Here is a 57057-nt window from a genome sequence, read left to right on the forward strand (position 1 = left end):
CACGAAAGTCGCAAATACGCCCGAAATCATCAGCAAAACCAGACGAATAACACCGCCCGCATTTGACACCACAGTCGCCAATGCGACCAAAGGACAATTTAAAGGACCGCGCTTTGCCACATGATCACCCTGAAATTCCGGATACCGGAAAGGCATGAAGGGAATTATAAGGATATGACCAGCAGGATTAGCAAGACCATTCCGCTTGCCATCTCTCTCGCACTTCTGGCGCCGATGGCATTCGCCCATGGCGATACTGCCCCGCAGGCGGTCGATACGACCGGCCTGCCCGATCTGCCCGAGGAAATGGCATCGGAAAACCCGTGGCGCGAGGCCGAGGGCGAGTTGCTGTTCACCGCCGTCGACGTGGGGGCCAAGGGCTTCAGCAGCAACTGCGCGCGCTGCCACGGGCTGGAGGCGATTTCGGGCGGCCTGGCCCCCGACGTCCGCTTTCTTGAGGCCGATGATTTCGGCGATGAGTGGTTTCTGGACCGCGTCATGAACGGTTACGAACAGAATGGCGCGGTCAAGATGCCACCGTTCAACGACATCCTCAGCCAGGAAGCGATCTGGGCGATCCGCACCTATATCGAAACCCGTGCCGACGCCGATGAGCTTTTGGCAAAAGGTTCGGATATCAAGGTGATGCACGAAAAGGTCGCGGCGCTTGGCAAGGATGCCTCGCCCGAGGACGCCGAGGCGATCGCGACCGAACTGGAAGGTCTGGGCAGCGATCTGGAGCCGCTTTCCGGCGCGCCGCGCGTCGTATCCGTGCTGGATCAGGCCGCCCATATCCTGCGCACCCAACCCAGCCACGCCCCGGCCGCAGCAGAGCTGCTGCAGGGCGTTCTGCGGAACTGACACATGGGCGCGCTGCTGACCCACAGGCTGCCCGGCCCCTCTGCCCCGCTGATTTCCGGCGCGACGGGTGCTGCCGCGGTCGGCGGCGACCCCTTCGACAGCGGCATGTGGCCCTCGCATCGCCGGGAGTTTCTGGGCGATCCGACGGCGTGGCGCAATGATCCCGCCGTCACCGTGCTGGCCCCTGCCGCCGCCGAGGATTCGGGTCATGTGCCCTTTGTCGTCGACGCGACCGATGTGGCCGCCCCGATCAGCCGCATCGTCGTGACCATCGACTACAGCCCCTTTCCCCATGCGATCACCTTTCGCCCCGGCCGCGCCCGGCCCTTTCTGGGCTTTGGCGTGAAATACGAGGTCGGCGGCGCGCTGCGGGCGTCAGCGGAAACCGGCGGCGGCTGGCTGGTCGGCGCGGCCTATGTCAACGCGCTTGGCGGTGGTTGCAGCGCGCCCGCCGCCGCCCATGCCCGCCCCGACTGGCAGGACGGTTTCGGCGAATTGCGGGCGCGGCTATGGGCAGATACGGGCCGGTTGCGCCTGAATCTGCGCCACCCGCAGGACACCGGGCTGGCCGATGGCATCCCGGCCCATCACCTGACCGAACTGGCGTTGCTGGACGGTACGGGCGCGGAAATCGCCAGCCTCGACCTGCATGAACCGCTGGAGGAAAACCCCAGCCTGACCTTTCTGCTGCCGCCCGAACTGGCCGCCGGTCCCATCGAAATCCGGGCGCGCGACAATCAGGGCAACCGTTTCGGCGGCATCGTCCGGGGGGATGGCTAATGCTGCTGTCGCGTCGCCATCTGATCGCCGGGGCCGCCGCCAGCCTGGCGTTACCCCACGGCATCGCCGCGCAGGCCCGCAACTATGACCTGACCCCGTCAGAGGTCGCGGAAGGTATCTGGATGATCGAAGGGCGGCGCGAGGTCTTTACCCGCGAAAACGGCGGCGACATCGTGAATATCGCGCTGGTTGCGACCGGGGCGGGGGCGGTCGTGGTCGATACCGGCTCGACCGCCGCGATGGGGGCCGCGATCCGCGCCTTTGCCGACCAGAAGCTGGGCGGCGTCAACGCGGTGATCAACACCCATCACCACCCGGATCACTGGTTCGGCAATGCCGGTTTTGCCGATGCACCGCTGCTGGCGCTGCCCGAAACCGCGCAGCTTTGCGGCCAGTATGAACAGGATTTCGCCAGATCGCTTTATGCGATTCTGGGGTCGTGGATGTCGGGCACCCAAGGCATCCCGGCAACCGGGATCGTGCAAGCGGGCAGCCGCGACTTTGGCGGCCGCAGCCTGCGGCTGATCCCGCTGGCGGGCCATACCTCGGCCGATCTGGCGCTGCTGGACGAACGGACGGGCACGCTGATCGCGGGCGATCTGGTCTTTCTGGACCGTGCGCCCAGCCTGCCCGATGCGGATTTCGCGACATGGCTGGCGGCGCTGGACAGGCTGTCCGCACTGGCGCCCTCGGCCACGCTGCCCGGTCACGGTCCCTTTGACCGCGATGGCGCGGGCTTTGCGCAGACGCGCGCCTATCTGGCCGCAACGCGCGACCGGCTGGCCATGGCTGCCGATCTTGGACTGACGCCGGTCGAGGCGATGGCGGCGGGGCCGGTTCCCGAATTCGCCACGCTTGGCGCCAATCCCGAAGAATTCCTGCGCTCGGTCGTCCGGCGCTGGAGCGATCAGGAAAAACTGGCCCTGCCGGTCATCGGCGGCGCCTGAACAGGCCCATCAAGGCATGGACGCGGGAGGCATACCCGCCATCCAATTCAAGGAGGAGACTGCATGAACCGTGTTCTGAAACTCGCTTCGGCCAGTGCGATCGCGATCGCCTGCATGGGGGCGCTGGCTTCCGCCGAAACCAAACCCGTGACCTGGGAGGATATCCTCGCCGATCACGAAACCACCAGCGACGTGCTGATGTATGGCATGGGCAACAATGCGCAACGCTATTCGACGCTGACGCAGGTCAATGCCGAAAACGTGCGTCACCTGCGCCCGGCATGGTCGTTTTCGTTCGGTGACGAAAAGCAGCGCGGTCAGGAATCGCAGGCGCTGGTCCGCGACGGCGTGATCTATATCACCGGGTCCTGCAGCCGCATGTGGGCGCTGGATGCGAAAACCGGCAAACGCCTGTGGAAATTCGAGGCCCGCCTGCCCGAAGACATCCGCCCCTGCTGCGACGTGGTCAACCGTGGCGCCGCGATCTATGGCGACAAGGTTTACCTTGGCACGCTGGATGCCGCGATCTATGCGCTGAACAAGGACAGCGGCAAGGTCGAATGGCGCGAGAAATTCGCCGATCACAAGGTCGGCTATACGCTGACCGGCGCGCCGACCATCATCAAGGACGGCGAAACCGGCCGCGTCATGCTGATCCACGGATCGTCCGGCGATGAATTCGGCGTCGTCGGCAAGCTCTATGCCCGCGACCCCGACACCGGCGAAGAAATCTGGATGCGCCCCTTTGTCGAAGGCCACACCGGCACGCTGAACGGCGAAGAAGGCACCGTGACCGGCGACGCCGCGGCGCCCAGCTGGCCGGTCAACGAAGACGGCAGCAAGGTCGAAGCACGGAGCCATGGCGGCGGCGCCCACTGGCAATCGGCGGCCTTTGACCCCGAAACCAACACCATCGTCGTCGGCACCGGCAACCCCGCGCCGTGGAACACCTGGGAACGCTCGCAGGGCGAGAAGTACTGGGATTATGACAGCCTCTATACCTCGGGTCAGGCCTATGTGAACCCGAGTGATGGCGAGGTCGTGGGCTTTTACCAGCACACGCCGAACGATGCCTAGGACTTTTCGGGCAATAACGAAATCATCCTGTTCGACTATACCGACAAGGATGGCAACAAGCATCGCGCCGGCGCCCATGCCGACCGCAACGGCTTTTTCTATGTGACCGATGTCAGCAAACTGGCCGAACGCGGCACGGGCATCAACAAGCCGACCGCCCTGCTGAACGCCTTCCCCTTTGTCGACGGCATCACCTGGGCCAAGGGGATCGACCTGGAAACCGGCCGCCCCATCGAAAACGAAGGCCAGCGCCCGCCGCTGCCCGCCGAGGGTGAAACCCGTGGCGCCAGCATCGAGGTCTCGCCCCCGTTCCTGGGCGGCAAGAACTGGAACCCGATGGCCTACAGCCAGAAAACCGGCCTGTTCTACGTTCCGGCGAACCACTGGAAAGAAGATTACTGGACCGAAAACGTGACCTATCAGGCGGGCGCCGCCTATCTGGGTCAGGGCTTCCGCATCAAGAAACTGTTCGACGACCATATCGGCATCCTGCGCGCCTATGACCCGGCCACGGGTGAAATGAAGTGGGAACACAAGGAAGAATTCCCGCTGTGGGCCGGCACGCTGGCGACCGCCGGCGATCTGGTCTTTACCGGCACCTCGGACGGTTTCGTCAAGGCGTTCCACGCCGAAACGGGCGAGGAACTGTGGTCGTTCAACACCGGCTCGGGCATCGTGTCGCAGCCGATCACCTGGGATCTGGACGGCAAGCAATATATCGGCATCGCCTCGGGTTACGGCGGTGCGGTTCCGCTGTGGGGTGGCGACATGGCCACGCTGACCACGCAGGTCAGCCAGGGCGGTTCCTTCTGGGTGTTTGAAATCCCGGACGAGCTGCTGACCGCCTCGGCGCAATAATCGCACCATCGGGGGCGGGCCCGTGCCTGCCCCCCCTTTGCCATTTCCGCCCCCCCACAAAAGGAAAGCGATGATGCCGCCCCTGCCGCAAACCCTGCTGCCGCTGACCGCCGCGCTGGCGATTGCCGCGTTTACGATTGCAACCGGCACCCATGCCGCGAATTCCGAACAGATCGCCGCCACCACCGGCAGTTGGCCCGTCATCGTCGATGAAGACGACGCGCCCGACGGCCCGCTGGTCATCAACGGCTGCGAACTCAAGCCCGGCGCCTCCTGCCCCGGCGTCGATCTGAGCCATGCCGATCTGCGCGGCGCCAAGCTGAACGGGGCCGATCTGACCGGCGCGAAACTGCTGCGGGCCAATCTGTTCGGTGCCGAGCTGAAGGGCGCGGACCTGTCCGGCGCCGATCTGCGCGGCGCCAATCTGGAAGTCGCGCAACTGCAAGGGCTGGTCGCCCGCGATGCCGATTCCACCGGCGCCAATCTGGATTACACCCGCCTTGCCGGGGCGGATCTGTCGGGCGCGAACCTGACCGTCGCCACGATGGAGGCCGCATGGGCGCCCAAGGCGAAATTCGTCGGCGCGACATTCGTCGGCACGCATATGATGGAAACCAAGTTCTACAACGCCGATTTCGCCGATGCGGTGATGGAGGACAGCAATATCCCCTATGCGATCTGGGAAGGCGTCCATATGGAAAACTGCACCGGATGCCCCGTCGACTGGTAACGGCCGCCCTGCTGCTGGCGGCCCCCCCGCTGGCCGCGCAGGATCTGGCCAGCGATGTTCTGGCCTGCCGCAAGCTGGATCAGGACCCGGCGCGGCTGGCCTGTTACGACGGGTTGCGGGTCCATGTCGCATTCAGTGAATTCAGGGGCGCGGGCAATCGCGTCATCGCGCCCTTTGACCTGCCCGGCCCGGCGCGGCTGGTCTTTGAAAGCATGGATGCGATCATGGTCGTCTATCTGCTGGACGAACGCGGGCAAGTCATCCAGAACCTGCATCAGGCGGGCGCGGGCAGCGGCGCCCATATGATCGACCGGCCGGGCCGCTACGGCATTCAGGTCAATGCCTCGGGCGGGTGGCGGCTGCGGCTGGAAACGCCGTGATGTCCGGGGCGCGCGGACCGGCCCGGCGCGGCCTGATCCAAAAACACTGACAAAATTCTTAGACCAAAGTAGAATTCAGTTTTCAGGCCACAGGCTGGATGCTTCCTGAAACGGCGCGGCAATGCGGCAGGTTCCTGCCCGCCCGACGCCCGGCACAACAGGCAAGAGGATGGCCCGGCATGATCGCAGTTCAACACGCAACCCGGACGGAGGGATACATGCAGCCAAGCCATTTCGACCGGGCGCCGAAATCCGGCGACGAACGCGCCAGCCCGAAACGCGGCCCGACGCCCCGCCCGCTGAATTCCGCGCTGATCGTCGATGACCACCCGCTGTTTTGCGATGCGCTGTCGATGACCCTGACCGGCCCGGTCGGTATCAGCCGCGTCGAATCCGTGGGCAGTCTGGACGAGGCGCTGACCCGCCTGTCCAACGGCCCGACGCCCGATGTCGTCGTGCTGGACCTGAACCTGCCCGATGTGAACGGGCTGGAAGGCGTGGTCAGGATGCGTCAGGCCCTGCCCGACACGCCGATCATCGTCGTGTCATCCATGGACGAGCGCCGCATCGTGCGCGGCGCCCTGCTGGCCGGGGTCAGCGCCTATGTCCCCAAACACGCCCCCCGCGACGAATTCCGCGAGGCTTTCGCCACCATTGCGCGCGGCGAAACCCATGCCAGCCGTCTGGCGCTGGACAGTTCGCCCCCGACCTCGTCCGAGGAGGCGCTGGCCCGCCCGGCGCTGCTGACCCGGCAACAGGCGCGCATCCTGCAACTGGTCTCGGCCGGGCTGATGAACAAACAGATCGCGCACGAGCTGTCGATCGCCGAAACCACGGTCAAGGCCCATGTCACCGCAATCATGCGCAAGCTCAAGGTCCAGACCCGGACGCAGGCGGTGCTGTTCGCGCAGGATATCAGCTTTGCGGCCATGAGTTCGGACCGCTAGACTGCCCCGCATCGCCACTGACAGGAGGGGCAGTTGCGCGCGGACACCCAGACAGAAGCCAGCATCATCCACGCCAGCGCATCCGCGCATGAGCCGGACGTGCTGGACCAGATCGCAGACCAGCTTGGGCCGGGGCCTTTCGCGCTGGTCATGCTGTTCATCTCGCCCGAGGCGGACCTGCGTCATGTCGCGGCGCAGGCCATGCGCCTGCCCGCCCGCCATGTCGTCGGTTGCACCACGGCGGGCGAAATCTCGGCCCGCGGCTATGAGGAAGGGGTCATCGTCGCCACCGGCTTTCCCGAACGCCACTTTGCCGCCGAAACCCTGCTGATCCCGAATCTTGACCGTTTTTCGCGGACCGAAGCGGCTTCGGTCTTTTTGCAGGCACGTCAGGCGCTGGCGCAGGATCATCCGCATTTCCCGCATGAATTTTCGATCCTGCTGGTCGATGGCCTGTCCGTGATGGAGGATCGGCTGGCCTCGGCCCTTGCCGCAGGCGCGGGCGCGGTGCCGCTGATCGGCGGATCGGCAGGGGACGGGACGCGGTTTCGCGAAACCTTCGTGCTGCATCAGGGCCGGCTTTTGCAAAATGCCGCCGTCCTGTCGGTGCTGCGCGGCACCTGCCCGGTGCGCGCCGTCAACATGGACCATCTGGAACCGACCGACCGCAAGATGGTCGTGACCGATGCCGACCCCGCCGCCCGCATCGTCCGGCGCATCAATGGCGAACCGGCGGCGCAGGAATATGCGCGCATTCTGGGCAAGGATCCGGCGATGCTGGATCACCTGACCTTTGCCGCCCATCCGCTGGCGGTGCGGGTCGGCGCGCGTCACCATGTCCGGGCGATCCAGCAGATGCTGCCCTCGGGCGATCTGCTGTTTTTCGCGGCCATCGACACCGGCGTCGTGCTGACCCTGACCCGGCCCCATGACCTTGCCGCCCATCTGGAAACCGAACTGTCCCGGCTGGCCGAACCCGCACGCCCGCTGGCGGTTCTGGCCTTCGACTGCATCCTGCGTCGGATCGAGGCGCGGGAAAACCAGTTGACCGGCGTGATTTCCGAAATCCTCAGCCACCACCGCGTCCGGGGCTTTTCGACCTATGGCGAACAATTCGGCCCGATGCATGTCAACCACACCCTGACCGGCTGCGTGTTCTACCCGCCCGGCACGATCCTGCCAGAGAAGGGCTGAGATGTCCCAAAGCATGACCGATTGGCTGATCGACCCGGCCGACAGCGCCGACAGGAATGTCGAAAAGCTGCTGGTCATCGTCGCGGCGCTGATGCGCAATTCCGAAGAACGCGCCGACGAACACAGCGCCGCATTCGAGGATTTCCGCCGCGCCGCCCTGCTGGAAGAACGCGTCCGCCAGCGCACCCGCGATCTGGAAGCGACGCTGGAACGCCTGAACGAAGCCAACAGCACCGCCGAACGCGCCCGCCGCGACCTGTCCCAGGCCATCGAGGCGATCGAGGAAGGCTTTGCGCTGTTCGATGCCGACGACCGGCTGGTCCTGTGCAACAGCCGCTTTTGCCGCGATTTCACCGATGTCCGCCCGCTGCTGATGCCGGGCCTGAGTTTCGACGCCTATGTCCGCGCGGTCAGCCGCTCGCACCGGATCGCCCTGCCCGAAGGCATGACCCCGGAAACATGGGCGCAGGAACGCTTTCGCCGCCATCTGGTCCGTCAGGTTTTCAACGTCGGGCTGGCCGATGACGGCTGGCTGCAGATCAGCGAACAGCGCACCTGCGAAGGCGGCACGGTGATCCTGCAAACCGATGTGACGCAGATCATCCGCGCCGAACGCCATGAACGCGGCAAGCTGCTGGACGATCAGGCCCGGATGATCCACGCCACGCTGGAACATATCAATCAGGGCGTCGGCATCTTTGACGCCCATGGCAATCTGATCGGCTGGAACCGCAAACTGGCGCAGTTGCTGGAAATTCCCGCCGCCCTTTTGCGCCCCGGCACCAGTTTCGAAGGGCTGGCCGGGCGGCTGATCTATCAGGCCGGGTTCAATGACGACTTCAACGCCGCCAAGCTGCGCGAATGGGTGCGCAGCCCGACCCACCGCCTGCCGCTGACCTTTGAGCTGCATTATGCCTCGGGGATCATTCTGGACGTGCATGGGCAGGAAATGCCGGGGCGCGGCTTTGTCATGTCATTCACCGACGCGACCCGCGAACGCATGGCGATCCATTCCATGCTGCGCGCGAAATCCACGCTGGAGGCTCGCGTCGCCGCCCGCACCGAGGAACTGGCCGAGGCGCTGGACAATGCCGAACGCGCCAATTCCGCCCGCGTCCGTTTCGTCGCGGCGGCCAGCCATGACCTGCTGCAACCGCTGTCGGCAGCAAAGCTGTTCGTTGCTTCGGCCCGCGACGACGCCGAAACCGCGACGCAGCGCAGCACATTGGAAAAGGCCCATAACGCGCTCTTGAGCGTCGAGGGCATTCTGGGCGCCTTGCTGGATCTGTCGCGGCTGGAATCGGGCGGGACGGAATTCGAAATCGTGCCGGTGCCGATGTCGATGATGCTGGCGCGGCTGACCGATGAATTCGCGCCGCTGGCCGCGAACAAGGGGCTGCGGCTGACCGTCATGCCCTGTTCGCTGGCAGTGCGCAGCGATCCGATCTACCTGCGCCGCATCCTGCAAAACCTGATCGGCAATGCCATCCGCTACACCATGTCGGGGGGCGTCACGGTCGGCGCGCGCAGGCGCGGCGACAGCCTGCGGATCGAGGTTCACGACACCGGTCCCGGCATCGCCCCCGAACATCAGGCGGCGATCTTTCGCGAATTCCACCGCGTCCACGGTTCGGCCTCGGCGGCGCAAGGGATGGGGCTGGGGCTGGCGATCGTCGAACGCGCCTGCGCCCTGCTGGGCCACCGGCTGGAACTGAAATCGACGCCGGACCGGGGCACCAGCCTTGCCGTGGAACTGCCGCTGGCGCGCGAATTGCCGCGCCCGGACAGTGCCGCCCCCCGTCCCAGCACCGACACCCCCGAGGTGATACAGGACCGCATCGCCCTGCTGGTCGAAAACGATGACGACCTGCGCCGCGCCATCGCGCAACTGCTGGAACGGCGCGGCGTCGATGTGCTGGAAGCCGCCAGCGGCACGGATGCGCTGGCCCTGGTCGAGGAAATCGGGATCGTGCCGGATTTCTACCTTGTCGATCAGCAGCTTGGCGATGGGATGACCGGGGTCGAAACGGCGCAGGCGCTGCATGCGCAATTCGGCGGACGCCCGACCCGGATCATCACCGCCGACCGTTCCCCCCAGACCCGCAAGGCCGCGCAGGATGCGGCGCTGGAGATCATCTTCAAACCCATCGACCCCGAGGCGCTGGAGGCTTTCGTCCGGCGGGTCCGCCCCGGAACCTAGTCGATCCGCCCGCCCGTCGCCTCGTCGAACACCACGGCGCGGGCCATATCCAGAGCGACGGACAGCCGGTCGCCGACCGTCGGGCTTTCGGTCGCGGCCAGACGCGCCGAAATCAGCGCCGTGCCGAACCGCAGCCACAGGAAAATATCCGACCCTGTCGGCTCGACCACCTCGACCGGCAGATCCAGCCGCAGCGAACCGCCCTCGACCCCGATGTTTTCCGGGCGGATGCCTAACACCACCCGCTGCCCCGGCGCCAGCACATGCGGCAGGGGCAGCAGGCTGCCGGGTTCGGCATCGGGCACCAGCGCCCGGCCATCGGCGGAAACCTTGCCCGCCAGCATGTTCATCGGCGGCGAGCCCATGAAATCCGCGACGAACATATTCGCGGGCCGGTTATAGATTTCCGCAGGCGTGCCGGTTTGCTGGATCGCGCCTTCCTTCATCACGACGATCTTGGTGGCCAGCGTCATCGCCTCGATCTGGTCATGGGTGACATAGATGATCGTGGCGCCGGTCTGCTGATGCAGCCGCTTGATTTCGGCCCGCACCTCGACCCGCAGCTTGGCGTCAAGGTTCGACAGCGGTTCATCGAACAGGAACAGGCGCGGCTTGCGCACAAGCGCGCGGGCCATGGCGACGCGCTGACGCTGGCCGCCCGACAGTTGCGCAGGCTTGCGGTCCAGCAGGTGTTCGATCTGCAAGGTCTTGGCAACGCTTAGAATATCGGCGTCGCGCTGCGCCTTGGCGATCCCCGCCATTTCCAGCGGAAAGCCGACGTTCTGCGCCACCGTCATGTTCGGATAAAGCGCATAGGACTGAAACACCATCGCGATATCGCGCTTGGACGGATGCAGGCCGGTGATGCTTTCCCCGTCCAGCAAGATATCGCCCGAGGTCGGCGGCTGCAGCCCCGCAATCGCATTCAGCAGCGTCGATTTCCCGCAACCCGATGGCCCCAGCAGCACCAGAAACCCGCCCTTTTCCAGCGAAACATCAATGCCCTTCAGGATCTGAAGCACGCCGATCCGGCGCTGGACCTGCTGAATTTCGACAAAAGCCATGGGTTATCCTTTGACGGCGCCCGCCATCAGCCCGCGCATGAAATAGCGCCCGGCGACGACATAGACGATCAGGGTGGGAAGCGCCGCGATCACTGCCGCAGCCATATCGACATTGTATTCCTTGACCCCCGTGGACGAGGCGACAAGGTTGTTCAGCGCCACCGTCATCGGCGCGTTGGCCCCGCTGGAAAAGCTGACGCCGAACAGGAAATCGTTCCAGATATTGGTGAACTGATAGATCACCGTGACGACGATGATCGGCGCGGATGACGGCAGCAGGATGCGCCAGAAGATCGTCAGGAACCCGGCCCCGTCCATCTGCGCGGAATGGATCAGCTCATCCGGGAAGGCATCGTAATAGTTGCGGAAAAACAGCGTGGTAAAGCCAAGCCCGTAGATGACATGGACCATCACCAGACCCGCCGTGCTGTTCGAGATGCCAAGCTGGCCCAGCACCCGCGCCATCGGGATCAGCACCGACTGGAACGGGATGAAACAGGCAAACAGCATCAACCCGAACACGATCCTGTGCCCCGGAAAACGCCATTTCGTCAGCACATAGCCGTTCAGCGCGCCAAGCGCGGTCGAAATCAGGACGGCAGGCACCACCATCTTGATCGAGTTCCAGAAATAGCCCTTGATCCCTTCGCAGGTGACGCCGATGCAGGCGGAACCCCATGCCCTGGCCCATGGCTCGATCGTCGGCTGCGCGGGCAGCGCCAGAATATTGCCGCCGCGGATTTCGTCCAGGGTCTTGAAGGATGTCGCCAGCATCACGAACAGCGGCACCAGATAGACGGCGGCAAAGATCAGCAGCAGGCCATAGATCACGATGCGGTTCATGCGCGTGGGCGCGGTGGCGGACAGGCTCATTTCCGGCCCTCGCGCAGTTCGGAATACAGATAGGGCACCATGATCGCCGCGATCCCCATCAGCATGATCATCGCCGAGGCCGAGCCGACCGCCATCTGGCTGCGCGTGAATGTATAGGAATACATGAAGGTTGACGGCAGTTCGGTCGCATTCCCCGGCCCGCCGCCGGTCAGGGCGATGACCAGATCATAGCTTTTGATCGCCATATGGGCCAGCACGATCACCGCCGACAGGAATGCCGGGCGCAGCAGCGGAATGACGATGCGGCGATAGATCGTCCAACTGGACGCGCCATCCACGGTCGCGGCGTTCAGCATTTCGCTGTCGATGCCGCGCAGACCGGCCAGAAACATCGCCATGACGAAACCCGACGCCTGCCAGATCCCGGCGATGGCCACCGTGTAGATCGCCATATCGGGGCGCACCAGCCAGTCGAATGTGAAACCTTCCCAGCCCCATTGCCGCATGGTGTTCTGAAACCCCATGCCGGGGTTCAGGAACCATTTCCACGCCGTCCCGGTCACGACAAAGGACAGCGCCATGGGGTAAAGATAGATCGGGCGCAAGAACCCCTCGATCCGGATTTTCTGGTCCAGCAGGATCGCCAGAAACAGGCCCAGGGCAATGCAGATGGTGATGTAAAGCGAGCCGAAAATCGCCAGATTCTTCAGCGCCATCCACCAGTTCGGCTGCGCGAACAGCCGGGCATAGGCATCAAGGCCGACCCAGTTATAGACCGGCAGGATGCGCGAATTCGTCATCGAAATCACGCCGGTCCAGACGATGAACCCATAGACGAAGACCAGCACCAGCGCGAATGACGGCGCCAGCACAAGGCGCGGCAGCCAGTCTTGCAGCCGTGATCTGGCCGAGGGGGAAGGGCTGGGCATCCAGGCTCCTGCGACGGGGTTGGGTCGGGCGCGCCCCGGTTGGTCAGGGCGCGCCGGTTGTCGCGCTTGCTGCGCCGTTACTGGGCCGTTACTGCGCGGCGGCAACCGCCTGCGGCAGGCGGGTCAGCGCCTCATCCGTGGTGATCTGGCCGTTCAGATGCTGGGTGACGACGTCGAACACCGCCTCTTTCACCGCCGAGGGCTGGCCGTGACCATGGGCCAGCGAACCGGCAAGGCCGCCGTTCCCGGCGGCTTCGGCCAGATCGGCCATGCCCTTCTTGCCGCAATCGTCGAATTCGGTGTCCGGCACATCAGTGCGCGCGGGGACCGAGCCCTTGACCTTGTTGAACGCGATCTGGAAGGCCGGATCCTCGACCGCCGAGGCCATTTTCAACTGCGCTGCCCGCGCATCGCCATCGCCCAGATCGAACATCACGAACTGGTCCGAGTTGAACAGGACCGAGCCTTGCGTGCCGGGGAAACGGATGCAGACGAAATCCTCGCCCGGTTTCAGATCGGCGCGCAGGAATTCACCCTTGGCCCAGTCACCCATTTCCTGAGCGCCCGCCTTGCCCTCGATCACCATCGCGGATGCAAGGTTCCAGTCGCGGCCGGGGAAACTGTCGTCGAAATAGGTGCGCAGTTTCGACATATCGTCGAAAACCTGCCGCATCATGTCACCGCCAAGCGCCTCGGGGTCGGCGTCCAGCACGGCTCTGACGGTAAAAATCCATGCCGCCGCGCGACAGGACCACGGCTTCCCACAGGGTGCCGTCCTGCCAGGGCTGGCCGCCATGGGCCAGAGGCACGATGCCCTGCTCCTTGAAATTGTCCAACATGGCGTAAAGTTCATCCATGTTTTCAGGGGCCTTGCCGCCGGCCTTGTCCAGCGCGGCCTTGTTGATCCACATCCAGTTGGTCGAATGGACATTCACCGGCGCGGCGATCCAGTGATCGTCGTATTTCGAAAATTCCTGCAGGGCGGCGGGGATCACATCGCCCCAATTCTGTTCCGTGGCCAGATCGTCCAGATTGCCCAGAACGCCCATTTCGGCCCAGTCACGGATATCGAAACCCAGCATCTGCACGGCGGTCGGCGGATCGCCCGCCGTGACGCGCGCCCGCAAGGCGGTCATCGCCTGCACGCCCGAGCCACCGGCGACGGGCATGTCCTGCCACGCCACGCCTTTCGCGGCCAGGTCCTCTTTCAGCACGTTCAGCGCCGCCGCCTCGCCCCCGGCGGTCCACCAGTGCAGGACCTCGACGCTTTCCTCGGCAAAAGCCGGCGCTGCGGCCATGGCGGAAACGGCCGCTCCGGCCAGCAAGAATCTACGCATATCGTTAGCCTCCCTTTGCCGGTTTCCCATCCGGCTGCATATTTATAACGATGCAAATCGCAAAGCTGTCAAGAAACTTCTGATCGCGCGCTTTCTGATTTTACCGTTGAAATTCACTGTTCTGAATGTATCAACTGGTCGAACGAGGTTGAGGAACCGGCGCCGACGTTGCGTTAAATCGTTGCATAAGCGCCGGAATGCGACGGATTGAGGAGGGCCCATGGCAAGGCAGGACAGGCCGACGCTGCGCAGCGTCGCGGCGCAGGCAGGGCTGGCTGTCACGACCGTGTCGCGCGCATTGGCGGACGATCCGCGCATTGCGGCCGAAACGCGCCGCCGCGTGCAGGACATCGCGCAACAGGTCGGCTATTCGCCGAACCGCGCGGCGCAGCGCCTGCGGACGGGGCGCACCAATGTCATCGCCTTTGTCCTGAACCCGCACGAGGAAATTCTGGGCTATGGATCATCCATGATCCGCGGCCTGACCGAGGCGCTGCGCGACACCCCCTATCATCTGGTCGTCATGCCCAACTACGCCGACCGCCCCGCGATCGAGCCGGTGGTGAATGTCCTGCGCAACCGTCTGGCGGACGGGCTGATCATCTCGCGGACGACGCCGGACGACCTGCGCATCCGCATGATGCTGGAACAGCGCATGCCCTTTATCTCGCATGGGCGGACGGAACTGGCGACGCCGCATCCCTTTGTGGATTATGACAATTTCGGCTTTGCCCACGCGGCGGCGACGCGGCTGATCGCCGGTGGCGCGCGGCAGCCCTGCCTGATCCCCGCACCCGAAGGCATGACCTTTGCCCAGCATCTGCGCATGGGCTTCCTGCGCGCCTGCGGCGAGGCCGGGGTGCAGGGCCGCGTGCTGCAGGGGATCTCGCTGGACGATGCCCCCGAACGCATCCACGCCCATATCGGCGCGCTGATTCGCGCCGGGGATCTGCCCGATGGTTTCGTCTGCCCGGGCGAGGTCAGCGCCATGGCCATCCACGCCGCCCACAGCGATGCCGGGCGCGCGGCGGATTGCCGGCTGGTGATGAAACACACCTCCTCTGTCGCCGGGCTGATCCGTCCCGGCTTTGACAGCATCTACGAGGATCTGGCCGAAGCGGGGCGGATCATGGGCCAGTTGCTGCTGCGCGCCATCGCGGGCGAGCCATCCGAATCCCTGACCTGGCTGCAAGCCGCCCCGCCGATCCGGCCGGGCAATCTGACGACGGAGAAAACCGCATGACCGCCAGCCCTTCCGCGCCGCCACTTCCGTCCGTGCCGACCGCTGGCGTATGGTGGGGCACCGATGCGCATCGCGCCTATCTGCTGGCCGATGCCACGCGGCAATTCGCGTTTTTCCGGCGCAGCCTTGACCCGGCGGGCGGCTTTCACGCGCAGGATTTCGACGGCAACCCGATCCCCGGCGCGCCGCGCGAATTGCATGCGACGACGCGCATGGTCCATTCCTTTGCGCTTGGCCATCTGGCGGGGCTGCCCGGCGCGGATGCGATGGTCGATCACGGCATGGCGGCGCTGTGGAATCTGCATCGCGACACCCGGCACGGCGGCTACCTCTGGTCCTTTGCCCCCGGCGGCGGTTTGGCGGATGGCGTGAAACTGGCCTATGGTCACGCATTTGTGTTGCTGGCGGGCGCCAGCGCCAGACAGGCGGGCCACCCCGACGCCGACCGCCTGATCGCCGATGTCTGCGAGGTGATCGAGCGCCGTTTCTGGGACCACGACCACGGCCGCATGTCCGAAGAATACGCCCGCGACTGGTCCGTGATTTCGGATTACCGGGGCATGAACGCCAATATGCACATGTCCGAGGCCCTGCTGGCCGCCGCCGAGGCCACCGGCGATGATAGTTTCGCGACCCGCGCGCGCGGCATCTTCGATTTCTTCATCGGCCAGATCGGTGCCGCGAACGATTGGCGCCTGCCCGAACATTACACCCGCGACTGGCAGGTCGATCCCGATTACGAAGGCAATCCGATGTTCCGCCCGCGCGGCGCGACTCCGGGCCATTCCTTTGAACTGTCACGGCTTTTGCTGCAGGCTTGGGATATGGGCGGCAGGCGGGATGCGACCCTGCCCGATTGGGCCGGGCGGCTCTATGACCGCGCGCTGGCCGATGGCTGGGACCGGGCGCGGGGCGGGATCATCTATACCACCGACCGCAACGGCCGCGTCCTGCGCGCCAGCCGTTATTGGTGGCCCGTGACCGAGGCGATCGGCGCCGCTGCGGCCATGATCAAGGCCGGGCAGGACCGCGCGGATGACTATCTGATGTTCTGGCAAGCCGCCGAACACCTGTTCATCGACCGCGAAAAAGGCGGCTGGATTCCCGAAATCGACGCCGAAAACCGCCCCGACAACCGGCAATTTTCCGGCAAGCCCGACATTTACCATTCAATTCAGGCGAGTATTTACCCCCTGCTGCCCGGCCTGTCGGATCACGCCGGGCAGCTTCGCGCCAGGGCGGCGGATCTGCGCTGACCCTGCGATACTTGACATGCGAAGCCTTTACGGGGTCATGTTCGCACCCCATCTTTTGCCGTCGGCAAAGATGTGCCTGCAACCCTTAAGCGAGGAACGCCAATGAAGCTCAGCGCGCGCAACGTCCTGGAAGGGACGATTACCGAGATCGTGACCGGGGCCGTCACCAGCCATGTCCGCCTTGATATCGCGGGAACCACCGTCACCGCCTCGATCACCAACGAAGCCGTGGCCGAACTGGGCCTGAAGGTCGGCGGCAAGGCCGCAGCGGTCATCAAAGCGTCGGATGTGATGATCGGCGTCGAAGACTGATCGGCCGCCACACCAGCGAACCGGGGGGTTGCCGTCAGGTGATCTGCCCGATTTTGCTGCCCCACCCTGCTGCACGACCAGCGAAACGGGGCCTTCGTGATCATGCCCTCGGACGGAAGTCCGTCCGCCATCGGCCCACCCCGGAAAAGCGACCGATCAGCGCGACACGAAAGCCCCGGCCACAACCGTAACACTCATTATCAACGGAAAAACAGCTAATGCACATCAACACCCTTCGCAAGCAGAAGGTCGAAAATGCCACGTCGCGACAGATCTGATCGCGAGGAAGAAATCGAGACGGCGGCCTATCAGCTTCTGGAACAGCGCGGCTTCGCCGGGACCGGGATGCAGGCCATTGCATTGGCCGCCCGCGCCTCGAACGAAACGCTGTATCGCTGGTATGGTGACAAGATCGGACTGTTTCGCGCTTTGATCTCGCGCAATGCAGAGATCGTTGCGGCAGAAATTCGCGTGGCCCGGCAAAAGGGCGATCACGGGCTCGACGCTCTGGATCGCGCCGGGTCGGTGCTTCTGGCCATGTTGCTGGGCAACCGCGCCATCGCGCTGAACCGCGCCGCCGCCGCCGATCCGACCGGCAAGTTGGGGCGGACCCTGTGCGAAAGCGACCGCAATGTCGTCACCCCCCTGATCGGCCAGTTGATGGCCGAAGCGATGCAGCTTGGCCAGATCGCAGGCCGCCCCTGCGACAGCGCCGTCACCCCTCAGGATCTGGCCGAACTCTGGCTGACCCTGCTGATCGGCGACCTGCGGATCCGCTGCGTCACGGGCGACATTCCGGCCCTGCCCGACGACGAGGTCCGCACGCGCAGCCGGCTGGCCCGCGAAAGGCTGCTGCGCGTCTATCCCAGCCACTGAACGCCCCTGACACTGAACGCCCAGGGCGCTGAAGGCCCCCGGCGCTGAACGCCGTGTCCGATCGACGACCGGGCACGGCACTACCCCGTGGGTTCCCCCCAAGGCGGCAAGACGCATGAAAACGGCCAAGGTTCAGTTTTGCCCCGCTTTCAAACAGGGCGGGCCGATTTTCACATCACGCCGTTCAATTCACCCAAGAATAATTCCATTATTTAATCCATGGGTTGATTTCACTTTAATTGCCGAAACTTCAGGTAGAAAATCTGATCCGATATTACGAATTATTTGACGGGACCTTCCCTTTTCCGGCAGAGTAAATATGCAATACAGGCGGCATCCCGGTTTGCGGGACAGTCTTTGGATCGAGGCGACTCACCCAAAGCCGTGACTATTTGTTTTCTCATTTCTTCGCCATTTGCAAAACCCATTTCCGGATCAATTCGATGCCTCAGGAAAACTCCGACGGCCTGGAGACCGTCGATACCGTCGCAAAAATGATTATCGTCGCCCATCAGGACGACGACACCCTTTTCATGCACCGCGACCTGCGCAACCAGTTGGACAGCGGCGGGGCGATGACCACGGTTTTCGTCACGGCGGGCGATGCCGGGCTGGATGAAACCTATTGGCTCGGGCGCGAGGCGGGCGCGCGCGCCGCCTATTCGGAAATGACCGGCGCAGAGACCTGGGTCAATGAAACCGTGTCGCTGGAGATCGTCGGGCAAAGCTATCAGATCGCCTCCTCCTGGCTGGTCGACCGACCCGAGGTGCGGCTGTATTTCCTGCGCCTGCCCGATGGTCCGGGCGGTCGCGGCACGGCCGCGCAGGGTTTCCAGAGCCTTGAAAAGCTGTGGATGGACGATATCGCGACGGTTTCCAGCGTCGATGGCGCGGCGATGATGACGCGCGTCGACGTTCTGAACGTCCTGCTGGCGCTGATGCTGGAACATCAGCCGGGCACCCTGATGATCCCCGACGTGTTCAGCCGCTATGCCGCGGGCGAACATTCCGACCACCGCCACACCGCCCGCTTTGCCATGCTGGCCCATCAGCTTTACGATACCGATCATGAAATCGAGGCTTTCGTCGGTTATTCGACCCGCATGTTGCCCGCCAATGTCAGCGGCGCGGAATTGGAACGGGCGGTCGATGTCTTCAGCCGATATGCGCTGCACGACAACCTCACGGTGACCGGATACAACCAGGACGGAACGCCGGCCATCCTTGGGAATTACCTGCAATACCTGCAGCGCCAGTATTCCGTCGATGATTTGACCAGCTACTGGCTGAACGGCATGGCCGAAAATGCCGGAAACTGGCGCGTCGGCACGCATGTCAGGTTGTTTGCCGATGTGGATGGCGATGGCCGCGCCGATGCCGTGGGCTTTGGCACCGCCAATGTGCAGGTCGCCGGAAACAACAGCATCGGTTTTAACGAGGCGCGTAACTGGTCGGCCGAATTCACCCAACGCGCGGGCTGGAACGTCAACCGCCACGAAAGGCTGCTGGCCGATGTGAATGGCGATGGCCGCGCCGATATCGTCGGCTTTGGCGATCAGGGCGTCATGGTCGCCCTGTCGAACGGCGGGGGGTTTGACGCGGCGACCCTTTGGGTGGCCGATTACGGGCGGCTGGCCGGAAACTGGCGCGTCCATACGCATGAGCGCCTGATGGGCGATGTGAACGGCGACGGTCTGGCCGATGTCGTGGGCTTTGGCGCGGCGGGTGTCCGGGTGTCGCTGTCCACCGGCACCGAAATGACGCGCAGCACGCTTTGGACGACCGAAACGCTTTTCGCCGCGCGCAACATTGATCCCACGCGGCACGAACGGGCGGTGGCGGATGTGAATGGCGACGGTCTGGCCGATGCCGTGCTGTTCGCCGATCATGGGGTGATGGTCGCCCTGTCGAATGGCTCGGGTTTTGACGCCGCCCGGTTGTGGATCGCGAATTTTGCCCAGGAGGCGGGAAACTGGCGGGTCGGCACGCATGAACGCTTTCTGGCCGATGTGAATGGCGATGGTCGCGCCGATGTCGTGGGCTTTGGCCATGCGGGCGTGCTGGTCGCCCTGTCGACTGGCGATGGCTTTGGTCAGGTGCGGCGCTGGACGACCGAAGACGATTTTCGCGTGGCGAACTGGGACAGCACCCGCCATGTCCGCGAGGTCGCCGATATGAATGGCGACGGCATGGCCGATCTGGTCTGGATCGACGACCATGGCATCCGGGTTTCGCTGTCCACCGGCAGCAGCTTTGTCACGCCCGCTTACAACGAACTGATCAGCGACGCCTTTCTGTTCTGAAGCCCGGATCCCGTCGCGCATCGAGGCTTGTTGTGATGGCCGCCCCGGCCGTGCTATCCGTCGCCGGATCAATGGAGGCGGGTGTGATCCTGTGCGAATTCGGGCCGGATGATCGGCCCGTCCTGTTCCGAAAGCCGGTGGAAATCGTGCTTGCCCATCACGCGCAAGAGGTGCTGCCCGCCCTGCAGCGCCTGGAAAACGCGCGTCGATCCGGTCGCTGGATCGCCGGCTGGCTGTCCTATGAGGCGGGCTATGCGCTGGAACAGCGGCTGCTGGACCAGATGCCGCCCGACCGCGACGGGCCGCTGCTGGCGATGGGCATCTATGACGCGCCCGACGCGGCCGACGAACTGGCCCTGCCCGATGAACAGGTCACGCTGGCGCCGCTGCACCCGCTTGTGTCCGAAACGGGCTATCGCGCCGCCTTCGACCGGGTGCGCGACTATATTGCGGCGGGCGATTGCTATCAGATCAACCTGACCATCCCGCTGGCCACCCGGCTGGAACAGGGCAGCGCGCTTGGCCTGTATGCCGCGCTGCGCCGGCACCAGCCGGTCGGTTTCGGCGCTTATGCCGATCTGGGCGGGCCGGTCGTCGTGTCGCGTTCGCCCGAACTGTTCGTGCGGCTGGATGCGCAGGGCCGGATCGAGGCGCGCCCGATGAAGGGCACCGCCCCGCGCGACCCCGACCCCGCCCGCGACCGCGCGCTGGCCGAGGCACTGGCCGCATCCGAAAAGAACCGCGCCGAAAACCTGATGATCGTCGATCTGCTGCGCAATGATATCGGGCGGATTTCGCGGATCGGCTCGGTCCGGGTGCCGGAACTGTTCGCCATCGACAGCTTTGCCACCGTCCATCAGATGAGTTCGCGCGTGACCGGCCAGCTTGCCGCCCCCGCCGATCTGCCGGGGCTGATGCAGGCGCTGTTTCCCTGCGGCTCGATCACCGGGGCGCCCAAGATCCGCGCCATGCAGATCATCCGCGAGGTCGAGCCCCATCCCCGCGGCGTCTATTGCGGCACGCTTGGCTGGATGGCCCCCGATGGCGCGGCGGCTTTTTCGGTGACGATCCGCACCCTGTCGGTCTGGCCCGACGGGCGGATCACGATGAATGTGGGGGGCGGCGTCGTGCAGGATCTCGACCCCGGCGGCGAATGGGAGGAAGCCCTATGGAAAGCGCGCTTCGTGCAGGATCTGACGCGCCCTGCCTGATGCTGATCGAAACCGCGCTGTGGGACGGGACCGCCTGCCCGCGCCTTGACGGTCATTTGTCGCGGCTGTCGGCCAGCGCCGCCGCGCTTGGCTGGCCGCTGGACATGGCCGCCGCCCGCGCCGCCCTGACCGGCACCCCCGGCACCCCCGCCCGGCTGCGCCTGACGCTGGCGCGCAGCGGCCGGATCGAGGTGACCCATGCCGCGCTGCCGCCCGCCGCGACCGAATGGCGGCTTGGGCTGGCCCCTGCGCGGCTGCGTTCGGACGACCCTCGGCTGCGGCTGAAGACCACGCGCCGCGAAATCTACGATGCCGCCCGCGCCGCCATGCCCCCCGACCGGGACGAGATGATCTTGCTGAACGAGCGCAACGAAGTCTGCGACGGCACCATCTCGACCATCTTCTTTGATCGGGGTCAGGGGCTATGCACGCCGCCGCTGTCCTCGGGGCTGCTGGCGGGGGTGCTGCGCGCCGCCGTGCTGGCGGACGGGACCTGCCGCGAACAGGTGCTGCTGGCCCGGGACCTGCCCCATGTGCGGCTTTGGGCGGGCAATGCACTGCGCGGCATGATCCCGGCGAAATGGCTGGGCTGAGGCTTTTTTCCGGATGCCGTCAGCAATCCGTTAACATTCGCGTGTCATCGTCCAAAAGTCGGATGACTGACCCAACGGACTGATTGATTTTCGGGCAGTTCGGGGATGTATTCGGTCAAAATGCCACGGCAGCCGGGGACAAGGGGCGACTGACGGTCATGATTTACCACAATACGCGCTTTTCGGCCCTGGTCGGCGCGCTGGCGGGGCTGGTTTTCTTCGCGATCATCTGGGCAATGGGCTGGCGCTGGTCGGCGGTCGGGGTCGTGATCTTTGGCTTTCTGTCGGCGGTCGGCATCCACGATATCCTGCAGCCGAAACGCGCGATCCTGCGCAACTATCCGATCCTTGGGCATCTGCGTTTCATGCTGGAAAAGATCCGCCCCGAAATCCGGCAATATTTTCTGGAAAGCGACAGCGAAGAACTGCCCTTTTCCCGCGAAGCCCGCAGCCTTGTCTATCAGCGCGCCAAGGGGGTCGAGGACAAGAAACCCTTCGGCACCTCGGAAAGGGTTTATGAATCGGGCTATGCTTGGGTCACGCATTCGGTGTCGCCCAAGGTCATTTCCGATACCGATTTCCGCGTGATGATCGGCGGGCCGGATTGCCGGCAACCCTATAATGCCTCGATCTACAATATCTCGGCGATGAGCTTCGGGGCGCTGTCCAGCAATGCGATTCTGGCGCTGAACCACGGCGCGAAACTGGGCGGATTCGCCCATGACACGGGCGAAGGCGGGATCAGCCGTTACCACCGCGAACATGGCGGCGATCTGATCTATCAGGTCGCCTCGGGCTATTTCGGCTGCCGCGCCGCCGATGGCAGTTTCGATCCGGAAAAATTCCGCGCGCAGGCCGCCAATCCCCAGGTCAAGATGATCGAAATCAAGCTGAGCCAGGGCGCCAAGCCCGGCCATGGCGGCATGCTGCCCGCCGCCAAGATCAGCCCCGAAATCGCCGAAGCGCGCGGCATTCCCATGGGGCAGGACTGCGTTTCACCGCCTGCGCACAGTTCCTTTTCCACGCCGATCGAACTGATGGATTTCATCGCCCGGCTGCGCGATCTGTCCGATGGCAAGCCCATCGGCTTCAAGCTGTGCATCGGGCACCGCCGCGAATTCATGTGCATGGTCAAGGCGATGCTGGCGACCGGGATCACACCGGATTTCATCGTCGTCGATGGCAAGGAAGGCGGCACCGGCTCGGCCCCGATGGAGTTCACGAACCGCGTCGGCATGCCCATGCTGGAAGGGCTGGCATTCGTCCACAACACCCTGCGCGGCGCCGGTCTGCGCGACCGCATCCGCATCGGCGCGGCGGGCAAGATCATCAGCGCATTCGACATCGCCCGCGCCTTTGCGCTTGGCGCGGATTGGTGCAATTCGGCGCGCGGATTCATGTTCGCCATCGGCTGCATCCAATCGCAATCCTGCCACACGAATGAATGTCCGGTCGGCATCGCGACGCAGGACAAGCTGCGCCAGCGCGCGCTGGATGTCGGCGACAAGGCGCAGCGGGTCGCGCGGTTTCACCGCAACACCCTGCATGCGCTGGCCGAAATCGCGGGCGCCGCAGGGCTGACCGCCCCGCGCGATTTCCTGCCCTATCACTTCATGTTCCGTCAGGCCGATGGCGCATTCGAAGACGGCAACGAAATCTTCCCCTATCTGCCCGAAGGCTTTCTGGTTTCGGGCGAAGATGTGCCCGAACTGAAAAGCTGGCACAAAAGATGGGGTCGCGCGTCGGAACACACCTTTGCCCCCGAAATCATCCCGCAGGGCCGCTTTGGCGGATAGGCGCGCAGGACCCTGACCTTGGCCGTGTTGGGCACGAAAACATCCTGCCCACCCCCGCCGGGACCCATCAGCCCCGCGACCCATCAGCTTCGGGCGCGCATCCCGACCCCGCCGCCCTGCAGACGGCGCAGGGACAGGTCAAGCCGCGCCTCGGCCTCGCGGATTTCGCGGCTGGCCTTGCGGATAAAGGAAATATGCTCGCGTGCCGCCGCTTCGGCCTGGGCGGAATCGCGGGCCAGAATGGCATTGGCGATGGCGCGGTGCTGCTGGCGCAGCAGGTCGCGGATCGCGGGAATGGCGAACAGGCGGCTGCGGTTCTGCGACACATCGGCGCGCAGCACACCGGCCAGCGCCTGCATGATCTGCAACAGCGTCAGGTTGTGGCTGGCCTCATAGATCAGCAGATGCAGTTCGGCATCGGCTGCGGCCTCTTCGGCGGGGTCGTTCCTGTCATGGGCGCGGTCCATGCGCTCCAGACAGGCGGTCAGTTCGTCGCGTTCGATATCGGTGGCGCGGCTGGCGGCCAGACCAGCGGCCGCGGCTTCGGCGATGGCGCGGAACTCCAGATAGTCGTCGGCGCCCTCGGCATGGCGGGCCAGCATGGCGATCAGCGGATCGGTGATTGCGGCCGTGCCGATCCGGGCGACCCGGCTGCCACGCCCGTTGGATGCGGTGATCAGGCCCCGTTCCTCCAGGATTTTCAGCCCGTCGCGCAGGGTCGAACGCGAGACGTTCAGCCTTTCCGCCAGTTCCCGTTCCGGCAGCAGGCGTTCATCGGGGCGCAGCGATCCTTCCAGAATACGCGCCTCGATATGCTGGGCGACGGCTTCGGCCGCAGGTTCGGATTTCACGGTCACACTGCTCATCGGTGCTGTATCCTGTCTGTCAAGAATCCGCGTCTCCCCCATTATTGAATAGCGGGAAAGCGGGCAGGCATGCAATGAAAATACCGGTTGACATATTTGGACTGAAAATAATACCAACAAGCCACGCCATGCGGGCCGCGACCCGCAACAGCCAGGGGGGAAGACATGTCCGGCATCGCCATGCCTGCGCCAGATCCGCGCATTCTGGAACGCGCGCCCGCCATCATTGCCGCCCTGCGCGATGTGCTGCCGGTCGATGCGGTGATTTCCGACCCCGAGGAAACCCGCGCCTATGAATGCGACGCGCTGACCGCCTATCGCTGCCCCCCGCTGGCCGTCGTCCTGCCCCGCACCACGGCCGAGGTCGCCGCCGCCATGCGCGTCTGCCACCAGATGCGCGTGCCGGTCGTGCCGCGCGGCGCCGGAACCTCGCTGGCCGGGGGCGCTGCCCACGGCAGAACAGCGTCATCATCGGCACCATGCGCCTGCGCGAGGTGCTGGAAATCGACACCGACAACCGTTTCATCCGCGTCCAGACCGGCGTCACCAACCTGTCGGTCAGCGCCGAACTGGAACCCCACGGCTTTTTCTACGCCCCCGACCCTCCAGCCAGCTGGCCTGCACCATCGCGGGCAATATCGCGATGAATTCCGGCGGGGCGCATTGCCTGAAATACGGCGTCACCACCAACAACCTGATGGGCGCCCGCGTCGTCCTGACCACGGGCGAGATCGTCGAACTGGGCGGGCCAGAGGCCGGACCGATGGGTCTGGACCTGCTGGGCCTCCTGTGCGGCTCCGAGGGCCAGCTTGGCATCGTGACCGAGGCGACCCTGCGCATCCTGCCCCGCCCCGAAGGCGCGCGCCCCGTACTGATCGGTTTCGACAGCGCCGAAACCGCCGGCGAATGCGTGGCCCGGATCATCCGTTCGGGCGTGCTGCCCGTCGCCATCGAATATATGGACGATGTCTGCCTGCGCGCGGTCGAAGCCTTTGCCCGCGCCGGTTACCCCGATTGCGCCGCCGTCCTGATCGTCGAGGTCGAAGGCGCGCCCGACGAAATCGCCTGGCAGATCGCCCGTATCCGCGAGATCGCCGATGCCCTGAACCCCGTCGAATTCCGCGAAAGCCGCAATGCCGATGAGGCGATGGCGATCTGGAAGGGCCGCAAATCCGCCTTTGGCGCGATGGGGCGGATCGGCGATTACATCTGTCTGGACGGCACGGTTCCGGTCAGCAAGCTGCCCTATACCCTGAAAATGATCGGTGAATTGTCGCGCCAGCACGGGTTGGATGTCGCGAATGTCTTTCACGCGGGCGACGGCAACATGCACCCCCTGATCCTGTTCAACGCCAATCAGCCCGGCGATCTGGCGCGGGCCGAGGCCTTCGGCAACGACATCCTGCGCCTGTGCGTTCAGGTCGGCGGCTGCCTGACCGGCGAACATGGCGTCGGCATCGAAAAGCGCGACCTGATGGTCGATCAATATGCCCCGGATGATCTGTCGATCCAGATGGAAATCAAGGATCTGTTCGACCCGCGCTGGCTGTTGAACCCGGCCAAGGTCTTTCCGCTGCAATCCAGCCAGCCTCACCGCGACAAGGCCGCAGCCGCATGACCCCTGCCAATGAAACCGAACTGGCCGAACTGATCGCCGGCCGCAACGGCGCCCCCTGCGTATCAAGGGGGGCGGCACCCGCGTTGCGTCGGACCACCTGCCCGGCGATGTGCTGGATCTGTCGGCGCTGTCAGGCGTCATCGCCTATGAACCGGGCGAAATGACCCTGATCGCCCGCCCCGGCACGCCGCTGGACCAGATCACCCCCATGCTGGCCGCCGAAGGTCAGGCGCTGGCCTTTGAGCCCGCCGATATGCGCGCGGTTCTGGGCCGCAATGGCCAGCCCACGATCGGCGGGGTGGTGGCTGCGAATGCCTCGGGTCCCCGGCGCTTGCTGGCTGGGGCCTGTCGCGACCATCTGCTGGGCGTGCATTTCGTCGATGGCCGGGGCCGCGTGCTGAAAAACGGCGGGCGGGTGATGAAGAACGTCACCGGGCTGGATCTAAGCAAGCTGATGGCGGGGTCGCATGGCACGCTTGGCGTGCTGACGCAGGTGGTGCTGAAAACCCTGCCCCATCTGCCGGAACGCGCGACTCTGGCCTTTCACGAACTGACCGCCGCGCAGGCCGTCGCGCTGTTTTCCAAGGCGCTTGCGACCCCGTTCGAGGTGTCGGGCGCGGCATGGCGCAACGGCACGGCATGGCTGCGGATCGAAGGGCTTGGCCCGCAGTTGGCCTATCGCCAAAGCCGTCTGCAACAGCTTTTCAGCCCGGCCGAGGCCGAGGTTCTGGACGCCCCCGCGACCACCGCCCTGTGGCGCGATCTGCGCGATCTGAGCCATTTCTGCGGGTCGGACGTGCCGCTTTGGCGCGTGCTGGTCAAGCCGACCGATGCGCCCGCGATCCTTGCGGCGATGACTGCGCTTGGTGGCGATGCCTCGATGGATTGGGGGGGCGGGCTGATCTGGTATGCGGGTCCCGGCACGCCCGCGCAGGTCCGCGCCATCGCGCGCCATGCCACGCTGATCCGGCGCGGCGGGCTGCACGGCCCCGCCTTTCCGCCCGAAGCCCCCGCCGTCGCCGCGATCGCGGCCGGATTGCGGCGCACCTTCGACCCCGCCGGGATCCTGAATCCCGGCCTGATGGACGCCCCAAAGGACGCTTAGGATGCAGACGAATTTCACCGCCGACCAGCTTGCCGATCCGGGCACCGCGCGCGCCAATGATATCCTGCGATCCTGCGTCCATTGCGGTTTCTGCACCGCGACCTGCCCGACCTACAAGGTTCTGGGCGACGAATTGGACAGCCCGCGCGGGCGGATCTATCTGATCAAGGACATGCTGGAAAACGACAAGGTGCCGGATGCGAAAACCGTCCAGCACATCGACCGCTGCCTGTCCTGCCTGTCCTGCATGACGACCTGCCCATCGGGCGTGCATTACATGCATCTGGTTGATCACGCGCGGGAATATATCGAACAACGCTATCGCCGCCCGTTTTCCGACCGGGCGCTGCGCTGGCTGCTGGCGCGGATCCTGCCCTATCCGGGGCGGTTCCGGCTGGCGCTGCGCGGGGCGAAACTGGCGCGGCCCTTTGCCCGCTTCATGCCCGATCCCCGGCTGAAGGCGATGCTGGACATGGCCCCGTCCCAGATCCCGCCGCGCAGCCCGCATGACGCGCCGCAGGTGCTGGCCGCGCAGGGTCCGCGCCGCAAGCGCGTCGCGCTGCTGATCGGCTGCGCGCAGCGGGCGCTGAACACCGATATCAACGACGCGACCATCCGCCTGCTGCGCCGTCACGGCTGCGAGGTGGTGATCCCGCGCGGTGTGGGCTGCTGCGGCGCGCTGACCCATCACATGGGCAAGACCGACGAAAGCCACGCCATGGCCGCCGCGAATATCCGCGCGCTCACGGCGGAAATCTCGGGTCAGGGGCTGGATGCGGTGGTCATCAACACCTCGGGCTGCGGCACGACGGTCAAGGATTACGGCCATATGTTCCGCAACGATCCGCTGGCCGCCGATGCGGCGCGGGTCGCCGGGCTGGCGCGCGACATCACCGAACTGATGTCGGAACTGGGACTGGCGCCGAAACGCGATCTGCCGCCCCTGCGCGTCGGCTATCACGCCGCCTGTTCGCTGCAACACGGCCAGCAGATCAAGGCCACGCCCAAGGAATTGCTGGCCGCCGCCGGTTTCACCGTGCTGGAACCCAGGGACAGCCATATCTGCTGCGGTTCCGCCGGGACCTACAACCTGATGCAGCCCGAGATTTCGGCACAGCTCAAATCGCGCAAGGTCGCGACGCTGGAGGCCCTGACCCCCGACGTCATCAGCGCCGGAAACATCGGCTGCATGATGCAGATCGGATCGGCCATCGGCGTGCCGGTTGTCCACACGGCCGAACTGCTGGACTGGGCAACCGGCGGCCCGCAACCGCGCGCCATGCAAGGCAGCCATGCCCCCGCGCCCGCCGTGCCGGTCGCGGCGGAATAGCCCCGTTTCGCGCGCCTGACAGGGCGCGGTGGCACGGTGGATTTCGGGGCAACCCCGCCCCCGGACAGCGGCCCGCTGCGGCCGCCATCTGGTGTTTTCGCGCCGCGCCATGGATCATGCAACCGCCTGCAATCACAATGATAAATCTCGACGCCCCAGCCATGGACTCACCCCCAAAACTGCCGATTCATCTGATATATTTGTTGCGTTTTAGTCATAGATCTGATTGCCTGTCGCCACTGAGAGGGAGGAAACGACATGACAGATCTGACGACAGGCTCTGTGGGGGTGGCACCCCCCGGCCCATCTGCCGCAAGACCATCATCAGCCACCACACATGCCGACACCGCATCCGATGCGATGATCGCCGCGCGTCTGGATCGCCTGCCGATGACGGGATATCAGCGGCTGATCTTTGGCATCATCGCCACGGCCTGGTTTTTCGATCTGATCGACCTGGGATCGCTGACATTCCTGCTGGGCTCGATCCGCGAGGAATTCGGCCTGACCACCGCACAGGCCGGGCTTTTGTCCAGCATGAGCTTTATCGGCATGTTTCTGGGCGCGGCGATTGCCGGCATGGCCGCTGACCGTTTCGGACGGAAAATGGTCTTTCAGGTCAGCATGGTCTTCTGGGGGCTGGGCAGCCTGTGGTGCGCGTATGCGCCCGACGCGCAAACCCTGGGCTATGCGCGGCTTTTGCTGGGCTTTGGCATGGGTATGGAATTCCCCGTGGCGCTGGCCATCGTGTCCGAATTCCTGCCATCGGTGAAACGCGGCCGCTATCTGGCCATTCTGGAAGGCTTTTGGCCCATCGGGTTCATTGCGGCGGGTCTGCTCAGCCTGTTTTTCCTGACGCATTTCGACTGGCGCACGATGTTCCTGTTTCAGGCGTTCCCGGCGGCCTTCCTGCTGGTCGTGCGGATCTTTGTCCCCGAATCGCCGCGCTGGCTGGCCGACCGCGGCCGCACCGCCGAGGCGGAAAAGGTCATGACCAAGATCGAGGGCCATGTCCAGAAACGCCTGCCCGCAGGCAGCGTCCTGCCCGCCCCCCAGCCCGTCGAAACCCGCGCCAAGACCGAACGCCGCTTTTCCTTTATCGAACTGTGGTCAAACGGTTATGCCAGCCGCACCATGATGATCTGGACGGTCTGGTTCTTTGCCCTGCTGGGTTTTTACGGCCTGACCACATGGCTTAGCGCGCTGCTGCAAGAGGCCGGGCACAGCGTCACGAAATCGGTGACCTATACGATCACCATCTCGCTTGCCGGGGTGCCGGGGTTCATTGCCGCCGCGATCTTGCTGGACAAATGGGGCCGCAAGCCGACCGCGATGATGATGCTGATCGGTTCGGCCTGCGCCGCCTATTTCTACGGCAATGCCGCGAATACGACGCAGCTGATCGGCTTTGGTCCTGGTGATGCAGTTCTTCCTGTTCGGCATGTGGTCGGTGCTTTACGCCTACACGCCCGAACTTTACCCGACGCGGTCGCGCGCCACGGGTGCGGGCTGCGCCTCGGCCGTGGGTCGGGTCGGATCGCTGCTTGGGCCCTATATCATCGGGATCGTGCTGCCCGCATTGGGCGCCAGCGGGGTCTTTGCGCTAGGCGCGGGGTCCTTCATCATCGCGGCGCTGGCCATCGGCATCTTCGGGATCGAGACGAAAGGCAAATCGCTGGAAGCGATCTCGCACTGATGTCGCATCAAAATACGGCCGCCGGATATCCCGGCGGCCGTTTTCGTGCTTCAATAGCCTGACACAAGGGAAAGATTCATGGAGATGAGGCCACGGCTGATCGTCATCGGGGGCGGCTATGTCGGCAGCGCGGTTGCGCGGCGCCTTGATGGTGATCTTGATGTGACCCTGATCGAGCCGAAACAGGCCTTCGTCCACACGCCCGCGATGATCCGCGCCCTTGTCCAGCCCGGTCTGAGCGAACAGGCGCTGCTGCCCTATGATCCGCTGCTGCGCCGGGGCCGGGTGATTCGCGACCGGGTGACCGGTATCGGGTCGGGCGGCATCGGGTCGGGTGGCGGCGGTTCTGGTGGGGCGGCGGATCACGTCACGCTGGCCTCGGGCGGCAGGGTGCAGGGCGACCTGATCCTGATCGCGACCGGATCGGGCCATGCCGGTTTCCTGAAACCCCTGGGCGATTCCATCGCCGATTTTCGCTCCCTGCAATCGGACACCGCAAGACGCATCGCCGGCGCCCGCCATATCGCCATCGTCGGGGCCGGGCCGGTGGGCATCGAACTGGCCGGGGAAATCGCCCATGCCTGCCCCGACAAGGCGGTGACGCTGCTGTCGGCGCATCCGACGCTGATGCCCGAATTTCCCGCAGGGCTGGGCCGGATGCTGGCGGCCAAGCTGGCCGCGCTTGGCGTGACCCTGCGCCACGGCCGGGCCTGTCTGGATGAACGCGACCATCCGTCCGATGGCCCGCTGCTGCTGACGGATGGTCAGGCCATCGACGCCGATCTGATCCTGCCCGCGACGAGGGCGCGCGGTCATTGCGCGCTGCTGGAGGGTCTGCCGGGGTGCGCCTGCTGCCGGGGGCCGCGTTGCGACCGACGCCTGGCTGCGGCCTTCGGCCCATCCGCGCCTGTTCGTCGGGGGCGATATCGCCGCGACCGGCGATGCCATGACCATCGTCGCGACCATGCGCCAGATCCCCTATCTGGCGAAAACCCTGCGCTATGTCGCGAATGGCGAGGATTTGCACCATCACCGCCCCTATCGCCCGTGGCGCGAGGTCTGGGGCAACGCGCCGATCCTGCTGCCGCTCGGGCCACGCCGGGGGGCGTCCTCGCTGCCCTTGCCGGGTGCGCTGGCGCCTTTCGGGATCATGGGCGATCTGTTCACCCGCCAGATGAAGGGGCGCGACCTGTTCGTGCCAAGGCAGCGCAAGGGGATGGGGCTGGCCTGAGCCGCCCGCTCAGACCGTCGCGCGGGTGAATTCGACGATGTAATCCATCAGCGCATCCGACGCGGTCGCCGCGCCATCGGCATCGCCCCGGGCAATCGCGCGGGCGACATCGGCATGCAGGCGGGCGCAGCGTTCCAGATCCAGCACCTCGCGGTAATGCTGGAACCAGAAGCGGCGCGACAGGCCCTGAATACGCCGCATCGCGCGTTCGGCGAATTCGTTGCGGCCGGCCTGAACCAGCGCCCGGTTGAATTGCAGGTCCAGCCGCATGAAACCCGCATCGTCGCGGTTGTCCGCCACCGCCGCCAGATCATCGGCCAGCGCACGAAAGCCGTCGCGTTCATCGGCGGTCGCGCGCTGCGCGGCCTTGCGCGCGCACAGCCGTTCGACCTCGCGGCGCAATTCCAGCAGCAAAAGCTGGCGCGACAGGTTGATTTCCGACACCAGCACGCCCCGGCGCGGTAGGACATTGACCAGCCCCTCGCTGGCCAGCCGCTGCAATGCCTCGCGCACCGGGGTGCGGCCGATGCCCAGATCCTCGGCCAGTTGCGCCTCGGACAGGACCTGCCCCGGTTCCAGCCGCAGGGTGACGATCATTTCCTCAAGCTGCTGATAGGCGCGGTCGGTCAGCGTGTCGCTGTCCTTGGGGCGCTTGTGGGTCTGTGGTGCGGTAATGCCGGTGGAATCGCTGACGCTCATGACGATAATGGCCCCTTGAAACGAATTGCGTGACAGCCTGTCCGCGCCCTGCCCGGCGTTCAAGGTGGGGGCAACAGATATATCGCCCGCATGTTACGTCAGCATATCGGGAAACGGAAGGTGCAGGGGCAGGTGCCCTATCCGCATTCGGGCAGAAATCCGGCCAGTTCGCGGGCGAATGCCGCAGGGTCATGCGCCATCGGGACATGGCCGCATCCGGGCCAAAGGCGCAGTTTCGCGCCGGGAATGGCGTCCCGCATGATCCGGGCATGAGCCACCGGACATTCCGGGTCATCCGCGCCATGCAGGATCAGCGTGGGCAGCGCGATCCGGGGCAGGACGTCGCGATAATCCGCAGCCCGCGCCGCCAGCCACGACCCCGCCACCGCGATATTCGTCGCGGTTTCAGTCAGTTGCAGACGCTTGGCGCGGTCGGCGGCATTCCGGGCCAAGGCCGCGACCGTGTCGCCCTGAAACCAGACGGCATCCTGCCCGCCGGTCGCGGCAAGACAGGGCGAACCGCTGACCAGCACCAGCCCGGCCAGATCCTGCACCCCCGTGCCGCGCAGATATTCCAGCGCGATCAGGCAACCCATGCTCCACCCCACCAGCACCGCAGGGCCGGGCAGCGCCGCCAGAACCGCGCGCAGATCGCCCGCGAAATCCGCCAGCGCATATTGCCCGGCGTCGTCCGGCGAATAGGATCCCGCCCGCCCGCGCAGATGCGGCGCGACGACCAGCCGGTCCCGCGACAGATCCGCCAGCAGGGGTTTCCAGACCAGGGCCGTGCCCTGAATGCCATGCAGCAGCACAAGGCTGGGCCGCCCCGTATGCGTGCCCGCCACCAGACAATCCAGCACGCCCCCGGAAATCCTGATCTGCATCGGTCCCAACCCCGCGAGAAATGGAAAAATGCGGCAGGCGCAAGGGAGCCGCCTGCCGCGCCCTCAGTCGTCAAACAGGATGACGCTGCGGATCGTTTCGCCGGCCTTCAGCGCGGCAGATCCCTGATTGATCTGGTCCAGCGTGATGCGCTGCGAAATCAGCCCCGACAGATCCAGCCGCCCGTCCAGCGCGGCGCGGCACAGAAACGGGAAATCGCGTTTCGGCCGCGCATCGCCATAGGACGACCGGCGGATGCGCTTTTCCTGCATCAGGCTGCCCCAACGAAAGGCGATTTCGCGGTCGACATCGGTCTTGCCCAGCCAGACGACCTGCCCACCGGGGCGCACCGCCTCGACCGTCAGGCGAAAGGCGCGTTCGTTGCCCGCCGATTCCAGCACGCAATCGACGCCCCGCCCCGATGTCAGGCTGCGCGCGACATCGGTCGCGTCCTGCGTGCCGGGGTTGACCAGATGGGTGGCCCCCATCGCGCGGGCTGCGGTCAGTCGGCCGTCCTGCAAATCGACCGCGATGATCGTGTCCGCGCCGCCAAGCCGCGCCCCCTGCAGCGCGGCCAGACCGACCGCACCGCATCCGACGACCATCACCGACTGGCCGGGCCGGACCTGCGCGACATTCAGCACAGCCCCGACCCCGGTCATCACCCCGCAGCCGATCAGCGCCGCCTGATCAAAGGGCATCTGCGGCGGAATCGGGACCGCCTGCTGGTCCTGCACCACGCAATATTCACCGAAGGCGCCCAGATACATCAGCTGATGCAGATCGCCCCCGCCGACCAGCCGCGCCTTTGACTGCCCGTCAAAGCCCTGCGCGCGTGGCGTGTTCGCCAGATAGGTTTCGCACAGGATCGGCAGGCTCTGGTCGCAGTAGAAACAGTGACCGCAATGCGGGTTCCACGACAGGATGACGTGATCGCCGACCTTGACGCCCTGCGCCATCGGCCCGACCGCCTCGACCACGCCCGCCGCCTCGTGCCCCAACACGATGGGCATGGGCTGGCGCAAGCCGCCCTCGATCACCTCAAGATCGGTATGGCACAAACCCGCGGCACGCACCCTGACCAGGACATCCCGCGCAGCCAGCGCGGTAACCTCGACGGTTTGGGTCCGCAGGGGCTGGTTCACCCCATGCAGCACCGCGGCCCGAAAGCGCCGGTTGACCGGAATCGTGGCCGCCCCGGCCATGCGGTTCATGTCGGTGGGACTGTTCACGCGGCAGGTCCTTTCCCGTCGGCGGCGGTGGCTTGGCTCCGGTTTCGGTTGCGGGGATCATGGCCGGTCATCCTGCAAGAACGCTGTCGATCCGGGCAATCGCGGCATCCATATCGGCGCCGGTCATTTCCCATTCATTGCCGAAATTCGCCGTCACCTCCTGCATGAAGGGTTTGGCAAGGCGGATCGACAGGCTGGCGTCGCCGCTGTGGTCATACAGCATCGCAAATGCCAGCTGCGTCGCGGCCAGACCTTCATAGCCCCATTCATAGGCAGCATTGGTGAATTGCTTGATGTCGGTGTGGCTGGGCAGGTCCTGGCCGTTCACCTCGACCACGACGCCGTCGATGGTGCGGTCCCCGATATAGGTCTTCATTTTTTCCTCCCATCGCCTTTGGCGCGCATGACTTCGGGAAAGATCCACAGCGATCCGACGGCGAAGGGGCCAAGGAACAGCAGGGCATTCTGCGGGCCGCTCTGGCCCAGATGGCGCATGAAGAACCATCCGGCGATCGCGGCAAGCGCCACCATGACGGACAGTCCGAATTTGATCGGGAAAGGCATCGGGTTTCTCCTCAGATTGTGCTGGCGGCAAGGACGGCCTGCGGGCGGGTGCCGTCAGGCCATGCTGCCCAGATAAAGCGCGGTCGCGCCAAGCCCCAGACAGACGGTGGCAAGCCCCGCCACGCCGTCACGCCATTTGCCGGGCCAGATGTTGAAAAGACCGGGGGTGAACAGAAAGGCAAAACCGCCAGTGATCACCATGCTGGTCCAGCGCAGTTGATCCAGACCAAAGCTGACCGTGCCGTAAAGCACCAGCGCCAGCAGTATCAGGTTGACGGCGATCAGCCCCAGCCCCACGGGGCGCTTCAGTTCGGGGCGGGTCGCCAGCGGAAACACCCCGCTGAGAACCAGCACCCCCATGCTGCCGACGCTGGCCAGAGCCGCAAAGACCAGCAGGCCGGTGATATTCGGTTCGATCATGTCCATGGCGGTTCTCTCTCCCTTTGAAACCACTTCCCGGATGTGTTTCGGCAGCGATGGCCGAAGCGGGTCGGCCTGTTCGCCCGTCCCTTATTCGCCGGGATGAACCACGGGCTGGCTTGCCGGTGCCTGAACCGGCTTGCGCGAGGTCTTGCGCATGTCGGTGCGGATGTGATCGGTCGAATAGCCGTTGAACAGATGGCCCAGCAGACCGCGTTTCAGATCCGACGTACCGAACAGCCAGTCCATGATCGGGAATGTCAGGTTCATGTTGCGCTCCATCATCAGCGACTGGTCGTGATGGGCGGTGTGATGGCGGCGGTTGGTGTTGACGAAAGGCATGTTGCGGACAAACCAGTTGTCTTCGACATGGCAGCAGAAATGCATGAATTCGTAGATCATGTAGATGCTGGTGGTCGTCGAAATGAACAGCCAGCCCACGTTCGGCGTGAACAGCCAGCCCAGAACGATGGCGCCGGGGATCGACATCAGCGTAAAGCTGGCCAGCGCATAGGGCGGAAAGAAGGTCACGCGGTAATCGCGGTGATCGGCAAAGCGCATTTCCACCTCGGTAAAGAACTGGTGATGCTGCAGCGTGTGGCGGTTATAGACCGCGCGCGCAATGGGGTTTTTCGACGGGCGATGCATGACATACAGATGCAGCCACCATTCGAAGAAGTTGCAGAACAGGAAGACGACCGGGATCGTCAGCCACTCCAGCGGCTTCACGTCATGGATGTTCGAGACATAGATATACAGCGCGGTCAGCCCGATGGTGTAGATGATCGCGATATGCAGAAAGCCGTTATACCAGCCCGCCACCCGCTGCCGGTAATTGGCCCGGTAGCTTTTCTGGCGTTCAGACATCCGGGTGTTCCGAAGTTCCATTTTCCCCTCCTCAGGCGATTCCTGCAATTATGATATCTCACTGATATATTATTGACAAGGTCACAGATATGGCACGCGCGCATTTTGGCGTTTCCATTTGATTTCATGTGGCTTCGTGGGGTTTCCGGCAGGTTTCATCGTCGCGCGGCACGTCCGATGCCGCGCAAGTCGGATGTTGCGAAGCCCGCCGATCTGGTGCCGAATGGCGGCAGCCAAGAACAGACCGTCACCCGACCGAAAGGGGCGTCCCATGACCCAGAACGCGAATTTCCCCGGCACGCTGGCCGACCGCGATATCCGCCACCATTTCCACGCCTATACCGATGCGATCCGCCATGCCGAAGTGGGCCCGATGATCATCGAGCGCGGCGAGGGCGTGCATGTCTATGACGCCGAAGGGCGGCGCTATATCGAAGGGCTGGCCGGATTATGGAGCGTGGCGGTCGGTTTTGACGAACCCCGCCTGATCGCCGCCGCGACCGAGCAGATGAAAAAGCTGCCCTATTACCACAACTTCGCCCATCGCTCGCACGGGCCGGCGATTGAACTTGCCGACAAGCTGGTCGCCATGGCGCCCGTCCCGATGAGCAAGGTATTCTTTACCAATTCGGGTTCCGAGGCGAATGACTCGGTGCTGAAAATGATCTGGTATCGCGCCAATGCCATGGGCCAGCCGCAGCGCAAGCGGGTGATCTCGCGCAAAAAGGGCTATCACGGGGTGACGATTGCCTCCGCCAGCCTGACGGGTCTGCCGAACAATCACCGCTCGTTCGATCTGCCGCTGCCGGGCATCGCCCATACCACCACGCCCCATTACTGGCGCGAGGGGCTGGACGGCGAAACCGAAGAAGAATTCGCCACCCGCTGCGCCAATGACCTGGAGGAACTGATCGATTCCGCAGGCCCCGACACCGTCGCGGCCTTCTGGGCGGAACCGGTCATGGGCGCGGGCGGGGTGATCGTGCCGCCGGCGACCTATTGGGACAAAATTCAGGCGGTTCTGGCGCGTCACGATATCCTGCTGATCGCGGATGAGGTGATTACCGGCTTCGGTCGCACTGGCCGGATGTTCGGGTCGGAAACCTATGGGATGCGGCCCGATGTGATGGTGCTGTCGAAACAGCTGACCTCCAGCTACATGCCGTTTTCGGCGATTGTCATGAACGAACGCTTTTACGAGCCGCTGGCGCGTGAAAGCCATGTCATCGGCACCTTTGGCCACGGCTCTACGGGCGGCGGCCACCCGGTCGGGGCGGCGGTGGCACTGGAAAACATCGCCATCATCGAGGAACGCGGCCTGGTCGACAACGCCCGGCAGGTCGGCGCGCATCTGCGCGGCAGACTGGCCGCGCTGGCCGATCATCCGCTGGTCGGCGAGGTGCGCGGCGAAGGGCTGATTGCGGCGATTGAGTTGGTAAACGACAAGGCGACCAAATCGGTCAGCGGCGCCCCCGGCGCGCTTGGCGCGCGGTTCTTTGCCGCCGCGCTGCGCCATGGGCTGATCATCCGCAACATCGGCGACAGCATCGGCATCTGCCCGCCCCTGATCCTGACCCAATCGCAGGCGGACGAAATCGCGCAGGCCGTCGAAAACGCGCTGAGCGATGTCGCGGCGGAACTGGCGGCCTAATCCGTCTGGCGCAGGGCGGCGACCATATCGTGAAAACGGTCGCCCTGCACGATGACATGCGCGCGCAACACGCGGGCGGTTTCTTCGGGATCGCCCGCGCGGATTGCCGCAACTACCTGATCATGTTCCTGAAAGGACCGCATCATCCGGTTGTGAACATGCAGTTGCATCCGCCGGTAAGGTTGCAGGATCGCATGCAGCCGCGCCGCCTCGCCCATCAGAAAGGCGTTATGCGTGGCGCGGTAGATGCAGTGGTGAAAAACCGAATTGGCCTGATAATAGGCCTGCGCATTGCCCGCCTGCACCTGCGCGCGGCATGCCTCATGCGCGGTTTCCAGATCGGCCAGTTCATCGGCGGTGATGCGGCGCGCGGCCAGACGGCCGCAGCTTGCCTCCATCTCGGCCATGGCCTCGAAACGTTCGGCCAGTTCCTCGGCCGTCCAGGATGTGACGAAGGTGCCGCGCTTGGGCTGGACGCGGACGAAACCCGAGGCTTCCAACTGGTGCAGCGCCTCGCGTACCGGGGTGCGGGAGCAGTTGAATTCGGCCTCGATCGCCTCGGGGTCCAACTGGGCGCCGGGCGCGTGATCGCCCCGGACGATCGCATCCTCCAGCGCATTCCTGATGCGCAGCGCGGTCGGAATTCTGGCCATCTGCCCACTTTCCCCTAGGTCCTGACAGGATAGATCCGGCGTTCTGATTTATCCATGCCAAAGTATGATATATACAACAAGGCAATCCAAAAGTATAACGCAAGGGAAGATTCGCGAACCTGGAGGAGGGACGCGGATCCGACCCGCCATCCCCGGCAGGAGTTCTGCAAGGAAGAGGAGCCGCGCATGACCCCACATCTGATATCCATCTACGCATTGGTCGCGATGTTCGTCGTCGCCACCATCTGGCCGATCAACATGGGCGTTCTGGCCTTTGTCGGCGCCTTTCTGGTTGGCACGCTGCTGGCCGCACAGACCACCAAAGACATCATCGGCGGCTTTCCCAGTGGGTTGTTCCTGACCCTTGTCGGGATCACCTGGCTGTTCGCACTGGCCCAGAACAACGGCACCATCGACTGGCTGGTGCGCATGGCCGTGCGCGCCGTCAAGGGCCGCATCGGGGCGATTCCGTGGATCATGTTCGGGATTTCGGCTCTCTTGACCTCGGTCGGCGCGGTCAGCCCCGGCGCGGTCGCCATCGTCGCGCCCATCGCGCTCGGCTTTGCCTTTCGCTACCATATCTCGCCCATGCTGATGGGGATGATGGTCGTTCACGGCGCGCAGGCCGGGGGCTTTTCGCCGATCAGCATCTATGGCGGCATCACCAATGGCGTCGTCGCCAAGGCGGGCCTGCCGCTCAGCCCGATGACGACCTTTGCCGCCAGTTTCGCCGTCAATGCGACGGTCGCGCTGATCCTGTTCATCCTGCTGGGCGGGCGCAAGCTGATGCAGGCGCGCATGGAAACCGCCGCACCGGTCAACGTCCCGCATATCGAAATCGCCCGCGCCGCGACCGGCCCGCAGATCTTTGGCGACAGCGAGGCACAGGCGCTGAGCGGCCGCATCGCCAAGGAAGGCGGCGGTTCGTCGAACAAGCTGGTCGCCGAGGTCGAGGAAGGCAACGAACCCGACGGCAACCTGTATCAGGTCTTTACCCTCGCCTCGCTGGCGCTGCTGGCGGTGCTGGTGCTGGCCTTCAAACTGGACATCGGTCTGGTCGCGCTGACCATCGGTCTGGGGCTGGCGCTGTGGAACCCGACCATGCAGAAACGCGCCATGGCTCAGGTCGCTTGGCCCGAGGTCATGCTGATCACCGGCGTATCCACCTATGTCGCCGTGCTGGAGGCGATGGGCACCATCGACTTTGTCGGCGACAGCGTGGCGAACCTTGGCTCTCCGTTGACGGCGGCGCTGCTGCTGTTCTTCATCGGGGCGGTGGTGTCGGCCTTCGCGTCCTCGACCGCGGTGCTGGGTTCGCTGATCCCGCTGGCCGTGCCCTTCCTGCAAGGCGACAGCGGCGTCAGCGCCATCGGCTTCATCGCCGGCATGGCCGTTGCCTCGACCATCGTCGATGTCAGCCCGTTTTCAACCAATGGCGCGCTGGTTCTGGCCAACTCGCAGGGTGTGGACAGGGATGCGTTCTTCCGCAAACTGCTGGGCTATGGGGCGCTGGTCACCATCGTCGCGCCCGTCATCCTGTGGCTGATCTTCATCGTGGTGCCGGGTTGATCCCGGCGCTGCCTTTCCCCTGAAAACTAAGGAGCAATCCGATGCCAAGGACGGAACAGGTTTCACGAAACAGCGCCTCGGCCCTGCTGGGCGATCTGCTGGAATCGCTGACGGATCGCGGCCGCCGCCTGCTGGGGCGGCAGGGCGCGGAGCAGCCCCGCCCCCGAGGCGCCGGACCTGTCCGAACTGGCGCTGGCACTGCTGTCGCGGCGGGGCGAGGCCTCGGGCGTGGCGCTGTCGCAGGGCCTGCTGGCCGCGCTGGATGCGGCCAGCCCGGCGGCGCGGCTGGAGTTCCTGCAGGCGCTGGCCGACCGCTTTGGCCCCGACCCCAAGGCGGTCGGCCCCGCCCTGACCCGCGCCACCAAGAACCCCGACGACACCGACGCCATCGAGGCGCTGCATGTCGCCGCCGAACCGCGCCGGCAGGAATTGCTGCGCCGGCTGAACCTGTCGCGGGGCGGCACCGCCGCCCTGATCCGCCTGCGCGAGGAACTGTTGCGCCATCTGCGCGACACGCCATCCCTGCGTCGGGTCGACGCCGATTTTTCGCATCTGTTCGGGTCGTGGTTCAATCGCGGCTTTCTGAGCCTGCGCCATATCGACTGGTCCACCCCCGCGAATATCCTTGAGAAAATCATCCGTTACGAGGCCGTCCACGCCATCCAAAGCTGGGACGATCTGCGCAACCGGCTGCAACCGACGGACCGGCGCTGTTACGGCTTTTTCCACCCCCAGCTTGCCGATGAACCGCTGATCTTTGTCGAGGTCGCGCTGACCGATCACATCCCCGGCGAGGTCGCCTCGCTCCTGGATCTGACGCGCCAGCCGATTGACGCCGATCAGGCCAGCACGGCGGTCTTCTATTCGATTTCCAACACGCAGCGCGGCTTGGCGGGCGTCTCCTTCGGCAATTTCCTGATCAAGCAGGTGGTCGAGGAACTGAAGGCCGAACTGCCCAATATCAAGACCTTCGTCACCCTGTCCCCGGTGCCGGGCTTTGCCGCATGGCTGGCCGATCAGCGCGCGGCTGGCGATCAGGGCCTGCTGCCCGCCGATCTTCGCGACAGCCTGACGGCGCTGGACCAGCCCGGCTGGCACGGCGATCCCGACCGGGCCGAGGCGCTGCGCGCCCCCTTCATGGCCGCCGCCGCGATCTATTTCCTGCGCGCCCGCGACCGCAAGGGCCGCGCCGTCGATCCCGTGGCGCGTTTCCATCTGGGCAATGGCGCACGGCTGGAACGGCTGAACTATCTGGGCGATATTTCCCCGAACGGGATGAAGCAATCGCATGGGCTGATGGTGAACTACCTTTACGATCTGGACCGGATCGAGGCGAACCACGAAGCATTCGCCGAACGCGGCATCACCGCCGCCGCCGGTCAGGTCGAACGCCTGCTGCCGCCCGCCGCCCCCAATTCCGCCGTCCCCGCAACCTCTTGATCGCGCATCGTAAACCGGAGCCTCTTTGCCATGAGTGACCACATCAGCGAAAACCTTTTCGACCTGTTCACCCGCGATCTGGCGGATCTGTCGGCGACCGTCATCGAAACCCCGCAAGGCCAGCGGATCAGCTATGGCGACCTGATCGTGCTGACCGGGCAGATGGCCAATGCGCTGGCCGGTCTGGGCCTGAAACCGGGCGACCGCGTCGCCGCTCAGGTCGAAAAATCGGTGCAGGCGCTGATCCTGTATCTGGCGACGGTGCGGGCGGGCAGGGTCTTTCTGCCGCTGAACACCGGCTATACGCCCACCGAGATCGACTATTTCGTGGGTGACGCCGAACCCGCGATCTTCGTCTGCGACCCGGCTGCTGCGGCCGATCTGCAAGCCACCGCCGACCGCGCGGGCGCGCGGCTGGTCACGCTGGATGCAGCGGGCCGGGGCAGCCTGACCGATGCCGCTGCGGCAGCCAGCCCCGATTTCGCGACCGTCCCGCGCCAAGGCGATGATCTGGCCGCGCTGCTTTATACTTCGGGGACGACGGGGCGGTCCAAGGGCGCGATGCTGACCCATGGCAATCTGGTGTCGAACACGCTGGCCCTGCGTCAGGCATGGCGTTACAGCGCGGATGACGTGCTGATCCACGCCCTGCCGATCTTTCACACGCATGGGCTGTTCGTTGCGACGAATATCACGCTGTTTTCCGGCGCCTCGATGATTTTCCTGCCGAAGTTCGACGGCGGGCAGGTCATGGATCTGATGCCGCGCGCCACCGTCCTGATGGGGGTTCCGACCTTTTACACCCGGCTGTTGCAGGACGCGCGGCTGGACCGCGACGCGACGGCGGGGATGCGGCTGTTCGTGTCAGGATCCGCGCCCCTGCTGGCGGAAACGCATCGCGAATGGCAGGCGCGCACCGGCCACGCGATCCTTGAACGCTATGGCATGACCGAAACCAACATGAACAGCTCGAACCCCTATGACGGCGACCGCATCGCAGGCACCGTGGGCCTGCCGCTGCCGGGGGTCGAAATCATCGTGACCGACCCCGAAACCGGCGCGGAACTGGCGCAGGATGAAATCGGCATGGTCGAGGTGCGCGGCCCGAACGTCTTTCAGGGCTATTGGCGGATGCCGGAAAAAACCGCCGCCGAGCTGCGCGACAACGGTTTCTTCATCACCGGCGACCTTGGGAAAATCGACCCGCGCGGCTATCTGCATATCGTCGGGCGCGGCAAGGACCTGATCATCACCGGGGGCTACAACGTCTATCCCAAGGAAATCGAAACCGAAATCGACGCCATCGACGGCGTTGTCGAAAGCGCGGTGATCGGCCTGCCGCATGGCGATTTCGGCGAGGCGGTGACAGCCGTCGTCGTGCCCGCCGCCGGGGCCGATCTGTCGGAAAGCGCGATCCTGTCGGCCCTGTCGGGACGGCTGGCCAAGTTCAAGCAACCCAAGCGCGTGATCTTTGCCCCCGAACTGCCGCGCAACACCATGGGCAAGGTCCAGAAGAACCTGCTGCGCGCCGAACATGACGCGCTGTTTCGCTGACTGAAAGGGGCGCCGTTTGGGCGCCCCTTTCCCCTACAGCGTTTCGGCAATCCGTTGAAGCGCCAATATGCTGTAGGCTTTTGTTTTTGCGCATTTTCGGACGCCAATCCGGCATCCGCTTTTGCTGAAAATGCTTTACCCCGCCAGCAGCGCGGCATTGCCGCCCGCCGCTGTCGTATCGACGCACAGGTGGCGTTCATGGGCGACATGGGCCTGATCGGGCATGGCGGTGATCAGCGGCACAATCGGCCCTTCGCGCGCGGCCAGTGCCTTGGCGATGGCACGGCCCTGCGCGTCCTCTCCCCACCAGATCGCCGCTGAAAAGCCGCGCAGCTTGCGCAACGCGTCGGCGGTCAGCACGCCGGGGACAGGAACCGCATTCCCGCCCAGATCCGTCACCGCCTGAACCTGCGCCGCGACCGCCGCCTTGCCCGGCCCAAGACACAGGATCGGCGGGCGGCTGTGCAGGGACAGGCTGTTCAGCTCTCCGGTCGGGCCGGGCATAAGGATTTGGGGCATGAGGGTTTGGGGCATGAGGGTTTCGGACAGTCGCGTTTCCTGCGCCGCATCAAGGCTGGCCGCCAGCGCATCCGCATCGGCATTGCCCTGTGCCGCGCCCGGCTGCGCGACGGGGGCGGCGGGGGCATGGAAACGGTTGACATAGAATGGCCCGCCCGCCTTGGGGCCGGTTCCGGAAAGCCCTTCGCCGCCAAAGGGCTGGCTGCCGACGACCGCGCCGATCTGGTTGCGGTTGACGTAGATGTTGCCGGCATGGATCGCCTCGGAAACATGCTGGACGCGGCTGTCGATACGGGTGTGCAGGCCAAAGGTCAGGCCATAGCCGCGCGCATTGATCGCCGCGATCACCCGGTCGATCTTCCCCGCGGGGAAGGTCGCGACATGCAGCACGGGGCCAAAGATCTCACGCTCCAGATCCTCGATCCCGCTGACCTGCAACAGGGTCGGCGCGATAAAATACCCCTGATCCGGGGCGGCCACCTGATGCAGCAGCCGGGCGCGGCTCTGGTGGATGTAATCGGTGATGGCATGGCGCGCCTTTTGGTCGATCACCGACCCGACATCGGTGGCCAGATCCCAGGGGTCGCCGACGCGCAATTCATCCATCGCGCCCTTGATCATCCGGATCAGATGCGGGGCAATGTCGTCCTGCACATAGAGACAGCGCAGCGCCGAACAGCGTTGCCCCGCCGACCGAAAGGCCGAGGCAACGATATCGCGCACCGCCTGTTCGGGCAGCGCCGTCGAATCCACGATCATCGCATTCAGCCCGCCGGTTTCCGCGATCAAGGGCGTGCCGGGAGCCAGGTTTTCGGCCATATTGCGCGCAATCGCCTGCGCCGTCGCGGTCGAGCCGGTGAACACCACGCCCCCGATGCGCGGATCGCCCGTAATCGCATTGCCGACGACCGCGCCATGCCCGGTCAGCAGTTGCAGCGCCGTGACCGGCACGCCCGCCTGATGCAGCAGCCGCACCCCAAGCGCCGCGATCAGCGGCGTGGTTTCGGCCGGTTTCGCCAGCACCGCATTCCCCGCGACCAGCGCCGCCGCAATCTGGCCGGTAAAGATCGCAAGGGGAAAATTCCACGGGCTGATCGCCGTCACGATCCCGCGCGGGGGGCGCGGGTCCGATTGGCCTTCGGTCGCGTAATAGCGCAGGAAATCGACCGCCTCGCGCAGTTCGCCGACGGCATCGGGCAGGGTCTTGCCCGCCTCTTGCGCAAGCAGGCCAAATATCTCGCCCGCATGGGTTTCATACAGATCGGCGGCGCGGCGCAGCACGTCGGCGCGTTCGGCGGCGGGCGCATCCCAGGGGCGGGCGGCGTCGATGGCGCGGGTGACGGATTTGGGATCGGCCATGACGACCTGCGCGATCGCCTGCCCCGTGGCGGGGTTTTCGACCGGCTCGGCCACGCCTGACACGGCCGCCGCCATGATCGGCCCCGCCTCTGGCAGGGCCTCGTCTGGCGAGGCCCCATCTGGCAGGATCTCGTCGCGGGACGCAAAAATGCCGGCCAATGTGCCCGTATCGCTGAGGTCAAAGCCCTGCGAATTGACCCGGCCCGTGCCAAAGATATCCGCAGGCTGGCGCAGCGCCGCCGGGGCGCGGGCGGGCGACAGCGCGGCAAAGGGATCCTGCGCCACATCTTCGGGGGGGACGGATTCATCGACGATCTGATGCACGAAACTGCTGTTCGCGCCGTTTTCCAGCAGGCGGCGGACCAGATAGGCCAGCAGATCGCGATGCGCCCCGACCGGGGCATAGATGCGGCAGCGGCCATTCGTTTCGCGCAGCACGATGTCATGCAGACGCTCGCCCATGCCATGCAGGCGCTGGAATTCGTAGTCGATGCCCGGCGCATGGGTCTGGACCATTTCCAGCACGGCGGCGACGGTCTGGGCGTTATGGGTCGCGAATTGCGGGTAAATCCGATCCGCGTAGCCGATCAGCTTGCGGGCATGGGCGATATAGCTGACATCGGTCGCGGTCTTGCTGGTGAACAGCGGGAAACCCGGCAGCCCCTCGACCTGCGCGCGCTTGATTTCCGTGTCCCAATAGGCGCCCTTGACCAGCCGCACCATGATGCGGCGATCCAGCCGCGTGGCCAGCGCGTGCAGCCAGTCGATCACCGCGCCAGCGCGCTTGCCATAGGCCTGCACCACCACCCCGAACCCGTCCCATCCGGCCAGCGAGGGGTCGGACAGCACCGCCTCGATCACCTTCAGGGACAGCACCAGCCGGTCCTGTTCCTCGGCGTCGATGTTCATGCCCATATTCGCGGCCCTGGCTGCCTGCGCCAGCCGCAGCACCACCGGCACCAGTTCGGCCATGACGCGGCTTTCCTGCGCGACCTCGTATCGCGGATGCAGCGCCGACAGCTTGATCGAGATGCCGGGGTTCATCTGGACCGAACCCTTGTCGCAGGCCCCCGCAATCGCCGCGATGGCATCGGCATAATCGCGGGCATAACGCGCGGCGTCGGCGCCCGTCATCGCCGCTTCGCCCAGCATGTCATAGCTGTAGGTAAAGCCCTGCGCCTCGCGCGTGCGGGCGCGGTCCAGCGCCTTGTGGATGGTTTCGCCCAGCACGAACTGGCGCCCCATTTCCTTCATCGCACGGCCGACGGCGGCGCGGATCACCGGTTCGCCAAGGCGGCGGATCGCGCCGCGCAACGTGCCCGCGATGCCGCCCTGATCGTCGTCCAGCACCTTGCCCGTCAGCATCAAGGCCCAGGTCGAGGCATTGACCAGCGGTGAGGACGCCTCGCCCAGATGCCTGCCCCAGTCCGAGGGCGCGATCTTGTCCTCGATCAGGGCATCAATCGTGTCGCGGTCGGGGACGCGCAGCATCGCCTCGGCCAGACACATCAGGGCGACGCCTTCGCGGGTCGAAAGGCCATATTCGGACAGGAAATGTTCCATCAGGGTGGGCTTTGCCTCGGACCGGATGCGGCGCACCAGATCGGTGGCGCGGGCGGTCATGCGGGCGCGGATCGCATCATCCAGCCCGGCCTGCGCGACCAGATGGTCCAGCAAGGGCGGTTCGGGCGCGAATTTCGCGCGGATCCCAAGGTCGGCAAAGTCGTCGGGGCGGGTCATCGCACTCTCCTGCAAGGAAGTCGGCGCAGAGTTACCAAGGAACGATTGGACGATGTGACCATAATATGCGAAAATCACAGGCGATCATAACATAGTTCGCGCGATTTTCAGAACATGGACGATATCCTTGACGCCACCAACCGCAAGATCCTGCAGGAGCTGGTGGAAAACGCCCGCATCCCGATCACCGAACTGGCGCGCAAGGTCGGATTGTCGAAAACCCCCGTCGCCCTGCGCATCAGGCAGATGGAGGAGATGGGCCTGATCACCGGCTACCGCGCCATCATCTCGCCCCTGCAACTGGGCCTGACCCATGTCACCTATGTCGAGGCGCGGCTGTCGGACACCCGGCAAAAGGCGCTGGAACAATTCAACGCCGCCGTCCGCGCCATCCCGGAAATCGAGGAATGTTATATGATCGCGGGCGGGTTCGATTACCTGATGAAAGTGCGCTCGCGCGACATGACCGATTATCGCCGGATCATGGCCGAACGCATTTCGGCCCTGCCCCATATCCACGCCACGACCAGCTATGTGTCGATGGAGGCGGTGGTGGAACAGAACTGGACGGCGATTCCCTGACGCCGGACGCAGGACCCGCCCCACCGCGCACAGGCAAGGCCGAACCAAGGGACCGTCAAAGATGCGGCCCTGCCCATCGGCCCGCCGTGCCACCCACAGGCGAAACCGGGCCGGACCGCGCCAGTCGGCCAATGCCGCGCACCACAGAGCGGGCAGCGGCCGCGCATGGATCTGACGCCGGCGCAGGGCGGCGCGCGCCAATCCTCTACGCGCGGCGCCTTGACACTCGACGGGCATCCACCGTCGCGCGTGGCACTGCGGCTGTTCGGCGACTATTCGGCGGCAATCGCGGCGGCGCGCGCGGCGGCGGGGGCAAAGCGGATGCCTAGCCGCGCCGCCAGATCCTGATCCTTCCACGCGGCGGGGTTTTCGGTCGTCAGCAGCACGTCGCCGACAAAGATCGAATTCGCCCCGGCCAGAAAGCACATAGCCTGCAATTCATCGCTCATTCCCGTGCGGCCTGCGGACAGGCGCACCACCGAGGCGGGCATCAGGATGCGGGCCAGCGCGACGCTACGCACCAGATCAAAGGGATCGACCGGCTTGGCGCGTTTCTGGACCGGCGTATTGCCAATTTCGTTCCACAGGTTGATCGGCACGGAATCGGGATGGCTGGGCAGGGTCGCCAGCGTGACCAGCATGGAAATGCGGTCGGCCACGGCCTCTCCCATGCCCAGAATACCGCCGCAGCAGACCTTGATCCCGCCCTTGCGGACGTGATCCAGCGTGTCCAGCCGGTCCTCCATGCTGCGGGTGGTGGCGATCTGGCGGTAATATTCGGGCGATGTGTCGATGTTGTGGTTGTAGAAATCCAGCCCCGCCGCCTTGAGCCGCGCGACCTGCGGCGGCGACAGCATGCCCAGGGTCATGCAGGTTTCCAGCCCCATGTCGGCGACGCCGCGCACCATGTCGCACAGCTTGTCCATGTCGCGATCCTTGGGGCTGCGCCATGCCGCGCCCATGCAAAACCGCTGCGCGCCCGAAGCCCTGGCGCGGCGCGCGGCGGCCAGCACCTCATCGACCTCCATCAGCCGGGTCGCCTTGACGCCGGTGTCGTTATGGACGCTTTGCGAACAATAGCCGCAATCCTCGGGGCAGCCGCCGGTCTTGATCGACAGCAGGCTGGCGGTCTCGATGCTGTTCGGGTCGAAATGGCGGCGGTGCAGGGTCTGGGCGCGAAACATCAGATCGGCCATCGGCAGATCGTGGATGGCCTGCGCCTGTTCGGTGGTCCAGTCGGTGCGGATATCCGGCTGCATCATGCGCGCCCCTTGCGGATTGCGGTGACGGGGGCCGGCGCAACGCCTGTCCTGACCGGATCGCCAAGGGCCGTCGCTGCCGAAATCAGACTGCGGCTGAGGAAAGGAATCTGCATCGGAACCCCGTGTCTTGTGTCTATCTATAAAGACCAAAGGATTCCGATTTTCGTCAATTCAGATTATAGATAATTATTCAATTATCCGATAAGCCATTGATGTTTCGCTATTCGTTTTCACATTCGGACGCCGCCCGATCCAGCCGACATGGCGCGACAGGATTTCGCAGGCCCGTTCGACATGACCCCGGCGCAGGGCGGCCAGAATGGCGCGGTGGTCGTGATCTGTCCGCGCCTCCCATTCGGAACGCCATGAAGCGAACAGGAACCGGGCGCTGGCGGCATGCAGGTCGTCGATCTGGGCCATCAGGCGCGGCATGTCGCAGGGCGCCAGCAACATGCGGTGAAAGGCGCGGTTCGCGGCTTCCCATTGGGTGACGTTTTCGGCCTTTTCGCCCGCGTGGCTTGCCGCTTCGGCCTGATCCAGCAGGGCGGGCGACAGGCGGGGGGCGGCATGGCGCAGGGCCAGAACCTCCAGCGCGGCGCGCATTTCGGCCACCTCGCGCAGCTCGGCCACGTCAAAGGAGGTAACCCGCACACCGCGGCGCGGCTGGCTGATTACCAGACCCTGCGCCTCAAGCTGGCGGAACGCCTCGCGCACGGGGACGTGGCTGGCGCCGAATTCGGCGGCGACATGGTCCTGACGCAGCCTTTCGCCGGGCGGGATCGCGCCCGAGATGATGCGCTGCGCCAAAGCCCCGGCGATACGGGTCGAAAGCGGTTCGGGGGGTGTCGGTTTCATTTCATAGATAAAATGCAAAAAACATGGCAGGTCAATCGGCAGCGGGCAGCCGCACGACGCCAAGCCGGTCGGCCAGCCCCCGCACGATATCGGCCAGCGCCTTCGCATCCGCCTCGGCCGGGCTGCCGCGCCGCCAGATCACGGCCAGATCGCGCTTTGGCGCCGGTTCGGCAAAGGGGATGACGCGCAGGCGGCCATCGTGGTTTTCCTCGGCCAGCGCAAGCTGCGGGACCAGCGTCATGCCCATCCCCGCCGCGACCATGCGCATCAGCGTCGCCATCGAGGTCGCCTCCAGGTTCATCTGGCTGCGCGGTTCGCGCCGCCCGCAGACATCCAGCGCCTGTTCGCGCAGGCAATGGCCGTCCGCCAGCAGCAACAGCCGGTCGGTTTCGATATTGTCGGGCTGCGCGGGACCGGCCAGCCACATATCGTCGTTTTCCGCGACCGCGATCAGGAACGGGTCGCGCAGCACCGGCGCGGTCATGATGCCCGGCTGGTCGATGGGCAGCGCAAGAATGCCCGCATCCAGCCGGTTCGCCGCCAGATCATCCAGCAATTCGTCGGTCATCGCCTCGTGCAGTTCCAGCGCGGCCTGCGCGTGATGGTCGCGCACGGCGGGGATCAGCAGCGGGATCAGATAGGGCGCGACGGTCGGGATGATGCCCAGGCGCAGGCGCCCGGACAGCGGCGGGCGGGGCGCGCGGGCGGCGGCGGCCAGACGCTCGGCCGTCTCGGACAGTTCGGTCGCGATGGGCAGCAGCCGTTCGCCAAGCTGGGTCAGGACCACGCGCCCGGCGCCGGGACTGCGGTGAAACAACTGCCCGCCCAGCCGGGTTTCCAGTTCCGCGATCTGGCTGGACAGTCCGGGCTGCGAGACATGGACCGCATTGGCCGCCGCGCCAAAGCTGCCGAAACGCGCCACGGCAAGGAAATAGGTGATCTGGCGCAGGGTAAAATTCATAATCCATGATTATCACAACCCGCGCCCATCACAAGCCCCGCTTACATGCCGCAGCGCCGCGATTGACAGGCCGCAGACCGGGCGGCAGCCTCGGTCAAAACAGGGGGGAAACATGGCAATTCTGGCGCTGGATCAGGGCACGACATCGTCACGGGCGATCGTCTTTGACGACCGGCTTGGGGTGGTTTCAAGCGCGCAGGTGGAATTTCAGCAGCATATGCCGAATTCCGGTTGGGTCGAACATGATGCCAATGACCTGTGGGCGACCAGCGCCGCGACCGCGCGCGCGGCCATCGAAAAGGCGGGCCTGTCGGGGCGCGACATTGCCGCGATCGGCATCACCAACCAGCGCGAAACCACGGTGATCTGGGACCGCAAGACCGGCCGCGCGATCCACCGCGCGATTGTCTGGCAGGACCGCCGGACCTCGGACCTGTGCCAGCGGCTGCGCGATCAGGGCCATGAACCCGCCGTGACCGAGGCGACCGGCCTGCTGCTGGACCCCTATTTCAGCGCGACGAAGATCGCCCGGATCCTCGACAATACCCCCGGCGCCCGCGCGCAGGCCGAGGCTGGCGCGCTGGCCTTTGGCACCGTGGACAGCTGGCTGATCTGGAACCTGACCGGCGGCGCGGTCCATGCCACCGATGCGACAAATGCGGCGCGGACGATGCTGTATGACATCCGCAACGGCGCGTGGTCGCGGGATCTGTGCGACCTGTTCGGCGTGCCGATGTCGATGCTGCCGGAAGTCCGCGACAGCGCCGCCGATTTCGGTCACGCCCGCGCCGATCTGTTCGGAGTCGAAATCCCGATTCTGGGCGTCGCAGGCGACCAGCAGGCCGCGACCGTGGGTCAGGCCTGTTTCCAGCCGGGGATGATGAAGGCGACCTATGGCACCGGCTGTTTCGCCCTGCTGAACACCGGCGACCAGCTGGTGCGCAGCAAGGACCGGCTGCTGACCACCATCGCCTATCAGTTGAACGGCAAGCCGGTCTATGCGCTGGAAGGCTCGATCTTCATCGCGGGGGCGGTGGTGCAATGGCTGCGCGACAGCCTGGGCCTGATCCGCGATGCCGCCGAAACCCAGCCCCTGGCGGCCGTGGCCGACCCGGCGCAGGATATCGTCATGGTCCCGGCCTTTACCGGCCTTGGCGCCCCGCATTGGCGGCCCGACACGCGCGGCGCGATCTTTGGCCTGACCCGCGCCACCGGCCCGGCGGAACTGGCCCGCGCCGCGCTGGAAAGCGTCGGTTTCCAGACCCGCGACCTGTGGGAGGCGATGCGGAACGGCTGGCCCGGCGCGCGCGATACCGTGCTGCGCGTCGATGGCGGCATGGCCGCGTCCGAGCCCGCGATGCAGTTTCTGTCCGACATGCTGGGCGCGCCGGTCGACCGCCCCCGCAACCTTGAAACCACCGCGCAGGGCGCCGCATTTCTGGCCGGGATGCAGGCGGGCCTGCTGCCCGGCCCCGATGAATTCGCGCAAAGCTGGCAGCTTGAGCGGCGCTTTACCCCCGAGATGGAGGCCGAAGAACGCGACCACCGCTATGCGCGCTGGAAACGTGCGGTGGCGGCGACAATGTCGGTTTGACCCCTACCCTCCGGCGGCGAAGGATGTCACAACCATGACGTGAGTTGATCTTTTTGCTGTTTCCGGGTTGCCATGAGCTATGATCTGCCCGCCGCCATCGTCATTCCGACCCATAACCGGCGCGACCGCGTCGGACGGGCGGTCGAGGCGGCATTAAACCAATCCCATCCCAATTGCATCGTGATTGTGGTCGATGATGGTTCGGGTGACGGGACATGGCAGGATCTGCGCCGTTTTCAGGGCGATGCGCGCTTTGCCGCGCTGCGGCTGGCGCGCAATCTGGGCACGGGCGCGGCCAAGAATGCGGGCATCCTGCTGACCGGCAGCCGCGCCGTCAGCTTTCACGATTCCGACGACCGCCCGCACCCCGACAAGCTGCTGCGCCAGTCGCGCGCGCTTGGCCAGACCGGCCTGCCCCGCGATCCCTGCCTGAACTGGTCCGCCATCGGCCTGCCCGATCACGCGCCGCTGGAACTCAGCGCCGTGTTCAGCCACCACGAATTGATCCTGCCCGACGGCCGCCGCGAAATCATCCGGCGCGAGATTTCCATCGTCGACGATGTCTTTCCGAATGTGCAGATGGGCACGACCGTGCCGGGCGACTGGCTGCATATCAATTCGGGCCTGTTTCACCCGCGCATCTTCGCGGCGCTTGGCGGTTATGCCGACACGATCGAAGAGGATCGGGAATTCCGCAACCGCATCATCCTGTCCGGCCATCTGGTCCGGGTGATTCCCGAACCGCTGCTGACCAAGATCGAAACCGCCGATTCGCTGACCCAGTCCCGCGCGACCGATTACACCAGCCCCGCCCGCACCGCCGCGCGCGAAGCCGTCTGGCGCGAGGTCGCGACATGGATGCAGACCCGCCGCATCACGCCGAAACCCATCGACCTGCCCATGGGCGCGGTGGCCGAGGTCATCAATCCGGGCATTCTGGCGCCTTCGACCGCACTGGCGACACCGGCGACGCGACAGGCCGCCGCGCGCTGGATCGGCGCGGCGGAATTGCAGCGGCTCTAACCGTTACAGCGGGACGAAACGGCCCTGTTCGGCCTCATATTGCAGCAACACGCCATCGCCGATCTGGTGCAACAGCCCGTGCAGCTTCATTTCGTCACGCTCGACCGCGTCGCGCACGAAAGGAAAGGTCATGAGGTTTTCCAGCGACAGCAGCACCGCCTCGCGTTCCAGCGCGGGGATCTGTTCGTCTTCGGGCAGCGAGGTGACGCGTTCGTAACCCGGACGCAGCATGTCCATCCAGCGCCCGACGAAACTGGTCTTTTCCTCCAGTTCGGGGGCATTGCCGGAACACATGGCATGACAGCCGCGCACGCCGCCGCAATTGGAATGGCCCAGCACGATCAGATGCGGCACCTTCAGCGTGCCGACGCCATATTCCAGCGCCGCCGAGGTCCCGTGCATCTCGCCATCGGGCGCGTAGGGCGGCACCAGATTGGCGATATTGCGATGGATAAAGAACTCATCCGACTCGGCGCCGAAGATGGTCGTGACATGGACGCGGGCATCGCAGCAGGCGATGACCATGGCGCGCGGACGCTGGCCGTCATCGGCCAAACGCTTGAACCAGGCGCGATTTTCGGTGAATGTGGTTGCCTTCCAGCCATGATAGCGCTGGACGAGATATTGCGGCAAGGGACGGATGAACTGCATCGCTTTCTCATCTTGTTGCGGGGCCTAGATAGACAGGGAACTGATAAAGTTCGAGCGTTTATTCCACATCCCCTAACCTTTTCTTGACATAAAAATGCGACACAAGACCAACGCATGGGGATGCGTGGTGAGGTGCAAGATGAAAAATATCGCGCGACTGCGCGTCGATGATGTCGTGAACATCGACCAGCAGCGGGTCACGGAAATCGTGAACGAACTGGGTCGGCATGCCGCGGAAAACCTGATTCAGGCCGCGCTGGAACAGCTTGCGCTGGCCTTGCAACAGGTGCTGTCGGCGGCGGCGCAGGACGATCTGGCGCAGATTGCCTATCACGTCGACCGCCTGTCGCGGCTGGCCCGGCAGGTCGGTCTGGTGACGCTGGCCGGTGTCGCGGTCGATGTCGGGCGCTGCGCCGAAAATCTGGATCGTCAGGGCCTTCGGGCGACATTGGCGCGGCTGGAACGCATCGGGGCAAGGTCGCTGACGGAAATCTGGGACCACTAGCGGCGCCCGCGCGGTCCTGTCCCGCACGGGCGCCGCTCTGGCCCTTGCGGCTGCGGTTCGCCGCGTTAGGCTTGGCCCTGAAACAGTCACGACCAGAGGCCCCAGATGACGCCGGAATTCGCCCCGCAGGATGCAGCCAGCCTGCCGCTTTGGCTGGTCAACGCCAGCAACGATGGCCCGGATTTTCCTGATACGCTGCCCGATGCGGCGCGGGTCTGGGCGACGGCGAACGGTTTTGGCGGCAAGGCGGGGCAGGTCTGCGTGCTGCCCGCGCCGGATGGCGGGATTCTGGGCGCCCTGTATGGTCTGGGGCAGGCCAAAGGTTCGCGTGAACGCTATCCGCTGGCACGCGCGGCGGATCTGCTGCCCGCGGGCAGTTGGCACATCGCCCATGCGCCCGCCGGTTTCGATGCGACGCTTGGCGCGCTCGGCTGGCTTCTGGCCGAATACCGCTTTGCCCGCTACAAAAAGACCGAAGCCCCCAAGGCGCGGCTGATCTGCCCTCAGGGCGTTGATTCCGAAAAGGTTCTGGCGCTGGCGGCGGCGGAATATCTGGTCCGCGACCTGATCAACACGCCGACCTCGGACATGGGCCCCGACAATCTCATGGCAGAGGCAGAGGCCCTCGCCGCCCGTCACGGCGCCCGTGTCGAGGTGATCCTTGGCGACGACCTGCTGGCGCGCAATTTCCCGATGATCCACGCGGTCGGGCGCGCGGGCGGACAGGCCCCGCGTCTGGTCGATATCCGTTTTCCGGGCAACGGGCCAAAGGTGACGCTGGTCGGCAAGGGCGTCTGTTTCGACACCGGGGGCTGGATATCAAGCCGCCCTCATCCATGCTGCTGATGAAAAAGGACATGGGCGGCGCGGCCAATGTCATCGGGCTGGCCGATGCGCTGGCACGGCTTGGCCGCACCCGGGACATCAGCCTGCGCGTGCTGCTGCCCATCGTCGAAAATGCGATTTCCGGCAATGCTTTCCGTCCCGGCGATATCCTGACCAGCCGCAAGGGCCAGACGGTCGAGGTGAACAATACCGATGCCGAAGGCCGCCTGATTCTGGCCGATGCGCTGGCCTATGGGGATGAGGAAAGCCCCGATCTGCTGATTTCGATGGCGACGCTGACCGGCGCGGCGCGGGTGGCGCTTGGCCCCGACCTGCCGCCGTTTTTCTGCGACGACGACGGGGTGGCCCGGATCATCCACCGCGCGGGGCAGAATGCCGCCGATCCGCTGTGGCGCCTGCCCTTCTGGGAACCTTACGAATCCATGATCGAGCCGCAGATCGCCGATCTGGACAATGCGCCTTCGGGTGGCTTTGCGGGGGCGATCACGGCGGCGCTGTTCCTGCGCCGTTTCACCGGAAACGCCCGCCATTACGCGCATTTCGACATCTATGGCTGGCAACCCGCCGCAGCGCCGGGACGGCCCAAGGGCGGGGCCGCGCAAGGCATCCGCGCGCTGCTGGAGGCACTGCCGGATATCCTGAAATGAATACTCCGGACCGCCGCCTGACCCCGGCAACCGAGCGCGTGGCGCTGGACAGCCTGCAGGGTGTTCTGGACCGCCCCGCCTATGTGCCGGGCACCCCTGCCCGGCTGGCGACACCCATCGCCGACCTGCTGCGCAATCCCGGCGGCGCGCGTGAAAGGCAGGTGAATTTCGGCGCCGACCTGACCGTGATCGACGAGGCGGACGGGCACAGCTTTGTCCAGGCGGTCGCGGATGGCTATTGCGGCTGGATCGCCAGCGCCGCACTGACCCGCGACCTGCCCCGAATCACCCATCGCGTCGCGGCACCCGCCACGCATCTCTATCCCGCGCCGGAGATGAAACAGCCCGAAGACATGGCGCTGTCCATCGGCGCGCGGCTGTCGGTCACGGATATCGACGGGCGTTTCGCGCGGCTGGCGGATGGGCGTTTCGTCCCCGCCGCCCATATCGGCGACCAGCCTGCTACCGACCCGGCGGCGGTGGCCCTGACCCTGCTGGGCACGCCCTATCTGTGGGGCGGCAACAGCCGGGCGGGGATCGACTGTTCGGGTCTGGTGCAGGCCGCGCTTGGCGCCTGCGGCATCCCCTGCCCCGGCGACAGCGACCTGCAACGCGACGGTTTTCCGGCGGTGGACGACATCCGCCGCAACGATCTGCTGTTCTGGCCCGGCCATGTCGCGCTGGCACTGGATGACAGGGTGATGGTCCACGCCACCGCCTATGTCATGGCCGTGATCACCGAAGATATCGAACAGGCCATTGCCCGGATCGACCGCGCGGGCGAAGGCCCCTTTCTGGGTGCGCGCCGCCCCGATCTTGCCGTGACGCCGCAATTTCCCTAACCCGAACCGATACGCAAGGCAGAGGATATCATGGTGCATCTTTGGGTCCGGGCCGAAAGCCGCCCGAACGAGGACAGGGTGGGCATCACCCCCGAGGGCGTGCGCGCCCTGATCCGGCAGGGCTGCCGCGTCACGGTCGAAGACAGCCCCCGCCGCATCATCGCCACCGACGGCTATCGCGAGGCCGGGGCCGAGATCGCGCCCGAAGGGTCATGGCCCGATGCGCCGCGGGACGCGATCATCTTTGGCCTGAAAGAACTGCCCGACGACGGCACGCCCCTGAGCCATCGCCACATCATGTTCGGCCATGCCTTCAAGGGCCAGCCCGCCGGGCAGGTGCTGCTGCGCCGCTTCCGCGAGGGTGGCGGCGCGCTGTATGATCTGGAATACCTGACCGACGACGCGGGCCGCCGTCTGGCGGCGTTCGGCTATTGGGCGGGCTATGCGGGTGCCGCCGTGTCGCTGATGGCCTGGGCCGCACAGCATCGCGGCCAGATCTGCCCGCCCGTCCACAGCTATCCCAGCCAGCAGGCGATGACCGACGATCTGCGCGCGCGGCTGGACGG

53 protein-coding genes and 3 pseudogenes (2 of these 56 running past the window's edge) are annotated in these 57057 nt (G+C 65.3%); 36 read left to right on the plus strand and 20 right to left on the minus strand.

Annotated elements, in window-relative coordinates:
* A protein-coding gene (locus PE067_RS01180) for a rhodanese-like domain-containing protein (protein WP_276187449.1) crosses the window boundary here: on the minus strand, positions 1 to 120 show its beginning. The gene continues 549 nt to the left of window position 1, outside the view; 120 of the gene's 669 nt are visible here — the first part of the coding sequence; its start codon is at positions 118 to 120; its stop codon lies off the left edge, out of view.
* A gap of 54 nt (positions 121 to 174) precedes the next feature.
* On the opposite strand from PE067_RS01180, the gene pedF reads away from it, so the two are divergent.
* The 10 genes from pedF (at position 175) to PE067_RS01225 (ending at position 9974) form a co-directional block, all read left to right on the plus strand.
* Positions 175 to 861, plus strand: a complete 687-nt coding sequence (gene pedF / locus PE067_RS01185; protein ID WP_276187450.1) for a cytochrome c-550 PedF — start codon at positions 175 to 177, stop codon at positions 859 to 861.
* Positions 862 to 864: 3 nt separating this feature from the next.
* Entirely contained in the window at positions 865 to 1641 is a 777-nt protein-coding gene (locus PE067_RS01190) for a quinoprotein dehydrogenase-associated SoxYZ-like carrier (protein WP_276187451.1), read from the plus strand.
* Entirely contained in the window at positions 1641 to 2588 is a 948-nt protein-coding gene (locus tag PE067_RS01195) for a quinoprotein relay system zinc metallohydrolase 1 (protein ID WP_276187452.1), read from the plus strand. Before PE067_RS01190 ends, PE067_RS01195 begins: the two co-directional genes overlap by 1 nt.
* A gap of 63 nt (positions 2589 to 2651) precedes the next feature.
* Positions 2652 to 3665, plus strand: a complete 1014-nt coding sequence (locus tag PE067_RS21725) for a PQQ-binding-like beta-propeller repeat protein (RefSeq protein ID WP_346429636.1) — start codon at positions 2652 to 2654, stop codon at positions 3663 to 3665.
* Positions 3666 to 3767: 102 nt separating this feature from the next.
* Positions 3768 to 4523, plus strand: a complete 756-nt coding sequence (locus tag PE067_RS21730) for a PQQ-binding-like beta-propeller repeat protein (protein ID WP_346429637.1) — start codon at positions 3768 to 3770, stop codon at positions 4521 to 4523.
* A 70-nt stretch (positions 4524 to 4593) separates the two neighbouring features.
* A complete protein-coding gene (locus tag PE067_RS01205) occupies positions 4594 to 5253 on the plus strand; it encodes a pentapeptide repeat-containing protein (RefSeq protein ID WP_276187453.1) in 660 nt (219 codons plus the stop codon).
* Positions 5235 to 5633: a hypothetical protein gene (locus tag PE067_RS01210; RefSeq protein ID WP_276187454.1), complete on the plus strand. Its 399-nt coding sequence runs from the start codon at positions 5235 to 5237 to the stop codon at positions 5631 to 5633. The genes PE067_RS01205 and PE067_RS01210 overlap by 19 nt, the downstream gene beginning before the upstream one ends.
* Positions 5634 to 5851: 218 nt before the next feature.
* A complete protein-coding gene (locus PE067_RS01215) occupies positions 5852 to 6580 on the plus strand; it encodes a response regulator transcription factor (protein ID WP_276187455.1) in 729 nt (242 codons plus the stop codon).
* 33 nt (positions 6581 to 6613) lie between these two features.
* Entirely contained in the window at positions 6614 to 7774 is a 1161-nt protein-coding gene (locus PE067_RS01220; protein WP_276187456.1) for an FIST N-terminal domain-containing protein, read from the plus strand.
* A 1-nt stretch (position 7775) separates the two neighbouring features.
* A complete protein-coding gene (locus tag PE067_RS01225) occupies positions 7776 to 9974 on the plus strand; it encodes a PAS-domain containing protein (protein WP_276187457.1) in 2199 nt (732 codons plus the stop codon).
* Here PE067_RS01225 and PE067_RS01230 read toward each other — a convergent pair.
* The 5 genes from PE067_RS01230 to PE067_RS21740 form a co-directional block, all read right to left on the minus strand.
* Complete coding sequence (locus PE067_RS01230; RefSeq protein ID WP_276187458.1) at positions 9971 to 11038, minus strand: ABC transporter ATP-binding protein; 1068 nt, start codon at positions 11036 to 11038, stop codon at positions 9971 to 9973. The genes PE067_RS01225 and PE067_RS01230 overlap by 4 nt on opposite strands.
* A gap of 3 nt (positions 11039 to 11041) precedes the next feature.
* Positions 11042 to 11911, minus strand: coding sequence for a carbohydrate ABC transporter permease (locus tag PE067_RS01235; protein ID WP_276187459.1), 870 nt, complete (start codon positions 11909 to 11911; stop codon positions 11042 to 11044).
* The gene (locus PE067_RS01240; RefSeq protein ID WP_276187460.1) at positions 11908 to 12801 is read right to left on the minus strand and encodes a sugar ABC transporter permease; all 894 of its coding nucleotides are present in this window, start codon (positions 12799 to 12801) and stop codon (positions 11908 to 11910) included. The genes PE067_RS01235 and PE067_RS01240 overlap by 4 nt, the downstream gene beginning before the upstream one ends.
* An 88-nt stretch (positions 12802 to 12889) precedes the next feature.
* Entirely contained in the window at positions 12890 to 13513 is a 624-nt protein-coding gene (locus PE067_RS21735; RefSeq protein WP_346429638.1) for a hypothetical protein, read from the minus strand.
* Positions 13479 to 14138: an ABC transporter substrate-binding protein gene (locus PE067_RS21740; protein WP_346429639.1), complete on the minus strand. Its 660-nt coding sequence runs from the start codon at positions 14136 to 14138 to the stop codon at positions 13479 to 13481. The genes PE067_RS21735 and PE067_RS21740 overlap by 35 nt, the downstream gene beginning before the upstream one ends.
* A gap of 220 nt (positions 14139 to 14358) precedes the next feature.
* Here PE067_RS21740 and PE067_RS01250 point away from each other — a divergent pair, with 220 nt between their 5' ends.
* From PE067_RS01250 to PE067_RS01290, 9 genes are all read left to right on the plus strand, one after another.
* Positions 14359 to 15381 (plus strand): LacI family transcriptional regulator, encoded by a 1023-nt coding sequence (locus tag PE067_RS01250; protein WP_276187461.1) that lies wholly within the window; start codon positions 14359 to 14361, stop codon positions 15379 to 15381.
* On the plus strand, positions 15378 to 16637 hold the full coding sequence (locus PE067_RS01255; RefSeq protein WP_276187462.1) for an AGE family epimerase/isomerase: 1260 nt from the start codon (positions 15378 to 15380) through the stop codon (positions 16635 to 16637). Before PE067_RS01250 ends, PE067_RS01255 begins: the two co-directional genes overlap by 4 nt.
* 102 nt (positions 16638 to 16739) lie before the next feature.
* Positions 16740 to 16949: a TOBE domain-containing protein gene (locus PE067_RS01260; protein ID WP_276187463.1), complete on the plus strand. Its 210-nt coding sequence runs from the start codon at positions 16740 to 16742 to the stop codon at positions 16947 to 16949.
* Between the two features lie 255 nt (positions 16950 to 17204).
* The gene (locus PE067_RS01265; RefSeq protein WP_276187464.1) at positions 17205 to 17825 is read left to right on the plus strand and encodes a TetR/AcrR family transcriptional regulator; all 621 of its coding nucleotides are present in this window, start codon (positions 17205 to 17207) and stop codon (positions 17823 to 17825) included.
* A 115-nt stretch (positions 17826 to 17940) separates the two neighbouring features.
* The gene (locus PE067_RS01270) at positions 17941 to 18114 is read left to right on the plus strand and encodes a hypothetical protein (RefSeq protein ID WP_276187465.1); all 174 of its coding nucleotides are present in this window, start codon (positions 17941 to 17943) and stop codon (positions 18112 to 18114) included.
* 154 nt (positions 18115 to 18268) lie between these two features.
* On the plus strand, positions 18269 to 20128 hold the full coding sequence (locus tag PE067_RS01275) for an FG-GAP-like repeat-containing protein (RefSeq protein ID WP_276187466.1): 1860 nt from the start codon (positions 18269 to 18271) through the stop codon (positions 20126 to 20128).
* Positions 20129 to 20211: 83 nt separating this feature from the next.
* Complete coding sequence (locus tag PE067_RS01280) at positions 20212 to 21339, plus strand: aminodeoxychorismate synthase component I (RefSeq protein ID WP_276187813.1); 1128 nt, start codon at positions 20212 to 20214, stop codon at positions 21337 to 21339.
* Positions 21297 to 21932 (plus strand): aminotransferase class IV family protein, encoded by a 636-nt coding sequence (locus PE067_RS01285; RefSeq protein WP_276187467.1) that lies wholly within the window; start codon positions 21297 to 21299, stop codon positions 21930 to 21932. Before PE067_RS01280 ends, PE067_RS01285 begins: the two co-directional genes overlap by 43 nt.
* Before the next feature lie 158 nt (positions 21933 to 22090).
* Positions 22091 to 23728, plus strand: coding sequence for an FMN-binding glutamate synthase family protein (locus PE067_RS01290; RefSeq protein ID WP_276187468.1), 1638 nt, complete (start codon positions 22091 to 22093; stop codon positions 23726 to 23728).
* Between the two features lie 83 nt (positions 23729 to 23811).
* Here PE067_RS01290 and PE067_RS01295 read toward each other — a convergent pair whose 3' ends face one another.
* Positions 23812 to 24594 carry an FCD domain-containing protein gene (locus PE067_RS01295; protein ID WP_276187469.1) on the minus strand — a complete coding sequence of 261 codons (783 nt, stop codon included), beginning with the start codon at positions 24592 to 24594 and terminating at the stop codon, positions 23812 to 23814.
* A gap of 375 nt (positions 24595 to 24969) precedes the next feature.
* Between PE067_RS01295 and PE067_RS01300 the strand changes: the two are divergent.
* The 6 genes and pseudogenes from PE067_RS01300 to PE067_RS01325 all read left to right on the plus strand — a co-directional run.
* Positions 24970 to 25279: pseudogene (locus PE067_RS01300) on the plus strand (FAD-binding protein); the annotation flags it as partial.
* Between the two features lie 78 nt (positions 25280 to 25357).
* Complete coding sequence (locus tag PE067_RS01305; protein ID WP_276187814.1) at positions 25358 to 26212, plus strand: FAD-linked oxidase C-terminal domain-containing protein; 855 nt, start codon at positions 25358 to 25360, stop codon at positions 26210 to 26212.
* Positions 26209 to 27317, plus strand: a pseudogene (locus tag PE067_RS01310) (FAD-binding protein). Before PE067_RS01305 ends, PE067_RS01310 begins: the two are co-directional and overlap by 4 nt.
* Before the next feature lies 1 nt (position 27318).
* Positions 27319 to 28647, plus strand: a complete 1329-nt coding sequence (gene glcF, locus PE067_RS01315; RefSeq protein ID WP_276187470.1) for a glycolate oxidase subunit GlcF — start codon at positions 27319 to 27321, stop codon at positions 28645 to 28647.
* 258 nt (positions 28648 to 28905) lie between these two features.
* Positions 28906 to 30405 carry an MFS transporter gene (locus tag PE067_RS01320; protein ID WP_276187471.1) on the plus strand — a complete coding sequence of 500 codons (1500 nt, stop codon included), beginning with the start codon at positions 28906 to 28908 and terminating at the stop codon, positions 30403 to 30405.
* Positions 30406 to 30421: 16 nt separating this feature from the next.
* Positions 30422 to 31603, plus strand: a complete 1182-nt coding sequence (locus PE067_RS01325; RefSeq protein WP_276187472.1) for an FAD-dependent oxidoreductase — start codon at positions 30422 to 30424, stop codon at positions 31601 to 31603.
* Here PE067_RS01325 and PE067_RS01330 read toward each other — a convergent pair.
* The 7 genes from PE067_RS01330 to PE067_RS01360 form a co-directional block, all read right to left on the minus strand.
* Positions 31584 to 32273, minus strand: coding sequence for a GntR family transcriptional regulator (locus PE067_RS01330; RefSeq protein ID WP_276187473.1), 690 nt, complete (start codon positions 32271 to 32273; stop codon positions 31584 to 31586). The two genes, PE067_RS01325 and PE067_RS01330, sit on opposite strands and share 20 nt — an antisense overlap.
* A gap of 137 nt (positions 32274 to 32410) precedes the next feature.
* Complete coding sequence (locus PE067_RS01335; RefSeq protein WP_276187474.1) at positions 32411 to 33157, minus strand: alpha/beta fold hydrolase; 747 nt, start codon at positions 33155 to 33157, stop codon at positions 32411 to 32413.
* A 63-nt stretch (positions 33158 to 33220) separates the two neighbouring features.
* Positions 33221 to 34387, minus strand: coding sequence for a Zn-dependent alcohol dehydrogenase (locus tag PE067_RS01340; RefSeq protein ID WP_276187475.1), 1167 nt, complete (start codon positions 34385 to 34387; stop codon positions 33221 to 33223).
* Positions 34388 to 34454: 67 nt separating this feature from the next.
* Complete coding sequence (locus tag PE067_RS01345; RefSeq protein WP_276187476.1) at positions 34455 to 34763, minus strand: DUF6166 domain-containing protein; 309 nt, start codon at positions 34761 to 34763, stop codon at positions 34455 to 34457.
* Complete coding sequence (locus PE067_RS01350) at positions 34760 to 34951, minus strand: hypothetical protein (RefSeq protein ID WP_276187477.1); 192 nt, start codon at positions 34949 to 34951, stop codon at positions 34760 to 34762. The genes PE067_RS01345 and PE067_RS01350 overlap by 4 nt, the downstream gene beginning before the upstream one ends.
* A gap of 54 nt (positions 34952 to 35005) precedes the next feature.
* On the minus strand, positions 35006 to 35377 hold the full coding sequence (locus tag PE067_RS01355) for a hypothetical protein (protein WP_276187478.1): 372 nt from the start codon (positions 35375 to 35377) through the stop codon (positions 35006 to 35008).
* 84 nt (positions 35378 to 35461) lie between these two features.
* Positions 35462 to 36259 (minus strand): sterol desaturase family protein, encoded by a 798-nt coding sequence (locus tag PE067_RS01360; protein WP_276187479.1) that lies wholly within the window; start codon positions 36257 to 36259, stop codon positions 35462 to 35464.
* 250 nt (positions 36260 to 36509) lie between these two features.
* Here PE067_RS01360 and PE067_RS01365 point away from each other — a divergent pair, with 250 nt between their 5' ends.
* Positions 36510 to 37889, plus strand: a complete 1380-nt coding sequence (locus tag PE067_RS01365) for an aspartate aminotransferase family protein (protein WP_276187480.1) — start codon at positions 36510 to 36512, stop codon at positions 37887 to 37889.
* Here PE067_RS01365 and PE067_RS01370 read toward each other — a convergent pair.
* On the minus strand, positions 37886 to 38542 hold the full coding sequence (locus PE067_RS01370) for a GntR family transcriptional regulator (RefSeq protein WP_276187481.1): 657 nt from the start codon (positions 38540 to 38542) through the stop codon (positions 37886 to 37888). The two genes, PE067_RS01365 and PE067_RS01370, sit on opposite strands and share 4 nt — an antisense overlap.
* A gap of 186 nt (positions 38543 to 38728) precedes the next feature.
* On the opposite strand from PE067_RS01370, the gene PE067_RS01375 reads away from it, so the two are divergent.
* From PE067_RS01375 to PE067_RS01385, 3 genes are all read left to right on the plus strand, one after another.
* The gene (locus PE067_RS01375; RefSeq protein WP_276187482.1) at positions 38729 to 40111 is read left to right on the plus strand and encodes an SLC13 family permease; all 1383 of its coding nucleotides are present in this window, start codon (positions 38729 to 38731) and stop codon (positions 40109 to 40111) included.
* A 228-nt stretch (positions 40112 to 40339) separates the two neighbouring features.
* Positions 40340 to 41551, plus strand: coding sequence for a malonyl-CoA decarboxylase (locus PE067_RS01380; RefSeq protein ID WP_276187483.1), 1212 nt, complete (start codon positions 40340 to 40342; stop codon positions 41549 to 41551).
* Between the two features lie 30 nt (positions 41552 to 41581).
* Positions 41582 to 43105, plus strand: coding sequence for a malonyl-CoA synthase (locus tag PE067_RS01385; protein ID WP_276187484.1), 1524 nt, complete (start codon positions 41582 to 41584; stop codon positions 43103 to 43105).
* 135 nt (positions 43106 to 43240) lie between these two features.
* On the opposite strand, the gene putA is transcribed toward PE067_RS01385, so the two are convergent.
* Positions 43241 to 46723, minus strand: a complete 3483-nt coding sequence (putA, locus tag PE067_RS01390) for a bifunctional proline dehydrogenase/L-glutamate gamma-semialdehyde dehydrogenase PutA (RefSeq protein ID WP_276187485.1) — start codon at positions 46721 to 46723, stop codon at positions 43241 to 43243.
* Between the two features lie 114 nt (positions 46724 to 46837).
* On the opposite strand from putA, the gene PE067_RS01395 reads away from it, so the two are divergent.
* Positions 46838 to 47305: an Lrp/AsnC family transcriptional regulator gene (locus tag PE067_RS01395; protein WP_276187486.1), complete on the plus strand. Its 468-nt coding sequence runs from the start codon at positions 46838 to 46840 to the stop codon at positions 47303 to 47305.
* A 272-nt stretch (positions 47306 to 47577) separates the two neighbouring features.
* On the opposite strand, the gene bioB is transcribed toward PE067_RS01395, so the two are convergent.
* The 3 genes from bioB to PE067_RS01410 all read right to left on the minus strand — a co-directional run bounded on the left by bioB (position 47578) and on the right by PE067_RS01410 (position 50383).
* Positions 47578 to 48567 carry a biotin synthase BioB gene (bioB, locus tag PE067_RS01400; RefSeq protein ID WP_276187487.1) on the minus strand — a complete coding sequence of 330 codons (990 nt, stop codon included), beginning with the start codon at positions 48565 to 48567 and terminating at the stop codon, positions 47578 to 47580.
* A 186-nt stretch (positions 48568 to 48753) separates the two neighbouring features.
* A complete protein-coding gene (locus PE067_RS01405; RefSeq protein ID WP_276187488.1) occupies positions 48754 to 49422 on the minus strand; it encodes a GntR family transcriptional regulator in 669 nt (222 codons plus the stop codon).
* A gap of 31 nt (positions 49423 to 49453) precedes the next feature.
* Complete coding sequence (locus PE067_RS01410; RefSeq protein WP_276187489.1) at positions 49454 to 50383, minus strand: hydrogen peroxide-inducible genes activator; 930 nt, start codon at positions 50381 to 50383, stop codon at positions 49454 to 49456.
* Between the two features lie 112 nt (positions 50384 to 50495).
* Here PE067_RS01410 and glpK point away from each other — a divergent pair, with 112 nt between their 5' ends.
* Together glpK and PE067_RS01420 are read left to right on the plus strand one after the other, a co-directional pair.
* On the plus strand, positions 50496 to 51977 hold the full coding sequence (gene glpK / locus PE067_RS01415; protein WP_276187490.1) for a glycerol kinase GlpK: 1482 nt from the start codon (positions 50496 to 50498) through the stop codon (positions 51975 to 51977).
* 72 nt (positions 51978 to 52049) lie between these two features.
* Positions 52050 to 53000, plus strand: a complete 951-nt coding sequence (locus PE067_RS01420; protein WP_276187491.1) for a glycosyltransferase family 2 protein — start codon at positions 52050 to 52052, stop codon at positions 52998 to 53000.
* A gap of 3 nt (positions 53001 to 53003) precedes the next feature.
* Here PE067_RS01420 and PE067_RS01425 read toward each other — a convergent pair whose 3' ends face one another.
* The gene (locus PE067_RS01425) at positions 53004 to 53651 is read right to left on the minus strand and encodes a carbonic anhydrase (RefSeq protein ID WP_276187492.1); all 648 of its coding nucleotides are present in this window, start codon (positions 53649 to 53651) and stop codon (positions 53004 to 53006) included.
* A 139-nt stretch (positions 53652 to 53790) separates the two neighbouring features.
* Here PE067_RS01425 and PE067_RS01430 point away from each other — a divergent pair, with 139 nt between their 5' ends.
* The 4 genes and pseudogenes from PE067_RS01430 to PE067_RS01445 form a co-directional block, all read left to right on the plus strand.
* The gene (locus PE067_RS01430; RefSeq protein ID WP_276187493.1) at positions 53791 to 54156 is read left to right on the plus strand and encodes a hypothetical protein; all 366 of its coding nucleotides are present in this window, start codon (positions 53791 to 53793) and stop codon (positions 54154 to 54156) included.
* A 105-nt stretch (positions 54157 to 54261) separates the two neighbouring features.
* A pseudogene (locus tag PE067_RS01435) lies at positions 54262 to 55649 on the plus strand (leucyl aminopeptidase family protein).
* Positions 55646 to 56491 carry an NlpC/P60 family protein gene (locus tag PE067_RS01440; protein ID WP_276187494.1) on the plus strand — a complete coding sequence of 282 codons (846 nt, stop codon included), beginning with the start codon at positions 55646 to 55648 and terminating at the stop codon, positions 56489 to 56491. Before PE067_RS01435 ends, PE067_RS01440 begins: the two are co-directional and overlap by 4 nt.
* Before the next feature lie 30 nt (positions 56492 to 56521).
* Positions 56522 to 57057, plus strand: the 5' portion of a protein-coding gene (locus PE067_RS01445) for a saccharopine dehydrogenase (protein ID WP_276187495.1). 520 nt of this gene lie beyond the right edge of the window; only the first 536 of its 1056 coding nucleotides appear in the window; its start codon is at positions 56522 to 56524; its stop codon lies off the right edge, out of view.

The sequence above is a fragment of the Paracoccus sp. DMF-8 genome, assembly GCF_029309835.1.
Classification (GTDB): Bacteria; Pseudomonadota; Alphaproteobacteria; order Rhodobacterales; family Rhodobacteraceae; genus Paracoccus.

Excerpts from the sequence above, each read along its gene's own strand:
- PE067_RS01360 (WP_276187479.1), bottom strand. The coding sequence starts at position 36,259 with ATGGAACTTCGGAACACCCGGATGTCTGAACGCCAGAAAAGCTACCGG.
- PE067_RS01405 (WP_276187488.1), bottom strand. The coding sequence starts at position 49,422 with ATGAAACCGACACCCCCCGAACCGCTTTCGACCCGTATCGCCGGGGCT.
- PE067_RS01430 (WP_276187493.1), top strand. The coding sequence starts at position 53,791 with ATGAAAAATATCGCGCGACTGCGCGTCGATGATGTCGTGAACATCGAC.
- PE067_RS01420 (WP_276187491.1), top strand. The coding sequence starts at position 52,050 with ATGAGCTATGATCTGCCCGCCGCCATCGTCATTCCGACCCATAACCGG.
- PE067_RS01275 (WP_276187466.1), top strand. The coding sequence starts at position 18,269 with ATGCCTCAGGAAAACTCCGACGGCCTGGAGACCGTCGATACCGTCGCA.
- PE067_RS01240 (WP_276187460.1), bottom strand. The coding sequence starts at position 12,801 with ATGCCCAGCCCTTCCCCCTCGGCCAGATCACGGCTGCAAGACTGGCTG.
- putA (WP_276187485.1), bottom strand. The coding sequence starts at position 46,723 with ATGACCCGCCCCGACGACTTTGCCGACCTTGGGATCCGCGCGAAATTC.
- PE067_RS01385 (WP_276187484.1), top strand. The coding sequence starts at position 41,582 with ATGAGTGACCACATCAGCGAAAACCTTTTCGACCTGTTCACCCGCGAT.
- PE067_RS01370 (WP_276187481.1), bottom strand. The coding sequence starts at position 38,542 with ATGGCCAGAATTCCGACCGCGCTGCGCATCAGGAATGCGCTGGAGGAT.
- PE067_RS01410 (WP_276187489.1), bottom strand. The coding sequence starts at position 50,383 with ATGAATTTTACCCTGCGCCAGATCACCTATTTCCTTGCCGTGGCGCGT.
- PE067_RS01355 (WP_276187478.1), bottom strand. The coding sequence starts at position 35,377 with ATGGACATGATCGAACCGAATATCACCGGCCTGCTGGTCTTTGCGGCT.
- PE067_RS01205 (WP_276187453.1), top strand. The coding sequence starts at position 4,594 with ATGATGCCGCCCCTGCCGCAAACCCTGCTGCCGCTGACCGCCGCGCTG.
- PE067_RS01195 (WP_276187452.1), top strand. The coding sequence starts at position 1,641 with ATGCTGCTGTCGCGTCGCCATCTGATCGCCGGGGCCGCCGCCAGCCTG.
- glcF (WP_276187470.1), top strand. The coding sequence starts at position 27,319 with ATGCAGACGAATTTCACCGCCGACCAGCTTGCCGATCCGGGCACCGCG.
- PE067_RS01290 (WP_276187468.1), top strand. The coding sequence starts at position 22,091 with ATGATTTACCACAATACGCGCTTTTCGGCCCTGGTCGGCGCGCTGGCG.
- PE067_RS01225 (WP_276187457.1), top strand. The coding sequence starts at position 7,776 with ATGTCCCAAAGCATGACCGATTGGCTGATCGACCCGGCCGACAGCGCC.
- PE067_RS01215 (WP_276187455.1), top strand. The coding sequence starts at position 5,852 with ATGCAGCCAAGCCATTTCGACCGGGCGCCGAAATCCGGCGACGAACGC.
- PE067_RS01210 (WP_276187454.1), top strand. The coding sequence starts at position 5,235 with ATGCCCCGTCGACTGGTAACGGCCGCCCTGCTGCTGGCGGCCCCCCCG.
- PE067_RS01305 (WP_276187814.1), top strand. The coding sequence starts at position 25,358 with ATGGGTCTGGACCTGCTGGGCCTCCTGTGCGGCTCCGAGGGCCAGCTT.
- PE067_RS01440 (WP_276187494.1), top strand. The coding sequence starts at position 55,646 with ATGAATACTCCGGACCGCCGCCTGACCCCGGCAACCGAGCGCGTGGCG.
- PE067_RS01365 (WP_276187480.1), top strand. The coding sequence starts at position 36,510 with ATGACCCAGAACGCGAATTTCCCCGGCACGCTGGCCGACCGCGATATC.
- bioB (WP_276187487.1), bottom strand. The coding sequence starts at position 48,567 with ATGATGCAGCCGGATATCCGCACCGACTGGACCACCGAACAGGCGCAG.
- PE067_RS01375 (WP_276187482.1), top strand. The coding sequence starts at position 38,729 with ATGACCCCACATCTGATATCCATCTACGCATTGGTCGCGATGTTCGTC.
- PE067_RS21740 (WP_346429639.1), bottom strand. The coding sequence starts at position 14,138 with ATGCGTAGATTCTTGCTGGCCGGAGCGGCCGTTTCCGCCATGGCCGCA.
- PE067_RS01250 (WP_276187461.1), top strand. The coding sequence starts at position 14,359 with ATGGCAAGGCAGGACAGGCCGACGCTGCGCAGCGTCGCGGCGCAGGCA.
- PE067_RS01270 (WP_276187465.1), top strand. The coding sequence starts at position 17,941 with ATGAAAACGGCCAAGGTTCAGTTTTGCCCCGCTTTCAAACAGGGCGGG.
- PE067_RS01260 (WP_276187463.1), top strand. The coding sequence starts at position 16,740 with ATGAAGCTCAGCGCGCGCAACGTCCTGGAAGGGACGATTACCGAGATC.
- PE067_RS01325 (WP_276187472.1), top strand. The coding sequence starts at position 30,422 with ATGGAGATGAGGCCACGGCTGATCGTCATCGGGGGCGGCTATGTCGGC.
- PE067_RS01255 (WP_276187462.1), top strand. The coding sequence starts at position 15,378 with ATGACCGCCAGCCCTTCCGCGCCGCCACTTCCGTCCGTGCCGACCGCT.
- PE067_RS01350 (WP_276187477.1), bottom strand. The coding sequence starts at position 34,951 with ATGCCTTTCCCGATCAAATTCGGACTGTCCGTCATGGTGGCGCTTGCC.
- PE067_RS01190 (WP_276187451.1), top strand. The coding sequence starts at position 865 with ATGGGCGCGCTGCTGACCCACAGGCTGCCCGGCCCCTCTGCCCCGCTG.
- PE067_RS01230 (WP_276187458.1), bottom strand. The coding sequence starts at position 11,038 with ATGGCTTTTGTCGAAATTCAGCAGGTCCAGCGCCGGATCGGCGTGCTT.
- glpK (WP_276187490.1), top strand. The coding sequence starts at position 50,496 with ATGGCAATTCTGGCGCTGGATCAGGGCACGACATCGTCACGGGCGATC.
- PE067_RS01345 (WP_276187476.1), bottom strand. The coding sequence starts at position 34,763 with ATGAAGACCTATATCGGGGACCGCACCATCGACGGCGTCGTGGTCGAG.
- PE067_RS21725 (WP_346429636.1), top strand. The coding sequence starts at position 2,652 with ATGAACCGTGTTCTGAAACTCGCTTCGGCCAGTGCGATCGCGATCGCC.
- PE067_RS01265 (WP_276187464.1), top strand. The coding sequence starts at position 17,205 with ATGCCACGTCGCGACAGATCTGATCGCGAGGAAGAAATCGAGACGGCG.
- PE067_RS01295 (WP_276187469.1), bottom strand. The coding sequence starts at position 24,594 with ATGAGCAGTGTGACCGTGAAATCCGAACCTGCGGCCGAAGCCGTCGCC.
- PE067_RS01330 (WP_276187473.1), bottom strand. The coding sequence starts at position 32,273 with ATGAGCGTCAGCGATTCCACCGGCATTACCGCACCACAGACCCACAAG.
- pedF (WP_276187450.1), top strand. The coding sequence starts at position 175 with ATGACCAGCAGGATTAGCAAGACCATTCCGCTTGCCATCTCTCTCGCA.
- PE067_RS01395 (WP_276187486.1), top strand. The coding sequence starts at position 46,838 with ATGGACGATATCCTTGACGCCACCAACCGCAAGATCCTGCAGGAGCTG.
- PE067_RS01285 (WP_276187467.1), top strand. The coding sequence starts at position 21,297 with ATGGAAAGCGCGCTTCGTGCAGGATCTGACGCGCCCTGCCTGATGCTG.
- PE067_RS01425 (WP_276187492.1), bottom strand. The coding sequence starts at position 53,651 with ATGCAGTTCATCCGTCCCTTGCCGCAATATCTCGTCCAGCGCTATCAT.
- PE067_RS01320 (WP_276187471.1), top strand. The coding sequence starts at position 28,906 with ATGACAGATCTGACGACAGGCTCTGTGGGGGTGGCACCCCCCGGCCCA.
- PE067_RS01235 (WP_276187459.1), bottom strand. The coding sequence starts at position 11,911 with ATGAGCCTGTCCGCCACCGCGCCCACGCGCATGAACCGCATCGTGATC.
- PE067_RS01335 (WP_276187474.1), bottom strand. The coding sequence starts at position 33,157 with ATGCAGATCAGGATTTCCGGGGGCGTGCTGGATTGTCTGGTGGCGGGC.